The following is a 55477-nucleotide window of genomic DNA, read 5'->3' as shown; positions in this document are numbered from 1 at the left end:
TTTCGCGGCTTAGGCTGGCCGTGGCGATGGCGTTTGCCTTATCGAGCTGCACGACGACGCAGGCAGAATTTCGCAAAGATCCCGCTCGGGTGACGAAGTCCGCGCTCTGTCGGACCTTCATAACCAACACCGACCTGGCCTTCACACAGGAACTGACTGGCGAGCTGGCGCGTCGCCGCATCGACCCCATCGAATGCATGAATATGGTGCAGCAGGAGAATCAAGCTGCAGCCGCCGTTGTCGCTGTTGCATTGGTCGGAACCGCCATTGCCGTCTGCGCGAACAACAACTGCGGTAGCGGCTACTATCCTACCTACCCCGGGAATTGCCAATACGAGTGGCAAACGGATGCCCGAGGCAACCGTTGTGGTAGACGCAGCGCATCATCAAAGCCTGGGGGGTGGTAATGCGATTTGGGAAGTTTCCGATCCTCGCGCGGTATGCATTGGCCACAGCGCTGGCTCTCATTTCTACCACTTTCGCCTCCGCACACGGCGGGGGATGTCGAAAAAGCTCACCGCCTGGACAGTGCTGCCACATGGACAAAAAAGCTGGCTCTGTCCACTGCCACTGAGATCAAGACCCAAGAGAGGACTAAATGAACCGTATGATTTTGTTCGCCGTGACCGTCGTGCTTTCCGGTCCGGCTTACGGCTGGGACGGAACCGACACAGAAACGGGCGCGTCGATCGAGATCGGAAAGGGCAATTTAGTTCGGGAAGGACGGGATATTGAGATCTACGACTCCGAGACCGGCGACTATCGCGATGTGACGATCGAGAACATTGATCGGTACGGGTCAGACGTGGAGATCGAAGTTTACGACAGCGAAAGCGGGGAGTACCGCACTTTCGAGATGGAGGACAACTGATTGTCTGGCATCTGCAAAACAAAAGAATGCCTGATTGGGAGGCTCCTGTTGACTACGATGTTGCTGACTGTTTCGGTCCTTACGACCGGTTGCGACAATTGGCCGTGCAAAAAAGGTAAGCCGTGCGGCCACGCCTGCATTTCAAAGCAAGACACTTGCCACAAAGGTTGATCTGAACCTCTGGTCTCAGTGCCTCGTGGCCTCCGGCTTAACCTCTATGTATCGGCCGATCGATGATCTCGACGGATAGGCCGAAACCGAAGGAGCATTCTTCAATAATGTGCTATAATCGCAGCTAACCCCTCAGAGGGTAATTGACTGTTAATGGGTACGGCACTATCTCTCGACTCAAGTTGGATTTTCCGACAACGAGATAAACGGTGAGACAGCCCATCCGATAAGTGCTGCTATAGCGGTGCTTGGATGGGCTGGATCCGTTTAAGGGGGGCCATGTATCTCGCGCGGTATGCCATCTTGCTGGATGGCGGGTTCGTTACCCGGAAGCTCAAAGAGTCGCTGGGAAAACCAGCTACCGCTGATGACATTATGGCATTATGCGACGAAATTCGCGCGAATCCCAATCTCAAAAACTATGAGCTCTTGCGCATATACTACTATGACGCTCCACCGTCAGGCGAAACAATAAAACAGCCGGTCAGCGGTGAAGAGTTTCAGCTCGCGTCAACCGAGCGCTACCGCCACGCACAAAGCCTGTACGACCAGCTCGAACTGAAGGACGGGGTTGCGATTAGGATGGGGGAGACTCGTCTGACACCCCACCAGTGGAAAATGAAGCCGCGCTCGGCGCGACAATTGATCAAAGAACCGCGGCAAATCGAAGACCGAGATTTCGACCTTGATATCGGCCAGAAGGGCGTCGACATCCGGATTGGACTGGATATGGCTAGGCTCGCACTACGGGATACAGTCCGTGCTGTAGCAGTAGTCACAGGCGATAGTGATTTTGTGCCTGCGTTCAAATTTGTCCGCCGTGAGGGCGTTAAAGTCATGCTGTGCACGCTTGGGCATAAAGGCGCTCGCCGCGAACTCAAGGCGCACGCTGATTTCGTCCTCTCCTAGGAATGTTCGCATTGGAAGCGAGTGGTGCTTTCGCGCAAGGCATCATCTCTGAAGTTGTCCGCCTTCCCTCTGGCTCGCCTCAATCCGCTGTAGGATCTCACGAGTAACACGCATATCAGCTGCCAGGCTGTTTAGCGTGTTCTCCACCGCGCGCATCGAGGTCGCGGCCTCGGCGGCCTGCTTCTCGACAGAGACAAGCCTGAGTTCGTGGTTGTCGATCTGACGAATCGTCGTCTCGATCTTCGTCACGCGGTCCTCAAGCTTCCCGAGGCTTGTCGCGTGCGCATCCTGGTTCGCGGCCATTCGTTCCCATGTCATGCCCCAAGCAACCAGACCGCCGCAAAAGCCAGCGAGGATCGCGATGGTGTTTAGGTTCCACTCCCATTTCCAGACTGGTGCTCGGACGGTAGGCATCTCTTCATTCCCGCTGCTCACTCTTTGCCCCTCGTTTTTTCTGCAATGCCACACGTGATCAAAAAGACCGGCCCCCGAGGTTGAGAGCCGGCCGGATGATGCTTACTGCTGGTTCTTCGGCGCAAGGTAGGTCAGGACCGCTGGCAAGCCGATCGTGAGCGCGTAGAGCGCGAGATAACCGTACCAGGGCGTGCCTTCAGGCATGAACGGGATGCCGACAGTGCCGACACCGGCGCCGCCGACTGCGGCAGCAATTGCTTTCGAAACATTCTGCATGTTGGTTCCTTTCTACTGAGCCGCGCGGGCTTCTTTGAGGGCGAGGGAAACGGTGGCATAGGCCGTGGCCGCAACAACGAGCGCGTTGGCGGCCGTGACGCTGGACGGATCGGCGCAGATGACGCGGACGCCGTCGTAGGCGGCCTTCTCCTTGGCGATAGTCGAGGCTTTGATGTTGCCGGAGGCCGAGGCTGCGATGAACGCGGCGTGGGCCGTCTCGAGCAAGGCGCAGGTCTTCGGCAGGCCGTTCTTGATCGCGGTGTCGATCGAGCCGGTGGTAGTGGTGCAAGCGGACAGCACAAAGGCCGCCGCCGATACGATGATCAGCGAACGCATGTTCGATTCCTTCGATGTTGGGAGGTTGGTTAGAGGCGTGCTTTAACTTCGGCGCGCATCTTGTCGCCGCATGCTTTGGCGCCGATGACGTTCGGCGCGAACGGGAGCCGGGTGAAATCCCACTTCCCGGCTTGCTTGATGCCCAGGTTCGGCTTGACCTCGGCATGGGAAAGGATCGTCTTCGGGGTGACCGGGATTTTGTAGAACTCGGCGAGGTGCGCGATGACGTCCATGGCGCGATGCCACTGGGTTTCCGTCATCGGGAACTTGCCGGCATGGAACGGGCTCTCGATAGCTCCGGCCATGCAAGCGAGCGAAACGCCGATCGATCCGGTGTTGCAACCCCGCGTATGGGCGGCATAGTCGTCGTCGGCGGTGCTCACGTTGTCGGCAATGGTGTGATCGCCACGGACCACGTTACCCGAACCCTCGACGATGATGTGATAGTGCTCCTTGTCGAGTTCTGAGGCTCGATAGGCGCCGGCGCTCCAATGCGCGATGATACGCGACATCTTCACCGGCTGGAGCCATTCCAGCGGCAGGCGGTATGTCATCTTGAAAATACCTCTCAAAGGGACAGGTTGTAGAAAGACTGAAAAGCAACGGGGAGACGCGGCAACGGCTTTGAAGGGCTCCAAAGATCACGTCCGCGTGGAAAGGCTAAATTAACCCGCTCCCCGCAATCTATGGTCGATTGCCATTGTCCCTGCACGTTACAACTGGCACTCAGAGCCGCAGCCCCATAGACCCCGGGGCTGCGGTTTTGCCGTCGGGCCAACGCGGGGAAGTTCGGCAGGACAAGTGAGCTCGTCGTTTGGCGAGGTCGCTCGCAATTGAAATTTTGATTTAACTCTTCCTTGGCAGCGCCATCTTAGATTGCCCTGAAATAGGGGGAGAAAATGCAGAAACTCAGGGAACTAGGACGGCGCCGTCTATGGGTGAGAATGCCGAAATTTCGACGGGCGCTCGAAGCTGATGCCTGCCCGGCGGAGCTGAATGACCTTTTCGAGGCGTATGCACTCGCAGCCGAACGGTTAGAAGAACTGCGAGCAGCAGAACAGCCAGACCAATGTCTTGTATTCGAGTACGAGGTGGCAAGCAGAGGGATCGAAGAGGAGGTAACGCCCGTCTGAATGTTGCCAGCGTTGGCGATGCTGTTTTTGATGTTCCCGGCGTTCGCCAGGCCAGTTTGCACCGTGCCGGTGTTGCCCAGCTTATCCTGGATGGTGCCGCCGCTCGCGATCGAGGACATGACGTTCCCGGTTTTCGGCACGGTCGTTTGCAGAGTGGGGCCGGCACCATAACCAGTATACTGAGGCAGCCCGATTTTCGTCGGGTCGCCAGCAGCCGGTGCGCCGGACGTATCGACAGGACGCCCGAGCAGATCGTTCAGCTTCGCCGACTGACCAGCGGCCAAGGTCGCAAGGTTCAGTTCCGCCTTGTCGCTTTGGTTTTTGATGGCTTGCTGACCAGCAGACAGCGTTTGTGTCGCCGTATAGGTCGGAAGATCATAGACCTTGCCACTCGTGGGATCGGTCCACTGCTTCGTGCCGGTCTGGCTGTAAGTCAGGGCGCCATCGGGCGTCACCTGGTTGACGTTGCCGAGCGTCTGGTTCGCAATCGCCGTTCCGATGTTCGTGCCGGTCTGCGCGGCCGCGGTCTGTGCCGGATCCGGTGCCTTCGGTGCTTTGGGCTTGCCCATGTGTTACCTCCGATTGACGGGATGCGCCCGCCATTCGTCATCAGTTAAAGTGAACAGGATTTCCGCCTCATCCCGGCCGCGAAGCCGGGGAATCCGGTGAGCCGTGAAGCCGAAGCGCTCGGCGATTTCGATCATGACGGCGTTGCGCTCAGAGACGCGCAAAACGACCATCTGGCAGCTGAGCTGGTCGAAGGGATAGCCGAACATGCCCTTCAGCATCGGCCGGGTCAGCCAGCGCCGGCTGATTGAGGCCGCCGACAGTTCAATAACGCCAGCCTCTGGATTGTAGTTGTGGAAGACGACACCGGCAGCGAGCCGATCGGCGTCGATGAGCCCCAGCGACGTGAAATTCTCCCATCCGCGTTCGCAGCCCGGAATATTGGCGGCCACAAACGACCCAATCGCCCGGTTGATCTCCGGCGCGCTTTCGCCGCCCCAGAGAAGGAACGTCATGCGCTGGCCTCCCCTGCAGCCACCTGCAAAGTGGCGAGGTCTATTTCGAGGTCGAGTTTCACCGCACCGCCCGAGGTGATGACACACCCAACGGCAAGCATGTCGCCAGTGGCGCGAACGTTCTGGCGGGAATCGTATCTGATGAGTTCAGACACGCCATCCCATACCGCCACATCCCACAGACCGACGTCCCATTCCGATGAATTGATGTTTCCTTCGGTGACGTCAGAAAACGATGGGGTGGAGCGATCCAAATCAGCGCGGGCGAACAGCTTCACCTTCGGCTTGGACTTGCCGCGGAAATACATATGCGCCATCGAGGCCGCCGCACGCTGCCCGAACTGGCCGGCCGGCGAGAACTGCGAAAGATAGGTGGCGCTGAAGGTAAGCCCGTCATCGGTCCCGGTGATATCGCCTTGCCAGAAATAGCCGTCGAGAGCGCCGAAGAAGAGCCCGCCCTGAAGCGTGGCATAGCACAGCGCCTTCCAGTTGCTGATGGTCGACCAGCGCCCCGTCAGGACGTTGAGAACGAAGGTCGTATCACTTACGACAGTGTTTTCCGGGAAGCTGACGAAGACAAGGTTCTGCTCCGGCCATTGCGTCAGGGTCCAGCCGCCGCCCGTTGCGTTCGCTGCCTTCTTCCATTCGTCCTCGATCGGACGCGAGACCGAAACGAGGCTCAGGGCCTGCCGATCGCGCTGGAATACCTGGGAAATCGGCGTGAGGCCGTCACTCGTTGCAACGAGGACGTCACCGCCTGCCCGGATCCACGCATTCTTTCCGAGCGGCTTGCCGATCTGGTACACGCCTCTGAGGCCGAAGGTCGACGCGCTGGCTGGATCTTCGCCGGCATAAACCGCGACCTCGCCCTCGGTCGAGATGAAAGCGCACATATCCGACAAGCCGTCGCCGCTTTCGAGCGACCAAGAAAAGCCCATCAGCAGAGAGCCGCCCTTTTTCATGACGCCGCCGAGCGGGAACACGACTGCGGCGCCGCCGATCGCGTTGACCGGTAGATAGTAGGCATCGAGGGTCGCGTTCTTCAGGAAGAACTGACGGTTCTTGAAGAGCCAGCCGTAATTGAGCTGGGCCATCGTCGTCGAATCCGAAAACGTGATCGCCGGAGAGGTCGACCAGGTGCTTCCGTTGTAGACCTGCCGAGTGTTCACCCCATTGAAGCAAATGAGGTTCGACGTGCCGGCATTGGTGTGCTGAAAGGTGCACCAGTCGCCACCCGCGAAACCGCTGACGGCCGCTGCGGTGGTGGCCGGTGGAACCGCTGGCGATGACATGTCGTAGATGGCGCTATTCGTGGCAACGAACAGCTTTTCAGTGGTGCCATACTTGTACTTGAAAGCACTTTTGATATCGCCGCCGTCGACGGCCAGCCCCTTCTTTACCGAACCTTCCGGTCGCGCTCGGCGTCGGCAAACATGCGGGAGCGGTCAATGAGGCGAGAAATCTGCTCGTTCGCTTCCCGGTGAGCCTCGGGGTCTTGCTCGGCGCTGGGCCGGCTCGCCTCCATAGCCTTCACCTTGGATCTGATACGGTCGTATTCGACGCTCATACGCGTCCTGAAGTCCAGGCGGAGATCGTCGCGGACATCCGGCGTATCCAGCAACAGACCCAGGCGCAAGGAACGCTGGAAGGTATTGTAGAAGAGCGCGACATCGAGAAAATCGTCGGCGTCGTCGCCGCCAGCATCGCCGAACACACAATCGAAATACCTGAGATCGTCGTGCTGCCCAGCCGCGAGGTCAACTTCTGGTTCGAGGATTTCGACCTCAAGGACTACGGACACATTCGCTACCAGCCGATTTCTGACAAAATCCGAATCCGCAACCTCCGTGACGACACGCAACGGGATCTGGCGCGGTCGGTGGCAGGTCCGAAGGAAGGGCAAATCGAGAACTACATCGTCAAGCACCTGATCGACATGGACCAGGTGGACTATGACACCCAGTCTGACCTGCTCTACAAGCTCGCCGGCCAAATGATTGCGCATCTGCGTAGCTACCTTGAAACCGAGGAAGATGTGGAGAACGTCGCGCTGGCACATGGCCGCTCGCTGGCGCAATTCATCTTCGAGCAGATGAGGGTCCATTACCGGGAAACGCCGGCCGATTATCGCGCCAAGATGGTGCGCTCATTCCGAATGCTGCGGCCTCAGGCGTTCGGCATTTCCTCGATCTCAAAGCGCTTGCCGATTGCCCAGGCGGCAAAGCCGCTCTCGGACACGCCTGGCTACATATTCTACGGCACAAAAAAGAGCCCCTATCAGCAACACAAGTTTGATTCAGACGCCGAGCGCCGTTTCGCGGCGCTGATCGACAATGGCTCTGAGGCCGATGTGCTTCGCTGGCTCAAGCCCGCCAGTGGCCAGTTTCAAATCGAATACCGCGCTGGCAAGGCCTATGAGCCCGACTTCGTGATCGAGACCTCGAGCGAAAAAGTCATCGCCGAGGTCAAAGCCGACAGGGAGATGAAGGACGAGGTCGTCGAGGAGAAGGCGCGTGCTGCCGAGAAATGGGTGCAGTTCGCCACCGAGCTCGCAAAGGAGACCGGAGCCAAACCCTGGAGCTATGCCCTTGTTGCCGACAGCGACATTACGGAGAGTGCAAGTTTCAAGGGCTTGATGGCCAGGTCACGGCGGACCTAGAAATAGATCTGGAGTCAACTTTGAGCGACATTAAGCTGTTTCACTTCAACGGCCCCCAAGTGACTGAGCTTGCCGGCGCGGCCGTCCAGGTCGAAAAATCGCTTCAGAAATTGTTCGAGGCAAATCTGGAAGCCCTGCTCGGGATCCGGTTTCTCGCCAGTGAGCATTCAACCGGTGCAGTGCACGGCGGCAGGATTGATACGCTCGGTCTGGATGAGGATAATTCGCCGGTCATCATCGAATACAAGCGCTCGGTGAACGAGAACGTCATCAACCAGGGGCTTTTCTATCTCGACTGGCTGCTCGATCACCGGAAGGAATTCCAGTGGTTGGTTATGGAGCGCCTTGGACCGGAGGCTGCCAAGGCAGTGGACTGGACCGCGCCGCGACTGCTCTGCATCGCCGGCGACTTCACCCGATATGACGAACACGCGGTGAAACAGATTGCCCGGAACATCGAGCTCATTCGCTATCGCCGCTTCGGCGACGAGCTCTTAATGATTGAGCTCGTCCATGCGCCGAAGGCCGCTAGGGTGATCGCGCCGGCAGTCCAGAAAGGCGCAGCACCGGAGACGTCGCAAAAGGAGGAAGGAGACGAAGCCGACCCCTACTGGAGGAACCGGATGGGCTATCGCCTCTCTCAAGCGTCAGCGGAATTGAGAGACATCTACGACGCCGTGCAGCAATTTGTCGTTGGACTCGGCGACGATGTGCAGGTCAAGGAACTGCAGCAGTATACGGGGTTCAAACGTTTCAAGAATTTCGTTTGCCTGCAGATCTACCCGCAGGCGCGAAGCGTGGTCGCCTACCTCAGACTGGATCCGTCCACAGTGGACCTCGAAGACGGGTTCTCCCGCGATGTGACGAATATCGGCCACCACGGGACTGGCGATTTGGAGCTGTCGCTGAAGTCGATGGCGGATTTCGAAAGAGCACAGCCCCTGCTGCGACGGGCGTATGAAGGGGGATGAGTTTGCAGGCCAACGTTATCTCCGTCGTCGGCTTTGATTCGGCCTGGACCGACAACCCGAAAGCCCCCGGAGCAATATGTGTAATTCGCCTGGATGGCGACGGCGCGCATTTGTATCTCGCGCCCCGGCTCGCCTCGTTTGCGGAGGCACTGGATGTTATCCGACGCGAGTGCAATGATGCGCAAAAATGTGTGGTCGCTCTGGATCAGCCGACAATCGTTCCGAACCTGACCGGCTCGCGTCCGGTCGACAAGGTCGCCGGCTCGCTGATTTCCTGGATCGGCGGCGGGGTTCAGCCTGCCAGTCGGTCGAAGAAAGGTATGTTCGATGACGCTGCCCCCATTTGGCGCTTCAAGCAGGCGCTGGGAGCGATAGAAGATCCCGAGTTGGCACGAACAGCATCGAGCGGCACCTTTCTGCTTGAAGTTTTTCCGGCGCTAGCACTGGCCGCTATCGAGAACGCGTTCTGTTCGCGGCTTGCAGCCCCGAAATATAATCCTGCCAACCGGAAGCGTTTCAGGATCAATGACTGGCAGGCAGTCGCCGAAGCCGTCAGACGATTCGGCATGCTGAATTCGCTGCGGCACCTGGACGAATGGTGTTCGGTATCGGCGAGCTCTGAGACGCCGAGGAAGGCCGACCAGGACAAGCTTGACGCATTACTCTGCGGTCTGGTCGGCTTGCATTGGCTTGTCGCTTCGCGCGACCAGTCAGTAATGATCGGCGATCTGGAGAGTGGCTACATGATTGCGCCGGCTTTGGAAGGCGTGCACAGCCGGCTGATCGCTGCGGCCACACTCCGTAACGTGCCTATTGCGTAGTGCTTGTGATGCCTGGATTTGGGTGAAAGACAAAGTGCAGTAGGGGCGGAGCGTGAAGAAAAGAGCGAATCCGATCAAACCGTCGAGCATCCGCTATATTAAGCTGGGACGCGGCGGAATATTTGCGAGAGATGGCATCGACAAGGGGCGCCTCAACTTTGGATATCATTCGATCGATCACAAGTTATGCCTCGCAAACAATTGGGATGGAGTTGAGGCACAGCTGCGTTCGAGCCGGAAGTCGCAAGGCGCGCTAACCAATGGCGTTCGCGAGCTTCGTGATTTCTATACCCTTGATGACAATTGCCTTTGGGTCACATTCGCGGACAAGCATCTCTATTGGGCTTTTGCCGAGCCCAGGGTCCATTTCGTGTCAACAGTTCCAGACACGCCGAGCCGCTATCGCCAAACGATCGATGGTTGGAAGAAAACTGACATCGAGCTCAATCCACTCAGAATGAGCGCGCTGAGCTCCCGTCTAACGCAACTTGCCGCCTACCGGGCGACGATATGTTCCATCAGGGACGAGGACTATCTGTTGCGCCAGATCAACTGCCGACCTGACCCTGTCATCCTGGAGGCGCGCCAGGCGCAGGAGAGACTCTTCGACTCGGCTGAGAGACTTATCAAAGGGCTTCATTGGTCGGACTTTGAAATTCTCGCCGATCTAATATTTGCCCGCTCCGGTTGGATCAGGAGCACCCAGGTTGGCGAGGGGCTCGCCGACATAGATATGGTCCTTGAACAGCCGACAATCCGTGAGCGTGCATTCGTGCAAGTCAAGTCTCGTGCGAGCCAATCGGTTCTAGACGACTACAGATTGAGATTTGTCGAGAGTGGATGCGACAGGTTCTTTTTTGTCTGCCATTCTCCGAAAGGCAATCTATCACTCGCCAGACCGAACGAGCATCTTTTTACAGGAAGAACCTTAGCCGAGACTGCGGTGCAGAACGGGCTCTTCCAATGGCTGATTGAACGCTCGGGATAGGGCTTGATCACGGCACTCGGACTGCACGCCACCGTTGCGAGATCTGCCGCACCCACGCGATGCTGATTTCTCTTGATCTCAGACGCCGGTGCGGAAAGTGACCGGGGTCGCACTTCGGGCACGACCTTATCAAGCGCTTTCGCCTTAGATGTATCGGGCAGCGTTTTGTTTCAGGATGACGCAAAGCGTTATGGTGAACCAGTTCAGTGCTGGCTTTATTAGTGGCTCGCAGGCTGCGTCCGATCCGCCCAACTTATCAAGATCCAAGTTCTCGGCAGAAAGCATATTGTGGAACAGTCGATTCCTGAAGGTCACAAAAAACGAAGGAAATTCGCCATAGGGAACGTCAATCTTGCTCGCAGCAGGATCTATCGTAGCTTTTAGCTTCTCTGCAGATATTACATAGTCCTGTATCTGCCTGATATACCTCGCGTCCCAGGCTAAATTCCCTTTTGAATAAAAGACCTCCATCTTCAAGTTGTCATAGCCGCCCTCTTTGGCGAGAACTGATACAAATTTTCGGAATATGGCTAGGTCTCCATCCCGCGGATTTTGCGGGAGTGCCTTCAAAAACTCGAGGGATTTATAGTAGTCATGCTCAACGCTCGTATAAAACAGAGGCAGGGCTACAGATGTCATTTCGAGAAGTCTATAAATGTGGAGGAAGGCCTGCGTATACTGATTTTCGCTCCAGCACGCCAGGGCCAAACAAAGCTCACCTTTAACCTTTTCCCAAAAATCGCCATTAATTCTTGAGGTTTTGCTTAGATATTTTTCGACGTCGTCAACCGATATATCTCCATCGAAGGCTGACGTTACTATTTCTTTAAGCGATGTCTTTTTCAGCTTTCTAGGATTTTGGGTTAGAAAGCAATGTCTCAGCTTGATTACCGAGCCATCTGCTTTGTTCTGCAGGTTGACGGTGCCGCAAAGTATCCTGAGGCACTCGAAGGCGTGCACTCCGTCTTCATTAAGGCCGAAAGGTTTCCGAATGCCGAGCTGCAATAGCCCATCTCTGATCCTGAAAGTCGACGGCATTTCAGTCAGTCATGGTTTCATTGAAAAATAATTCTTCGAGCTGGGATTGGTCAAACAAGCCGAGCTCAGCAATATTCTCAATATAAATCTTGCTTAGTTCTCTCCGGTATTTTCCGACATTTACCTTCGATGTATTAATCGCATCGAAGGCTGACTCGAAAGTGCTTATTTTCTCCCTGAATTCTTCAGGAGAAATCGCTCTTAGGTCGTCAAGAGATCGTTTCGCACCTACAGTAAAACCTATGATGTTATTTACCTGACGCATCCAGTCCTTGTTTTGATCAATAGCTTGAAGACGTCCAACTTCACCCAAGATATCTGAGAACGTGTATTCCTCGTTTGTTATATCCGATTCCATCACACGGCCGACTAGTATTTCGTCTAGCTTACTTTCGATTATTTTGGTGTTCTGGTTGTGCAAGCTGTCCGACAGATATGCAGTATAGGCTTCAGCAACATCGGACATCCGGAAGGCATTCCGTATCTTCGTTCCTTCTGTCTGCTTCTCACTTACTACTTCGAGGTCCGTGCCGGAAAGATCGATCGCTCCTTTTGTCAGCATCTCGATCTGATGTCGAGCAGTCATAGGTTTCTGGCCGTTATTGAGAGTGATCATCCTGTAAAGAAGTAGGTCATATCTTTCCGCGACGATCACATTAACGTATAGGGTGCGGCTTCCTAAGTATCCGGAAATCTCAGAGGCATCTTTGAGAGTTATCATCCTTTGCATACCGTCGAGGATGTATCCGTCAGAAATATTGGTGTTAATAAAATTACTCAGAGTCTGAGCATTTGCTTCAGTCGAAAGAGCCTGGTTTACAAAGGCAAGCGTAATCGGCGGCATGACGCAGCCAGAAACTATGTCATTCCGCAAGCGGTCATAAAATTTTTTGCTCTGCGCTTTCCTTTGTTCTCCAAAGCGATCTAATAAAGGAAATATATGTGCAATCGCGTAATCAAAGTTTGTGGCGGCGGAAATGAACGCGCTCTTGATGACGGCATCGTGTGAAACGTGCAAAGCCTCAATCATACATTGAGTCCGATCGTTATTCTCTTCCTCGGCTCGTGAGGAGAAGCATGAATTCTGTTTAACCCGACAATGTTGCTGCAACGTCGGATGGTGATTCCGAATGTTCAGCACACTCGGCGGGTCGCGTCCAGGGGCTTTGCAATGCTGCTATTCTATGAACGTTTGTCGTAGCCGTTCGAACTCCCGCGCCTAGATCAAAAACCCCGACGTTCCGAGCTTATCCTTGGCGCCCCTGCCAGGGCGTCCTACGCATGATCTCCAACACAACAGGAGGTCGAAATGGCAACCATCAGGAAGCTCAGGGGGCGCTCGCAAGCGCAGGTTCGTCAACGCGGAGTTAAACCCCGTCGCAAGTCCTTCGATAACAAACCTGACACGAACATCCCCGAGAGCACGACGCTAGAGCAACTCCTGCGGCGCTACCAGAGTGACATTCTATCAAGTAGCGCCTGTTGTGGCTCTGGAATTTCGCCCGGGAGCCAAAGGCCTTCGAACTCTCCCCGCCTCTCAATGCCCCATGTCTCACTGACTGCTGCGACATTCCAGGCGAACTTTGGCTGATGGTCAAAAGAGCGCTGCTCGACGAGGCGGCTGACAGGTGAAGTAAGAGGGCCATGTCGAGCAGAGTTTTCCAACGAGTCGCAGTCGCTTGGACGTCGTAGACGGTTGCAGCTTCGCGCCACACCTTTACATAACGGAGGACTCAGCACTGCTTATGTCAAGGTCGATGGAGGAATACCTTTACAAATACCAATTCAAGGTTGCACTCGATCTTGTCATAAAATCCGAAATCATTGCGGATTTGCCCTCTACCTTGACACTACCTTTCCCAAAAATTGACAGAAATCCGGAAATTCAACGTTTTTGATACTCACGTAAAGGTGGTCGGACACGATCTGGTTGCATGGGAATAGTTCGATGCCATTGTCATAGGCGCTTGAGCACCAACTGACGGAATTTGCCGTGCGATCTGTTTCAATTATCCTTTCATCCGTGCCGGGACACCTTAATTGCCAGCGTCGAAAACATATTCGGACCCACTAGCGTCGCACGCGAAGAATGATCAGCAGAGCACCACCCGATCTCTCTGCGTGAACGAAAGCGGTTCCGACGAAGAGTGATATCCGGGGGCCATCGATCAGGCTCTGCTCCTGGCGGACGATGTCCCAGCACGCGCCCCGTTCTTGTCCGCAACCATCCGGCGCCCGCTAGCCTCCTGAGTCCGTTGACGCGCGACGTATGGGGCAAGCTCCTCACTCGTTACCCGAACATCGATGTCCTAGGAACGGGGTGCATGTATGATGGGGATGCCTTCCACGCCCGAGACGTATCGGAGACTGGAACCTCCCATGCCTGAAATGCAGCGCGCCCTGCGGATCAAGGCTTGACCTATAATTTAGCTCGGCAGGCTCACCAACAACCGAAGACGGCGCCGTAACTGAGGGGTCAACTCAGGAACGTTTCCGGAATAGAATTCCCGCAAAAAGTCGATCCACCTTTGCTCCGCTGATGAGGCAGAGCCATCTGCAAACACCTCTTCGAGCATCCTGACGAAATCCGTATCGAACCAGCTGTTGAGAACGAGCAGGAAAAGCCGCCGCCTATCGCAACCCAGCGCCTCAGCCAACACCTGCACCTTATCCAGCGGAACCTTCCGATCCCCGCGACAAAAACCTTCAACCATGTCAGTGCTCTGAAACCCAAGGAGGAGAGTCATCTCCTCCACGGTATAGGCACTCTTCTCGAGGTGCATCTGAATGAAACTCGCCACTTCGGAATTGCGTCCTGAACTCATTTTATGTCTCTCACATATTGCTTCTCTCAATTTGAATATAGCGATATTTAAACGGAGATATTCATTTTATAGACGACAATCTCGATCAAACTGTAAGTAAATAATTACTTACTGTTTGGCAATCTCTAGTTTATACTTGAAAAGATTGCTGAAATACGATAGGGAATGCGTCGACAACCAATTGAGCCAATGCGATGAACCCGTATAGAAATCCCCATGCCGCATTGCGCGTCGGTCAGATCATAAAGGCACATCTCACGAAATCGGAGCTGTCGTATCGAGATCTCGCCCATCGACTGGGAGTGTCAGACACCAAGATTTTATACTTTGTGACAGGCAGACATTACTTCCCTGTAGAATTTGCGAAACCGGCCGCAGAAGCTCTCGGCATCGCACGGGGCGAATTCATCTACTCCATTCTGCTGCAGTATTTCCTCAAGGTGGAGGTGGACGCCATTTGGGAAGCTATTGCCACGCACATCCTTGCACAGCAGGATTCAGGCGAGGAGGAATCGGATGATGAAAGACGCGAAAAACGGAAGAAGAAGCGGAAGAAGTCTCGCTAGCACCGCGGCGAGTTGATTGGGGCGAGGCTCGGCATTTCTCATGACACAAACGACAAATGAAGTTCGGAATCCTGCTTCCTCCCAGGCTGATATCGATACATGGCGCATACTCAAGAAGGCGCTGAAAACAGGACTGTCAGATCGAGGCTTCACAATCGACGCCGAAGAAGCATCCCTGATCGCGCGTTTCATGCTGGAGCAGATCGAGACTAGCGGCCTGCGTGTCGTGCCTGTGAAGCCGACAACAGAAATGCAGCAGGCCATCAAGCAGGCTCTTGATCAAGGCAAGCGAATGTCCGTTGCTTGGGTCAAGCCTCGCACGAAACAACGGTGGCGCTATCAGGCCGCGGTTGAAGCGGCTCCCAACTGGCGCCGCGGCTATCTACTGGACCTTGGGCTCGATGGCGGACAGCCGAAGCGTGAAGCTATGTCGCGTCCTCCAACGCATCTGCCGGCCTCAAGTGATCCAAGATCAATCCGGGATAGGAGATCGAGTTCACCAGCTTGACGCGCCCATCGAGCATCCCCTGTGGTAAGGTGCCGTAGCGTTGCGTCATCGTGCCGGACGTATGGCCCAGAATGAAGCCAAACTGGTCATCAAGAAAGCCGGCACGACGAAGTGCGTCGGCCGCGCCATGCCTAAAGCTGTATAGAGACAAACCGCGGCCGTCCTTCAGGCCGATCTTTGTCAGATACCGTGGGAAGTCGCGGCTGAAATCTGCGATCATCTGACCGCGCTCATTGCGCTCTGCGAGCGGGAACAGACGCTTCTCTGCGCGCTCCTTCAGGTCGGCATGATACTTCAGCAAGCCGAGCTTCACCAACTCCGGGTGCACCGGCACGACGCGCATAGAGCCTGCCGTCTTTACGGATTTATCACCATCGCCTTCAGTCGTGATGTGCATGATCCAATGGCCGCGATCTTCGCGCACGTCGTCAACGCCGAGCTGCGCTATCTCTGCCGGGCGTGCACCGGAATAGAGCATGATCAGTGGCACCCAGTAACGATGGTCGCGGATAAGGACGTTGCCCGGCTTGCTCCAAAACCGGGGAGCTTCATCGTTCTGGCATCCGGTGAAGAACGGCGACTTGAACAAGGCGTTCATTTCGTCAACCGTGAAGGGCTTCGTGGTCTTCTCCTTCGACTTCTTCAGGAACATATCCGCGGCGGGGTTTGCCGTAAGGTAGCCATGATTCGTCAGCCAAGTGCAAAACGCGCTGAAGCCGGAAAGATAACGGTTGACGGTTGTCGTGCTGATCGTTGGCTTCTTCACCGTCTGATTGTGCTTGACGATTTGGGTGAGTTTCATCCCTTCGAACGCTTTCGTCTCGGTCGCCTTGACCGGATATTGAAGCAAGAGCGCTTTCCACTCGCGAACGGCCTTCTTGTCGATTCGATGCACCGGGAACGTGCTGCCGACGTATTCAACGAAAAGACCAACGTCCCGGCGAGCCTGGGCAAGCGTGTCGGGCTTGATCTGGTTCGGGTTCTCGCGGGAATAGCTTTCGAACAGCTCCATGACGGCTTCGCCTGGCGCCGCTGCTTCGCGGGCTCCGCCGATCGAGGGCTTGACGATTGGATCTTTGGGCGTGCCGGTGAAGTCGCCCTTGTCGCGCTCCAGGGTGCGCTGCAAACCCTCGATTTCCGCCCGCGTCATGAGGGCGCAAAGCTCACGGTATTCGTCGGAACCTCCATCAACAAGAAGCCGATGCCGAACAACGAAATCCTTGACTGCCGGATCGATCAAACGCGCGTCGCCGGACGTGAGCGCGACCTTCAGAGCATCAAGACGGCGGGCGCGAAGGTTTGCGTCGTCCACGCGTGCCCGAAGCATAAGCTCATAATCGGTGTAGGCGTTGATCATGCCGATAAAGTTTTCGGAGGTGATCTCCCCCATCTCGATCCGACGATAAAGGCGCTGCAATTCTGCGTCCGTCTGTTCGGGTGTCGGCATGTCACGCTGCTTGCGGTCGTAGCTGTCGAGCGTGGCCTCATAGTGCTGCCAGACGGCAACCGACTTATCGTCTGAGGTGATTTCGCGGCGCGCGCGAACCTCTTCGAACTCAGCGCGCCAGCCCTCTATGACCGGCCAGAGCCGCTTCTTCGCCTCGTTCTCATCCTTGGTGCGCAGCGACTTCTTGCGCGTCGTCGTTCCGTAGTGGCCCACCAGGTCAAGCGGGACATCGAGTCTCGCGTAGTAGGTAGCGCCACGTCTTTCGAGGTATGTAACCCTTGCCATAATCGCTCATCCGTAGCACTATTCCGGAACACCCAACCGGAACAGTCATAGGAAATAAGCTATTTATTTGCAATAGGTTGTTGTGGATCAAAAGCTTGAGAAAAGTTGGATTACTTTCCAGGTTCCCCAGCCAAACTCTTCCTGCGATAGAACCGAATTTATGGCGAAACGAGCGCCCGCGGCCCAGCATCATCGCACCTTTTCATGCGCGGTGTGACCAACGGCAGTCCGCTAGCCCTAGAAAGCCAGGGCGCAGCCGTCCTTGCGCGGATCCGAGCCCGTCTGCAACACGCCGTTGACCGAATCGATCAGGATCGCCTGGCCGCCGCCGTGCGGCATCTCGGCCATCTTGATCTCGTGGCCGAATGCGGCGAGCCCTTTCAGCACGTCCTCGCGGATGCCGCGTTCAGCCTCGAAGCGGCCCATCTGGTGGAAACCGCGGGCGCAGTCGATCGCCTCCTGCACGTTCATGCCGAAATCGACGATGTTGGTCAGCACGTGGCTCTGCCCAACCGGTTGGAAGCCGCCGCCCATCACCCCGAAGGAGAGCCACGGCTTGCCATCCTTCATCGCCATCGCCGGGATGATCGTGTGCAGCGGGCGTTTGCGCGGTCCCACGCAATTGGGGTGCGCAGGATCAACGCGAAAGCCGACACCGCGGTTTTGCAGCAGAACGCCGGTCTTCGGGCTGCTGATGCCCGTGCCGTAAGGCCAGAACAGCGAATTGATGAAGGAACAGGCGTTGCCCTTTTCGTCGACGACGCTGATGTAGACCGTGTCGCGATAGGTGGTGGCACCGGCTGGACCAACCACCGGCATGGCCTTCTTCAGGTCGATGCGGTCGCGCAGCTCGTCGGCAAAGGCGGCCGAAAGCAGCTTTTGTACCGGCACATCGGCAAAGTCGGGGTCGGCGACATACCTGTCACGCGCCTGGAAGGCCAGCCTCGTCGCCTCGGCTTCGATATGGAAACGCTCGACGCCGACCGGATCGTATTTCTTCAGATCGAAGCCGCTCAGGATATTGAGTATCAGCAAGGTGGTAATGCCGACTCCGCTTGGCGGGATTTCCAGAAGTTCTATGCCGCGATAGGTCGTAGAAATCGGATCGACCCAGAAGGCCTCCTGCGTGGCGAAATCGTCGAGCGCGTGCATGCCGCCGAGGCTGCGCAGGTAGCCCACCATGTCCTCGGCGACCCAGCCTGAATAGAAACCATCGCGGCCCTTGGCGGCGATCTCGCGCAGGACTTTCGCGTGCTCGGGCTGGCGGAAGACCTCACCGGTCCGCAGGGCGCGACCGTCCTTCAACCACATGCGGGCGCTGTTGGGGTCCGCCTTCAGCTTGTCTTCGTTGCGGTTCCAATCGACGGCGACCCTTTCGGTGACCGCAAATCCCTCCTCCGCGTGGCGGATGGCGGGCTGCAGCAGTTCACCGAGCGGCATGGAACCGAAACGCCGGTTCAGCTTGCTCCAAGCATCGACCGCGCCGGGGATGGTGACGGCGTGCACCGAGGTGAGCGGGATCTCGTTCAGTCCCTGTTTCAGCAGGTGTTCGGCGGTGAGGCCCTCGGGCGCGCGACCCGAACCGTTGAGGCCATAGACCCGATCGCCTTCGGCGAGATTGGTGCCGGCGGGGGCGAAGAGAACGAAATTGTCGCCGCCGATGCCGGTCGAGCCCGGCTCGACCACGCATTGCACGGCGCAGGCGGCAATCGCGGCGTCGGCGGCATTGCCGCCGCGACGCAGAATCTCGATGGCGGCGAGCGTGGCAAGGGCGTGCGAGGTGGCGGCGGCGCCATGCCGGCCCATGACGACGGAGCGGCCAGGCAAGTGCAGGTCACGCATGGAACGGGAACTCCCGGGAACAAGGACAACTCAGGCTCGCGAGCCTATGCGCCTGCCGGGCGGATGAAAAGGCCGATGTTGACGCGCCGGGGGACTGGTGCGGCGCATGCTGCAGAGGCGATTGGCGGGAGAACACGTCCGGGCTGCCCAAAGCTCCGCAGCAGGCGCATAATGGCCACTTGCAAGCGATCACAGGCGGAGGACGGCCCATGTTCGATGCTGGCAGAAAGACGGACGCCGAATATGCGATCGAGTATATCCAGGAAAATCCGGAAGCCGGTCTTTGTTGCGAGAATCGGCGCTGGTGGATTACGCCGAACGCGAACGAAACCGATCGGCAGGTCCTGTTTCTCGACGCCGCAGAGGCGGAACGGCTGAAGGACGATGCGCGGCTTCAAGTCGTGCCCGACATCGCCCACCCCGGCCGGGCGCTCTGGGTCATGCGGAAAATGACGTAGCTGCCCGCGACCGGAATAGGTCGGGCAAAGGAAGCGGCCGATCGCGCTAAAGCAGGCCGCGTCCCGCGAGGTTGCGCATCAGCGCCGCCGCGCCGAAACTCCAGGGCGCGCATTCCGTCGAGAGCCTGACGGTGTTGGTCAGCCGGCCGAGTTCGGCATTGGCAATCGTCACCACGTCGCCAAGCTTGTGGGTAAAACCCTGGCCGGGTTCGTCGCGGTCTTCGACAGGGGCAAAGAGCGTGCCCATGAACAGCATGACGCCATCGGGATACTGGTGGTGCGGACCGATGGTCTGGGCGACGAGATCGAGCGGATCGCGGCTGATCTCCGCCATCGAGCTTCGGCCGGTGAGCCGGTAGCCGTCCTCCCCTTCGACAAGCAGGGTGAGCTCGGCCTTGCGGACATCGTCGATCGTGTAGGTTTCGTCGAAAAGGCGAATGAAGGGGCCGACGGCGCAGGAGGCATTGTTGTCCTTGGCCTTGCCGAGAAGCAGCGCGGAGCGGCCCTCGATATCGCGCAGGTTGACGTCGTTGCCGAGTGCTGCGCCCTTGACCTGGCCGCTGGAGCAGACCGCGAGCACTATCTCCGGCTCCGGATTGTTCCAGCGCGAGGCAGGGTGCAGACCGACATCGGCACCAGGGCCGACCACCGAGAGCACCTGGGCCTTGGTGAAAACTTCGGCATCCGGGCCGATGCCCACCTCAAGATATTGCGACCAGACGCCCTCCTCCTGGAGCGCTGCCTTGACGCGGGCTGCTTCCGCCGAGCCGGGTTTCAGGTTGCGCAGGCTGTCACCGATGACGGCGGTGACGCGGCTGCGGATTGCTTCGGCGCGGGACGCATCGCCCGCCGCCCGCTCCTCGATGACGCGCTCGATCATCGAGCGCGCAAAGGTGACGCCACAGGCCTTCACTGCTTGCAGGTCCGAGGGGGCGATGAGATGGAGGGCCGATGCATCCGCTTTCCGCGCGAGACACGCGTCAAGCGAGGCCAGCCGCTCGCCGGATACGGAGCGCACATGCGCAACCGGATCCGGGAGCTCAAGCAGGTCGCGCATCGTCGGCGTTGCCTTCGAGGTGATGTCGAACAGAGCGCCGTCGCGGATCGTGACAAGCGACGGCCCGCCGAGATCGGGACGCCAGACGCGGCCGACAAAAGTGCCCTTGCCAAACGCTGTATCGGTCATGCCGCCCATCCTCCGTGCGCACTCTATTTCTTGCAGCCGAGAAGGGAGATGTAAAGCCGACGGCAGCGCGCAAGCGTCCCTTGGGTTGTAGCGTCCGGAACATTGCATATTTTCACGCGTTTACGGTTATGCCACGCGCCCTCTGGGCGCCCTTGTCGCTTCGCGACGGCGCGAAATCCGCTGCCTACGGCTGCCTAGGAAGGTTCAGGAGCAGTCGCCTGAGGCCAGGAGGACGCCAAGAAAAGGATGAACGCAATGAACCAGCACGAAGAGTTCAAGGAAAAGCCGGTGATCGATCCGGTGACAGGGCAGCCTCTGCCGCAGACGCAAGCGCAGATGAGCGATGTGCCTCCGGCCCGGTCGGGGCGCAGCAACTGGCCGATCGTCATCATCCTGCTCGCCGGCCTGGTGTTGGCGCTGATCGCCTGGCTGCCGGCTGAACTGAGCCGGGATACCGCCGATACCGCGGCACCGCCGCCGACTACGGACCAGCCGGCAACGGGTCAGGCAACTCCGGACACGACGGCACCGGGTACCGCGACACCAGGCACGACGGATCGGGTTACTCCGCCGGCCGATAGCAGCACGGCGCCCTCTGGTGAAACGACGACCCAGCCGGCGCCCGAAGCGACGCCGCAGCAAGGCACCCCGACGCCCGAAACGCAGGGTTCGACCCCGAACTCGACGCCGGGCACAACTCCCGGCATGACCCAGCCGGCACAGTAACGGCTGACCGACGGCCTTGGCTGGAGGGCTCTCCCTCCGGCCATTGACGCTTTAAGACAAGCGCTCAGTTCGGCCGCTCAGTTCGGCTTGATCGATGCCGCGACCATGGCGTCCCAGCCGGCGGCGGCGCAGTCGGCGATCGCCAGCAAGGTTTCCCGTGTTGCCCCGTCGCGGGCTTCGATCGACATTCCATGCTGGAGCGAGGCGACATAGGCCGCGATTGCCGCGCACGGCGTGCCCTCAGGCAGATCGCCGTCCGCAACGCCGCGCTCAAGCCGCCGCTCCAGTGCGACCTGCTTCTCAAGCCGGCGCGCCTTCAACGCCTCACAGACCTCCGCATCCCCGCCCGCCATCTGCGGCGCCGAAAGCACGACCATGCAGCCGCGCGGCTCCGCGCCGCGGGTGAAATTGTCAGCGGTCCGTCTCAAGAGGTCATGGACCGCCGCCTTGGCCGTTGGGGCCGTTTCCAGCTCATCCCAGATGCCGGCGCCGTCCGTCCGGCCATAGAGATCGACGGCCTCGATGAAGAGCTGTGCCTTGCTGCCGAAGGCGGCGTAGAGGCTCGGCGGTTTCAGCCCCATCGCCTGGGTCAGATCGGTTAGCGACGTGTTGTCGTAGCCCTTGTCCCAGAAGAGCCGCATGGCGCTCGCGAGCGCCTCCTCTCGGGAAAAATTGCGTGGACGGCCACGGCTCGACATCGGAACGGCTCCTTTCTGTATCGATCAATACATAAATCGCTTGACAGCGACTGGCAAGTCGTCTCTCCATATATGTATCGATCACTACAGATATGGAGAGACCAGTGACGAGCTTAAAAAACAAGGTGGCTCTGGTGACGGGCGGCAGTCGCGGCATCGGCGCGGCGATCGCAAAACGTCTGGCGGATGAAGGCGCAACCGTCGCGGTGACCTACAGCCAGTCCAAGGCAAAGGCTGAGGCACTGGTGGCGGAGATCACCAAGGGCGGCGGCAGGGCGCTGGCGATTCTGGCGGACAACCGCGATCCGGGCGCGGTCGAGGCTGCTGTCGGCGCGGTTGCCGAGAAGCACGGCCGCATCGACATCCTCGTCAACAATGCCGGCGTGTTCGATGCCGGAACAGTGACGGAGGTGACTGCCGAGGATTTCGACCGGACGATCGACGTCAATGTGAAGGCGGTGTTCCTTGCAACGCGTGCTGCAGCGGCGCACATGCCCGAGGGCGGACGCGTCATCTCGATCGGCAGCAACCTTGCCGCCCGCGTTCCGTGGCCGGGGATGAGCCTCTATGTGCTGAGCAAATCCGCGCTCGTCGGCTTTACCAAGGCGGTGGCGCGGGACCTCGGGCCGAGGGGCATTACCGTCAACATCGTCCATCCCGGTTCGACCGATACCGACATGAACCCCGCCGATGGTGAGCACGCCGGTCCGCAGCGCGGGCTGATGGCCATTCCCCGCTTCAACGACGCCACAGACGTGGCGGGTCTCGTCACCTGGCTTGCGGGCCCCGATAGCCGCGGCGTCACCGGCGCCGAATTCACCATCGACGGCGGCACCAACGCCTAGACCGGCTTGTCAAAAGCAAACAAGGCCGGAAGCATTACTCCGGCCTTGTTCAAACATTGCCAGGCAGCCTCCCGCACGTGGCTTATTCTCCTTGAAATGGTGCAATTCCGGGAGAAAACCGCTTCGCACTTTTCCTGGACTTGCTTTAGACGAGGAAACGCTCCGGGCGGTATGGCGCGATATCGATGACCGTCTTTTCTCCGGTCATCGCTTCCGCCAGTGCCCGTCCGGTGACTGGCCCGAGCGTCATGCCGTGATGCGCATGGCCGAAGGCAAACCACAGGCCCTCGTGGCGCGGCGCCTTGCCGATGACAGGCATCATATCCGGCGTGCAGGGGCGCGCGCCCATCCACGGCTCTTCGTCGCGGCGTTCGGCAAGCGGGAAGAATTCGCGCGCCACCCGTTCGGCGCGGGTCAATTGTACCGGCGTCTTCGGCGCATCGCGCCAGGCGAATTCGGCGCCGGTCGTCAGACGGATGCCGCGCAGCATCGGCGCCAGGAAATAGCCTTTCTCGGCATCAAGCACCCAGTTGTTGAGCTGCGCGCCCTCCTGCATGCCATAGTGCATGTGGTAGCCGCGCTTGACCGCGAGCGGGATATGGTAGCCGAGCTTGCGAGTGACCGTGTCGGCCCAAGGACCGAGCGCCACGACGACTTCGCGGGTCTCGAGCGGGCCCTCCGGTGTCGCGACGCGCCAACCGGGACCTTCGAGGATATGTTCAGTCGTGGCTGCGTCGCCGGAAACGAGGCGCCCGCCCAGCGATTGGAAATAGGCGAGATAAGCCTTGTTGAGACTGTGCGGGTCGCGGATCGACCAGGGATCGCTCCAGCGCAGACCGCCGACGAGATCAGCCTTGATGGACGGTTCGATCGTCTTCAGTTCGCTTGAAGACAGTTTCTGGTGATTGACGCCGAAGCCAGCCGAAAGCTTCTCCGCCTCCTTGTAGGCCGAATCGCGCTGCTTCTCGGTGCGGAAAACCTTCATCCAGCCGTCTTTACGGATGAGTTCGCCCGCGCCTGACGCCGCGATCAGGTCCTGGTGTTCGCTGATCGAATGCTCGATCAGCGGCGCATAGAGATGGGCGATGCGTTGGTGCTGGGTAAAGCCCGAATGCCACCAGTACCGCGCCAGGAACGGCACCAGCCCCGGCAAGGCCCGGAAATGATAGGACGCGTCGATCGTGTTGTTCAGCGCGTAACGGAAGAGCGCGCCGAAATCATGCGGGAAGCCATAGGGAAACACACCCTCGCGCTGGATCAGCCCCGCATTGCCGTAGGAGGTTTCCTCGCCGGCGCCGCGACGGTCGAGAAGCACCACCGACTTGCCGCGCCGCGCCAGATGGATGGCGGTGGAGATACCGACGATGCCGGCGCCGAGAACCACTACGTCAGTCTTCATTTGCAGCTGCCCCGTTTTCCGATCAAGACAAGCCGCGGCTTTGCTCGAGCCACGGCGCCAACGTCATTTCTTCTTCAGCGAGCGGCTGGAGAGGATGATCTGCTCGACGAGCAGTTCCAGCGATTTCATGATCTTCGGTATCCTCAAGGCAAAAGCGGCGGTATCGGCATCAATAGCCAAGCGGGCCTGCAAGGGCAAGCAAGGCGAGCCGACGGAGCGGACCTGCGGATGCAAGAAGGGCGACGTTGCCGCCGCCCATGTCCAACTACCTTGCGTTTGCGACCGCTCCGTCAGCCTCGACGCACCAGGCCCGCGACCAGCGAAATCACCAGGAAGACGAGGAAGAGGAAGAAAAGGACCTGCGCGATACCCGCCGAGGTACCCGCAACGCCACCGAAACCAAGTACACCCGCTATGATTGCCACAACGAGGAAGACAAGCGCATAGTATAACATAGCAATTCTCCTTGCCAGGATTACTGCAAAGCAAACGCCACAACTATCACTTTGTTCCAAATATCTTATGAAATGCGCTCTGAGAAAATCTTCATTCCCACGGACATTAACCATTCATTTACCATGATAGACAAAAGAGTCCCAAATCGAGACGGTTTGTACCGGAAATGCCCGGAACATTCGAGATACTCTGACGTTCCTCCTCCATGGAATATGCAGGGTCGAAATGAAGATGCCGATAGCACATATCTGGAAAACGGCGGTTGCAGCGGGTCGGGAGAGAAAAGATCTCCAGGCTGGCAATCTTCACATCGGTAAGACGATGCGCGATCTTTACGTCAATAGCAGCGAAGATCAGAGTGCGAAACTCGAACATCTTCTCGAAGAACTTCGCCGGCGCGAACGGATGGCACAGAAGAAATAACCAAGCTTCCGCAAGACAATTGAAAAGCCGCCGCGGCCAGGGCCGGGCGGTTTTTCTTATGTCATCGCCTGTCTTCTTCTGTTTGCAACTTTACGCGCCTCTGGTTGCCGAGCTTGTGTCGACCCTTTTCCTAGCGCCGTGACATCCACTCGTCGATCTGACGCTCCGCCTCGTCGCGTGCGACCCCGTAGCGGGCCTGAATACGCCCCGCAAGCTCCTGCCGACGACCATCGATGACGTCGAGATCGTCGTTGGTGAGCTTGCCCCATTGCGCCTGCACCTTGCCTTTCAGTTCATGCCATTTGCCTTCGACGATATCCCAATTCATTGCTTTGCCTTTCGGTTTGATGGGCCGCCACACGCGCGGCCCGTGAACTCAGTTGCGGGTCTTCGCATGGCTGTCGTGGCGCGCGGCAACCGTGTAACTGCCATCATCGACCTGCACCTTGACCTGCAAGCGGCCCGCAGGAGTGACGTGCCATTCGATGGTCGCGTCCTCGACAAGCAGAGCCGGGTCAACCTCGGCGCAGGCACCATAGGCGTGCTTGAAGGCCCCGGCGGTCGCCTTGATCGCCGGCGAAAGCAGTTCGCGGCATTCGTCTACGGTTTCGAACGCCTCGGTCGGCGCCGGCACCTCGCGGCAGGCGTCCGTGGCCTGCATGCAGCCGACCAGGACCATGATGGCAGCTATGTGTTCCATGGGCATGCTCCCCAACGTCAAACTTGAGAACGGCAAACGGGGACGACTGCCCTCCTGTTCCACCGGACGAGATCTAATTTTTGTTGGAACCTTTGCCCACGTAGCGCGTTCGCCGCGCCCATGCCTCGCGCTTCAGATGCGCATGGACGCCGTTCCGGCAGCCGTCGCTGCCGGCGAGAGATGCTATGCCGGACCGGCGGCTATGGAACAAAACGCAGCAGTCGTCGTTTTCGCAACGATAACAAGTGCTGCGACTGCGGCCGAGCGATGGAGGAGATGCTGGGAGGCAAGGACACACCACACGTAGCTCGCCCATTGCGAGCAAGTCAAAGCTGGCCAATGACGCGGCACCGGGTGCGACAGATGCCTCATTGTCGTCATTCTGTTCGTCATCAGTCCCGACAAATCAATTTCAAGTAACCGATTCTATGTTCAACAGAGCAACCGGATAGGAACGCGTCATGAAGAAGATACTGATCGTAGCAAGCCTCATTCTCCCGCTGGCCGCCTGCACGCAAACAGAAAAGGGTGCGGCAATCGGCGCAACCGGTGGCGCCATTGTCGGCGGCGCAGCAACGGGCAATGTCAGAGGTGCTGCCGTGGGCGCAGCGATCGGCGGCGTTGCCGGTGCACTCATCGGGAATGCCAACGAACCGGGCCGCTGCATCTATCGCGACCGCTACGGCCGCCGCTATGAGGCCGCCTGCTGATCGGCACGAACAATGGAGAAACGGGCCTTGGCCCGTTTCTTCCGTTAAGGCGGGTTAGGCTCAAGGCCCGCGCTCAGCCGCCGCCGCTTCCGCTTTCTCCAGCTTTTCAAGCAGATCGACGAAGAGCTCAGGAACCGGCTCCTGTTCCAGCGCTTGATAGAGCGCCTTCAATCTGGCGCCGATCAGCCCGTGGGCATCCGAATTTTCCGCGGCCACACCCGGTCCTCCGCCCTGCCCTTCCCGTCTTTCGGTCCCGTCGTCCATGTTCTGAATCTACCGCCGCTTGCGGCCTTCCCGTTGTTTTCCACCCATCCGCACAGAAGACCGCCTGGCGAGTGTGCCGGATTTGCTCTAGGCCGAAAAACGTGTTCAAAACCATTCACGTATTCCGCCAGATGTCCCCTATCCTCAGAAAACAAACGAATCGTATTGCACCTAAGGAAGTCGTTGATGTCCCTTTCGACCCGGATCGCGCCACACCTGCCCTTCCTGCGCCGCTACGCCCGCGCCGTCACCGGTTCGCAGGCCGCGGGTGACGGATATGTGGCCGCCGTTCTCGAAGCCCTCATCGAGGACATCGGCCTCTTCCCGGATACGTCGAACGATCGAATCAGCCTCTACAAACTATTCTGCTCGCAGTTCGAGAAGATTTCGATCGATCTGACGGAAAACGCCTCGCCCTTTGCCTGGGAACAACAGGCGGCCGCGAACCTGTCGCTGATCGCGCCTGCGCCGCGCCAAGCCTTCCTGCTCGTCTCGGTCGAAGGCTTCTCGATCGCCGATGCGGCGGAGATCATGGGTCTGAGCCAGGGCGAATTTTCGAAGCTCTTGACGGTTGCCTCGGAAGACATCTCACGCCAGGTCGCAACCGATGTGTTGATCATCGAGGACGAGCCGCTGATCGCGCTCGACATCGAAGACATGGTGACAAGCCTCGGCCACAGGGTGACGGGCATCGCCCGCACCCATACTGAGGCGTTGGATCTCTATCGCAAGACATCCCCGAGGATGGTGCTCGCCGACATCCAGCTCGCCGATGGCAGCTCGGGCATCGATGCCGTCAACGAAATCCTCACTCAGGCGACGGTGCCGGTGATCTTCATCACCGCCTTCCCCGAGCGACTGCTCACTGGCAAGCGGCCGGAACCGGCCTTCCTCGTGACCAAGCCGTTCAATCCGGACATGGTGAAGGCTCTGATCAGTCAGGCGTTGTTCTTCGACGAGCACGCCCGCTCGGCTCGGCGCTGATCTTTCCCCTTCAGCCAGGCAGTTGCCGTTCCGGCGGCTGCTCACGGATTTCTTCGACGATTGCAAGGACGATGAGAGAAAGCGGCAGCGCCAGCATGGCGCCGACCGCGCCCCACATCCAGGTCCAGAAGACGATCGCAATGAACACCAGAAACGGATTCACCTCGAGTTCACTGCCGAGGATGGCCGGAATGGCGAGATTTTCCATGGCCAGGTGAACGACGAAGAAAGCCACGGCCGGCGCCAGCGCCAGCCACAGCACCTCGTGCGTCATCAGCCCGCCGACGACAAGGCTCAGCGTCATCACCGTCACGCCGAGATAGGGAATGAAGCTTGAGACAAAAGCAAACAGGCCCCAGAGCGGCGGCATGGCGAGGCCACCGACGAGTGCGATGACCATCGTCACAGTTCCGAGTGCCAGATAGATCAGGCTGGCGATGGAGAAGTACCGCGCCAGTGCATCTTCAATGGCATTCATGATGCGGATGGCGCTGAGGCGCTGCTCGCGGCCGGCAAAGGCGAGAATGATGGCTTTGCGCAGTTCCAGCCGGCCAAGCAGAAACAAACCGAGCGCTGCGAGAAAGATCAAAGTCTGTACGAGGGCCGGTGTCAGTCCCCCGACGGTGGCAGCGAGCATCGGGCCGGCGTTCTTCATAACGGTATCGGCAATCGCATCGTTCCCTACGCTCCGCGCGACCGCCAGCCGCAACCACTCAAACCGGTCGACAAAGGGCATGATGCGCGCCACGACGCCCTCGGCAAGCTTCGGCGCTTCGGAGGCGAGTGCCGTCAGCGGGCCGAGCAATGCGTTGACGAGGAAGGACAGACCGATCACGAAAATCATCGCCAGCAGCAGGCCGCCGAAGATCGGCGGCAAACCATAGCGCGCCAGTGCGTCAGCCGTGCGCCCGAGAACGATACCGACAACGATCGCGAGCGTGATGGGCAGCAGGATCGTCTCCATGGTGTAGATGGCAGCGGACCCGGCAATGACGAAGAGGCCGACGATGCTCCAGGCAACCATCAGATCGATACCGTCACGCCGCGGCGCTGTCGACGGCGCCGCCGTCGCAACGGCCGCCTCCTCTTCGACAATGCGTCTTGCGCGCTTGTACTCGTGTGAAGCACCGGCTCGCCGCAAGGTTTCCAAGATCACGCCTCGCTGTCCCTCAGGCATGCCTCGCTGTCCTTCATGCACGGACGCGCGACTGCCGTCCGGTCTTGCGGGCAGGACATCGAACTGCCCAGCCGCAGGCTTCGCCTCAGATTGCGGCACGCCGCCTGGATCGCGCTCGATCAATGACGTTCCGGTGGAAAGATATGCAGGGTCAGCGAGAGCAGACCGAGGCCGAGAATGATGACGAGCAAGGTGTTAGCGACACCCGCAGCGGTGTCCGGAATGAGACCGAAAGCGATCAGGACGCCCGCGAAAAGAAGGACACAGACCCGTGGTAGCCAATAGAGCATAGACAGTCCTCCCAAAGGTTGGCCCGGTTTTTTGGCCAGATTCTTGGTTCGGACGATAACGTGCGGGCTCGCCAATTGGTTCCCTGCGCGACCCAAGCGGCGCCACGAAAAACGCCGCCGGACAGGAGGTCCGACGGCGCTGAAAGCGTGATGCGGAAAAGCCCGTACCGCAGGGCTTAGGCGGCAGCGACGACGATGACCTCGACGAGGTATTCCGGGGTCGCAAGCTTGGCTTCGCCGGTAGCGCGCGCGGGGGTATGGCCCTGCGGAGCCCAGGCATCCCAGACGGAGTTCATCTTCGGGAAATCGGCCATGTCGGCAAGCCAGATGGTGGCCGAGAGGATGCGGGTCTTGTCGGTGCCGGCGAGCGCCAGAAGACGGTCGACTTCGGCAAGCGCCTGCTTCGTCTGCGTCACGACATCGTCACCGGCGTTACCGACCTGGCCGGCGAGGTAAACGGTGTTGTTGTAGACCACGGCCTGGCTCATACGGGGGCCGGTTTCGAAACGCTTGATTTCCATGATCGTGTTCCTGAGGTTGGGCCGAACGGTCGTCCGGCCGAAAAGCGGCTGCCCGCCGCCCAGAGGCGAGAAGTGAAGGCGGCGCGACACCTCTACACCATCGTGTCTTGATGTCAAAGAAGCCGGGCAGTGGCTGCCCGGCTTCTCTTGTTTCCTCGGCGAAAATCAGCGGTGATGGATCAGGCCGCCTGCTTCTTCTTCGCCAATCGTGCCTTGATGCTCTCCACGTCCGCACGCGGCGTCGCGGCAAACAGCGTCCTGGTATAGCTGTGTTTCGGATCGGCGAAGACCTCGTCACGGCTGCCATATTCGACGGCTTCGCCGAAATACATCACCATGACGTCGTCGGCGATGTAACGCACGACCGAGAGGTCATGGCTGATGAAGACGTAGGTCAGCTTGAGCTCGTCCTGCAGATCGGCGAGCAGGTTCAAGACCTGTGCCTGAACCGAAAGGTCGAGCGCCGATACCGGCTCGTCGAGCACCAGCAGCTTCGGGTTCAGCATCAGCGCGCGCGCAATGGCGATACGCTGGCGCTGGCCACCGGAGAACATGTGCGGGTAGCGGTTGAAGTGCAGGTCGGTGAGACCGACCTTCTTCAACATCGTCATCGCCCGATCGCGACGCTCGTCGGCGGGCGTATCGGTATTGATGACCAGCGGCTCCATCAGGATGTCGCCGATCTTCTGACGCGGGTTGAGCGAGCCGTAAGGGTTCTGGAAGACGATCTGCACCTTGCGGCGCATCTCCGGCGTCATGTCGCCCTTGGCGATGTCGATCTTCTTGCCTTCGATCAACAGCTCGCCCGAGGTCGCCGGGTCGATCAGAGTGAGGATGCGGCCAAGCGTGGACTTGCCGCAGCCGCTCTCGCCGACGATCGCCAGCGTCTTGCCCTGTTCGACGCTGAAGCTCACGCCCTTCAAGGCATGAACGGTCTTTGCCTTCTTTATAAGGCCGCCGGGGATATGGTAGTCGCGCACCAGGTTGCGCGCTTCAAGGATCACGCTCATTGGGCCGCTCCTTCATCGACGAAGAGTTCGGAGATCGTCGGCAGACGATCGCCGGTCGCGTTGTCCGGCAAAGCCGCCAGAAGTGCGCGGGTATAGTTGCTCTTCGGATTTTCGAAGAGCGTCAGCACGTCGGCCTCTTCCATCTTGCGGCCCTTGTACTGCACGACCACCCGGTCGGCGGTCTCCGCGACCACGCCCATGTTGTGCGTGATCATGATCAGGCCCATCTTGTGCTCGGCCTGCAGCTTCATCAGCAGGTCGAGGATCTGCTTCTGGATCGTCACGTCGAGCGCGGTGGTCGGCTCGTCGGCGATCAGAAGCTTCGGGTTGCAGGCGATCGCGATCGCGATCATCACACGCTGGCACTGGCCGCCCGACATCTGATGCGGGAAGTGACCGAGCCGCTCGGCCGGATCGGGAATGCCGACCGCCTCGAACAGTTCGATGGCGCGCTTGCGGCGGCCGGCCTTGTCGAGACCCATGTGGATGCGCAGCACTTCCTCGATCTGGAAGCCGACGGTGAAGCACGGGTTGAGGCTGGCGATCGGCTCCTGGAAGATCATGGCAATATCCTTGCCGATGATCTTGCGTCGCTCGTTCGCCGACATGCCCAAGAGGTCGCGGCCGTTGAAGGTGAGCTTGTCGGCCGTCACCTTCGCCGTCCAGGGCAGAAGTCCCATGGCGGCCAGCATCGACACGGACTTGCCCGAGCCGCTCTCGCCGACGATCGCCAGAACCTCGCGTTCGTGGACCTTCATGGAGACGCCGTTGACGGCGCGGAAGGGACCGGCGGCCGTCTGGAATTCGACGACCAGGTTTTCGATTTCGAGAAGCGCCATGATCAGGACCTCTTCAGCTTGGGATCGAGAGCATCGCGCAGGCCGTCCCCCATCAGGTTGATTGCCAGCACCGTGATCAGGATCGCGATACCCGGAAGCGTGACCACCCACCAGTGGCTGCTGATGAACTCGCGGGCCTCGGCGAGCATCGTGCCCCATTCCGGTGTCGGCGGCTGGGCGCCCATGCCGAGGAAGCCGAGGGCTGCAGCGTCGAGAATGGCGCTCGAGAAGGAGAGCGTCGCCTGGACGATCAGCGGCGCCATGCAGTTGGGCAGGATCGTCTTGAACATCAGGCGGCCATGTCCGGCGCCGGCGACCTTGGCGGCAACCACGTAGTCACGGGTCTTTTCGCTCATGACGGCCGCACGCGTCAGGCGCACGAAGTGCGGCTGGAAGACGAGCGCGATCGCGATCATGGCGTTGACGAGGCCCGGCCCAAGAACCGCGACAAGCACCAGGGCGAGCAGCAGCGACGGGAAGGCGAGGATGATGTCCATCACGCGCATGATGACGGTATCGACCCAGCCACGGAAGTAGCCGGCGATGACGCCAAGCGCGATGCCGCCGACGAGCGACAACGTCGTCACGATGACGCCGACGAACAGCGAGAAGCGCGTGCCGTAGATCAGACGGGACAGCATGTCGCGGCCGACGGCGTCGGTACCGAGCAGGTAGCCGGCGCGGCCGCCCTCCTGCCAGACCGGCGGAACCAGAACCGCATCACGGTACTGCGCCACCGGATCATGGGGCGCGATCCACGGCGCAAAGACCGCCAGCAGGACGAGGAGCAGGAAGAACACGAGGCCGATGACAGCGCCGCGGTTCTCGGAGAAATAATACCAGAACTCGGCCAGTCGCGCCCGGCGGGACGGATCGGTCGAAACGGCGCTTGTTGCAGCAGCTTGAGACATGACGCCCTCCTTAGTGCCGGATACGCGGATTGATCAGACCGTAGAGCAGGTCGACGATGAGATTGACCACCATGATCACCGCAGCGATGACCAGCAGGCCCCCCTGGATGACGGCGTAGTCACGACGCGACACCGAATCCACCATCCACTTGCCGATACCCGGCCACGAGAAGATCGTCTCCGTCAGGATCGCGCCGGCGAGCATGACGCCCACCTGCAGACCGATGGTGGTGACCACCGGGATCAACGCGTTGCGCAGCGCATGGACGCCAACGACGCGGAAGGTCGAAAGGCCCTTGGCGCGCGCCGTGCGGACGTAATCTTCAGAGAGGACTTCAAGCATCGCCGAGCGCGTCTGGCGCGCGATGACCGCAAGCGGAATGGTGCCAAGCACGATCGTCGGCAGGATCAGGTGGCTGACCGCCGACTTGAAGGCGCCGGCCTGGCCGGACAACAGCGAGTCGATCAGCATGAAACCGGTAACCGGCGGGAAGAAGTACATCAGCGAGATACGGCCCGAGACCGGCGTCCACTGCAGCATGCCGGAGACCAGCATGATGAGCAGCAGGCCCCACCAGAAGATCGGCATGGAGAAGCCGACGAGTGCGGTGCCCATCATCGCCTGGTCGATGGCCGAGCCGCGCTTGATCGCCGCAATCACGCCGGCCGGAATGCCGAGGATGATCGCAAACAGGATCGCGCAGAGCGAAAGCTCGACGGTGGCCGGGAACAGCTCGAAGAACTGGTCGATGACCGGCTTCTTGGTCACGATCGAAGTACCGAAATCCCCGTGGAGCACGCCCCAGAGATAGTCGAGGTACTGAACCACGATCGGCCGGTCGAAACCGAGCGCATGTGAAATTTCCGCATGCCGCTCCGGCGACATGACGCGCTCGCCCGAAAGCAGCGCAACCGGATCGCCCGGAAGCAGGCGAATGAAGGAGAAGGCGATGATGGAGACCCCGACGAAGGTCGGTATCAGGACAGCCAATCGCCCCAAGAGAAATCGGAACATGTTAAACCCCGCGCCATGTTGCCGCGGCATTGTATCCCGCCGCTGGCACCACTGCATGCTTTCCCACTTAACGGCGAAGCATACAGCAAGTCGAAATGCCACAGCGACCTTTTGCGCTCCAGGAGGAACTCGGGTCGCTATAGTGGATGCAAAGAGGGGCGCTTGCCCTTGGCAAACGCCCCCTTAAGGATCAGTTAACTAAATTACTCGGTGATGTCCACGCCGTCGAAGGCAAAATCGCCGAGCGGGCTCTGAACGAAGCCCTCGACATTCTTGCGCATCGGCACGACGGAGAGCGAGTGGTCGATCGTCGCCCACGGCGCCTCGCGCTTGAAGACGGCCTGGGCCTCTTCGTAGAGCTTGGTGCGCTCGGCGATATCCGAGGTTTCCTTCGCCTTCTTCACGAGGGTGTCGAATTCCTGGTTGCACCACTGCGCACGGTTGTTGCCGCCGACAGCATTGCAGCCGAGAAGCGTGTCGAGGAAGTTGTCCGGGTCGCCGTTGTCGCCGGTCCAGCCGAGGATGACGGCACCGTCACGATCCTTCGCCTTGGACTTGTCGAGGTATTCGGCCCATTCGTAAGAGACGATCTCGACCTTGACGCCGACCTTGGCGAAGTCCGACTGCATCAGTTCAGCTGCGCGGCGAGCGTTCAGCATGTACGGACGCGAAACCGGCATTGCCCAGAGCTTCATCGACAGGTCCTTGACGCCTGCGTCCTCGAGCATCTTCTTGGCTGCTTCCGGCTCGTAGGTGTCGTCTTCAAGCTTGTCGTTGTAGGACCACATCGTCGGCGGGATCGGGTTGACGGCCGGCTGGGCAGCGCCCTGGAAGACGGCGTCGACGATTGCCTGCTTGTTGATCGCCTTGTTCAGCGCCTTGCGCACTTCCGGCTTGTCGAACGGAGCCTGGGTCGTGTTGTAGGCGAGGTAGGCGACGTTGAGGCCGGCCTGTTCCATGACCTTCAGGTTCGGGTCAGCCTTCATCTTTTCGACGTCGGCAGCGTTCGGGTACGGCATCAGGTGGCATTCGCCGGCCTGGAGCTTCTGGAAGCGAACGGAAGCGTCGGTGGTGATTGCGAAGACGAGGTCGTCGATCTTCTGCTTGCCGCCCCAGTAGTCCGGGTTCGCCTTGTAGCGGATGACAGCGTCCTGCTGATAAGCGACGAAAGCGAACGGACCGGTGCCGAGCGGCATCTGGTTCATCTGCTCCATCTTGCCGTCAGCCTGCAGCTTGTCGGCATATTCCTTCGACAGGATCGAAGCAAACGGCATCGCGATATTGGCGAGGAACGGAGCTTCCTTGCGCGTCAGGGTGAACTTGACGGTCAGGTCGTCAACCTTTTCGACCGACTTGATGACTTCCGGGAAGCCCATGCCGGCTGCGTATTCCCACGAAGCGCCGGTGATGTACTTGTTCCACGGATTGTCGGCCTTCAGCTGGCGCTCGTAGGAGAACACCACGTCGTCAGCGGTCAGCTCGCGGGTCGGCGTGAAGAACTCGGTCGTCTGGAACTTGACGCCCGGACGCAGCTTGAACGTGTATACGAGACCGTCGTCGGAAATCGTCCAGCTCTCGGCAAGGCCCGGCTCGACTTCGGTCGTGCCCTTCTTGAACTCGAGCAGGCGGTTGTAGACCGTGTGTGCCGCCGCGTCGAACGTCGTGCCGGCGGTATACAGGCCCGGGTCAAAACCCTCAGGCGAACCTTCCGAGCAATAGACGAACGTCTTCGACCAGGCAGAGCCGGCCATCAGCGTGGCAAGCGCCGTCGCTGCAAACAGAGTAGTGAGCTTTTTCATGAGCTTTGCTTCCCAGATTTGTTTTTGTTCTCGTGTTTTCCTGACGCGGAATGCCGTTGCCCCCCGGTCAAGGCCGGATGGAACGACATTTGGCGTCGCATTGCAATAAGTCGCCGCATAAATTTGTCTATGCGAAAAATTCGCCCGCAGGTAGAGCCTGGATCTCTGTCCACTGTTTTAGAATCGACTGACGAATCAATGCAGCGCGACACCTTCGAACCAAGGCTTCCCGGCTGTTTCCGCAGGGTTTACAACGTGCCTTGTTCGTCCCTCCACCGGGGCTAGTCTCGCCCCGGATGCCCGCCTTTATTCTAGCGCGAACGGCGGGCCTGCGGAATACACGATCATCCGCCTCACGAGAGTGAGATTCGGTACCGACAGGTTTCCGTCAATCCCAAGATACTATGGTAGAAATCACCAACAGGATTGTGCAATAGAATGTATACAAAACTCGGGGGAGACAATCGACGTGCCCAGACGTCCTTGGGAGGGACCGGCAGCCGCCTTTTACAGTTTGCCGTCTTTCGGCAGGTTTGCCGAGGGACGGGCATGATGCTTGCTGCCAGCAATGCCGGCGCCGATCTTTGCCGGTTGATCGCTCCGGCGCGCCGGATAGACTGCCGCGCGACGACAAGGGGATAGCCATTCCGTGGCGGCTTTGCTGGAAAATCACAGGCGATACGATCTTCGCGACGAACTTGAGAAAGCGCTGAACCGCGTAGACTTCTTCCGCATCTTCCACACGATGGCGCTCAGGTTCGGCTTCAGCCATTTCGGCATTCTTCAGCTCGGCAACGAGAACGACGCGTGCATGCTGTCCACCCGCCTGGTGCTGCATGATCTTCCCTCCGGGCTTGCCGAGGAATACGACAAGCGCCACCGCTTCGGTGACTCCCTCTTCTACAAGACGCTGCACCGGTCGGCGATTTCCTCCGTCTGGCGGACGGACGACCCGGGCTGCGACACCAGCCAGAATTTGCTCGTGCAGCTCGGTTTCGAGCTGCTGCTCAGCGTGCCCGTGCATGCGGCTGCCACCGGCGCGCGCTACGCCGTTCTCTTTCTCGGTGATGGCGATGACATCGGCCGCACCGAGCATGTCGAAGTCGCCTATGACGCGGTCTCAGCCTTCGACTACTTCTATCGCATCGCGCTGGCCAACAAGACCGGCATGGGCCTAACGCCGCGGGAGACCGAAATTCTCAAGTGGATCTCGCACGGGAAGACGGCAAGCGAGATCGCTCTCATCGTTTCCGTGTCGGAGCACACCGTGAATTCCCACACCGCAACGATCCTGAAGAAGCTTGATGTCGTCAACCGCACCCAGATGGTGGCGAAGGCGATCCGAGAACAGATCATCCAGTGACAGCCGATGCGTGGTATCCCACTACACCACGCCCAACGAACAGGACGCCTGAAATCAGCAAGGGTATCGGTCATGACGCGAAAAGCTCACATCCTGCTCGTTGACGACGATCCGACTGAAAACCTGATCCTGCGCGCCTTGATCCGCAAGGTGAGCAATATCGAGATCGAGCTGCATTACTGCCAGACGATGGAGGGCGCGCTGGAGTTCCTGCGCTCGGGCAAGCCGGTGTCGATGATCCTCCTGGACAACCGACTTCAGCCGCAGCGCGATTTCCGCGAGACCGTGCCGGCGCTTCGGCACCAGGGTTACATCGGGCCGATCGGGGTGATTTCGGCGTCGCTCGCCGATCCCTACTTTCAGAATCTGGAGGAGTATGGTGCCGACTTCCGCATCGACAAGGCGGAAATCGACCCGACCGCGATCGATTTCATATTGCGGGAATATCTGCCGCAGGGGTGAACCCAGCGAAGCTCCGCTACAGCGCCGCGCGTTCTATCAGACGCGCAAAGGTCGCTGTAGCACTTTGATTTGCTGCATATCTTTGTCCTTAAAACGAGGTCGATTTAAGGTGACATGCAGTAGGCCCTGGATCGTCAGGCAGCCGTGGTCTGCGGACGCTTCGTTTCTTCGAGACCGAGCAGGAAGTTGATCTGGGGACGCGCCTTGACGAGGTCGTCGATCGTGTAGCCCTGAAGCACCTCAAAGAAGGCGTTGAGCGCCTTGCGGAGCGCCGAATTGAGGCCACAGCTATCGACGAGCGGACAGTCGATCTCGCCGGCCTCGAAGCATTCCGCCATGGCGAAGCTGTCTTCCGTTACCTTGACGACATCGAACAGGGTGATGGCGGATGCGGGCTTCGGCAGGCGCACGCCGCCATTGCGGCCGCGGACGGTCTCGACAAGGCCGGCCTTGGTCAGCGGCTGCAGGATCTTGAAGAGAAACAACTCGGAAACGCCATAGGCCCTGGCGATTTCGGGAATGCGGCTGAGCTTTTCTCCGTTGGCGGCGCAGTACATCAACATGCGAACCGCGTAGTTCGTTTGTTTCGTCAGACGCATCATTCACTCCGGCATTCGAGAGGTTCACGAGTTCATCATATAGGACGGATCGTAGTTTGGAACAATTCCAAAAAGCTCGAAAATTCACTTCTTGTTGAGTGTTAACCGTTTCCCGATTGACTGTTCTGGGCGCTGAGGTCAAGAAAGATGAGCATTTTTGTTAACTTAGCTCAAACAAGAAAATGGAGGAAGCGATGTCCGTTTCAAGAGCAGCGATGGGCGTTTTGTCCCTGACGGCAACCCTGCTTACGACGAGCGCCGCCTGGGCCGACGGTGAGGTCAATATCTATTCCTACCGGCAGCCCGATCTGATCAAGCCGCTGCTCGACGCCTTCACCAAGGAAACCGGCATCACCACCAACGTGCTCTTCCTCGACAAGGGCCTCGTCGAGCGCATCCAGGCCGAAGGCGCCAACTCGCCGGCCGACGTGATCCTGACGGTCGACATCAGCCGCCTGACCGAAGCCAAGGACGCAGGCGTCACCCAGCCGGTCGTCAACGAGACGATCAGCAAGGACATCCCGGCACATTTCCGCGATCCTGACGGCAACTGGTTCGGCCTCACCACGCGCGGCCGCGTCGTCTACGCTTCCAAGGACCGCGTCGCCCAGGACGACATCACCTATGAAGAACTTGCCGATCCGAAGTGGAAGGGCAAGATCTGCACCCGCGACGGCCAGCACTCCTACAACATCGGCCTGTTCGCCTCGATGATCGCCCACCATGGCGAAGCCGAAACCGAGAAGTGGCTGACGGGCCTCAAGAACAATCTCGCCAAAAAGCCCGACGGCGGCGACCGCGACCAGGCCAAAGCGATTCTCGCCGGCGAATGCGACCTCGCACTCGGCAACACCTACTATGTCGGTCTGATGCTGACCAACGAGAAGGAGCCGGAACAGAAGGATTGGGCTGCCGCCATCAAGGTGCTCTTCCCGAACGCCAAGGACCGCGGCACGCACGTCAACATCTCGGGCATGGCACTCGCCAAGAACGCCCCGAACAAGGACAACGCGCTGAAGCTGATGGAATTCCTGTCGGAAGGCGAAGCCCAGAAGATCTACGCCGAGCAGGTCTACGAATATCCGGTTCTTCCGGGCGCCGAGCCGTCAGACGTCGTGAAGTCCTTCGGCACGATCAAGCCGGACGAATTGCCTCTCGCCGACATCGCCGCCAACCGCAAGAAGGCATCGGAACTGGTCGACAAGGTCGGCTACAACGACGGCCCGCAGGACTGATCGCGAACCGAACTCGCGTTACGGACAGCGGGCCTCGGCCCGCTGTTTTCGTTTCAGGTCGCTGGACGGCAAGAACCGCAGGCTCATTGGGCCCCGGCACGCAACTGGGCAGCATAGTCGAGGATTGCCTTGCGACGCTCGGGCGTGCCGGGATGGGTCGACAGGATGCTGGTGTCGCCGTGGTCATCGAGCTTGTCTTCGAGCAGATCAAAGAAGCGGGCGATCGCCGTCGAATCCCTGCCGGCCTTCTGCATCAACTCGACCGAGTGCCTGTCCGCAGCACTTTCCGCGCCGCGTGAGTAGGACAACGTCAAAAGACCGGCGCCCTGTACCAGAATGTCTTCAGCACCGGACCCGATGTCGCCGCCGATCATCATGATCAGCCCGGCGACGCCGGCGGCACGGTAGATCTGCCGCAGGCTATGCTCGAGCTCGACGTGACCGATCTCGTGCGCCAGCACACCGATGATCATTTCGGTATCGTCGCCGGCAAGCTCGATCAGCTCATCGGTGACAATCAGCGTGCCGTCGGGTAGCGCAAAGGCATTCGGGCCGATGGTGCCACCCTTGCGGAATTTGAGGCTATATCCGCCCTCGCCGCGATCGGACTGGCGCGCGATCGCGTTGAACCCGTCACGGATCCTGTTCTGCCGCTCAGCTGAAAGCGCCGACGTGTCGAGCAGCGTTCGATCCATTGTTTCCAAGGTGCTTGCCGACATGATCTTCGGCACGATCGGCGGCGTCACCAGCACGGCGACTTCGACGAGCGCCGGCACGGCATAACGATAGATGGCCACGCCGCAGAGCACGGTCGCCAAAACGACCGCGATCAGGCGCGGGTGGAAACGCTCCCACTCGTGGACGAGACTGGTTTTTCCCTTCCGTTTGAGGAAGCGATCCATGGCGTCGTTGTCGGTCGTCTCGAACAGCGAACCGTCGGGAAACTCGACACGACGCGGAATGGCGCCGACACGCGCGGAAATGTCGACGGCGGCAAGCACGCCGCCTGCAAGTTCGACACCGTCCTCACCCAAGGCTTTGACGCCGCCGCCATCTTCGATCAGCCGCGAGGGCACCGACCGGCTGGAACCGGCGGGATGCCACTCGCCAACCGCAATCTCTGTGACGCTAGAAGCCAAAGTCGAAGCCTTCGAAATCCATGAACTCCGAACCAACGGCCGAACCTTCCTGGGCGATCTTGTCGAACATCTCGCCGACATTACCTTCGAAATGTACACCCGTATGTTCATTGACATAGCGCGTCATGCGCACCGCAGCCCAGGGACGCATCAGGCCCAGTGTGAGGAGGGTGACGATCACGTTGGTGATCGTGATCCAGGCGTAACGGCCCCGCGACAGATCGCTCGTCAGCTGATGCTTGCCGTCGAAGGTCGTTGCCGACCAGGCGACGTTGCGAACGCCAGCACGATAGAACAGCGTCGCGACCCCGAAGATCGAGAAGAACGCGATGTAGCCGATGACGAACAACGCAATCATCGAAACCTGCAATTCCGGGGTGGCCACATAGGAACCGTCGAACAGCGTCATGATCACGGCCAGGTTGAGGAAACCGATAAAGGCGATGATCAGCAGGCCAGCAACGATGATGGCCGCCGACAGGAACCAGGACTTGTAGATCGCACCGACCGAAGGATCGGTCGTAAATGCCCTTTGTCCGTAACGCAGGTTGCTGCCGATGTAGCGGTAGGACCAGCGGCTGGCGAGCGGCACCAGGATTCCGAGCGTCAGAACCGAGATGACCGGACCGACAATAAAGGCGAGGAACGCACCGCCGACGCCGCCGACGAAATCGAACCGCACATTGCGATAGCTGGTGACGCGGGCGCTGAAACGCAGGCCCCTGACGACCAGCCACGGCACGAAGACCACCAGCAGCAGCGCAAGGATGATGCCGGCGATCGGCACGAAGGTCAGCATGACGTTGTAGAAAATCAGGTAGGCGAACACGATCACCCGGCCGATCAGGATCTGCTTGCCCTTCGCATGATATTCGAAGGCGCGCCCGAGCAGCACAGTATTGCCATAGAAATAGCGGTTGCGGCGGACTTTTGCCCAGGCGGAATAGATGCCGAGCGTGATGATCGTCAGCAGCACGTTAACGATCCAGATGCCAAAATACTCTTTTCCGCTACCGCTGAACGACAGGCGGTGGAAATTGTCCGGTACCCTCTGCGTCGACGTCCCTTGCATCGACGCCGTTTCGGCCACGACCATGATAAAACCTCTCTCAATGAAATCAGCTTGCGGCCGCCCGCTAACAGACAGGCGCCGCGTTGCGACAGGATGACGTCATTTGTGAACCCAGCGAACTGTGGCTATCCCCCCGGATGAGCCTTCCATGCAAAAGAACGATCGAAATGCCTGCAATATTCGACCGAGGCGCGAATCAATTTTCAGCGCCTCGGGGATATCAAATTAGTTGCAGCGCAGTATGGCATGCAACAGGAAAGGAGCTCCCGAGGGAGGTCCCCGGCGCGCAACAAAAAAGGGCCTCCCGAAGGAGGCCCTGGAGGCGGGAGGATCTTTGTCCCGTCGTTACTTCATCGTCGGCATGACGAACTCGGCACCATCCTTGATGCCCGAGGGCCAGCGCTCGGTGATGGTCTTCGTGCGGGTCCAGAACTTGATCGAGTCCGGGCCATGCTGGTTCAGGTCGCCGAAGGACGAGGACTTCCAGCCGCCAAAGGAGTGGTAGGCGAGCGGAACCGGGATCGGCACGTTGACGCCAACCATGCCGATGTTGATGCGCGAGGCGAAGTCGCGGGCCGCATCGCCGTCACGGGTGTAGATCGCGACGCCGTTGCCATATTCGTGCTTCATCGGCAGGTCGAGGGCTTCCTCGTAGTTCTTGGCGCGAACGACCGAGAGAACCGGTCCGAAGATTTCCGTCTTGTAGATGTCCATGTCCGGGGTGACATGGTCGAACAGGCAGCCGCCGATGAAGTGGCCGTTTTCATAGCCCTGCAGCTTGAAGTCGCGGCCGTCGACCACGAGCTCAGCACCCTGCTCGACACCGCTGTCGATCAGGCTTCTGATGCGCTGCTCGGCTTCCTTGGTGACGACCGGACCCATGTCGGCCTTTTCGTCGGTGTAGGGACCGATGCGCAGGCTTTCGACCATCGGGGTCAGCTTCTGGATCAGGCGGTTGGCGGTTTCTTCACCGACCGGGACGGCAACCGAGATCGCCATGCAGCGCTCGCCGGCCGAGCCGTAGCCGGCGCCCATCAGCGCATTGGCGGCCTGGTCGAGATCGGCGTCGGGCATGATGATCATATGGTTCTTGGCGCCGCCGAAGCACTGGGCGCGCTTGCCGTTCATCGCTGCCGTGCCATAGACGTAGCGGGCAATCGGGGTCGAGCCGACGAAGGTAACGGCGGCAATATCCGGATGGGTGAGGATCGCGTCGACGGCGCCCTTGTCGCCGTTGACGACGTTGAGGATACCTGCCGGCAGGCCGGCTTCAATCATCAGTTCTGCGAGGCGCATCGGAACGGACGGGTCACGCTCGGACGGCTTCAGGATGAAGGCGTTGCCGCAGGCGATCGCCGGGGCGAACATCCACATCGGGATCATCGCCGGGAAGTTGAACGGCGTGATGCCGGCGCCGATGCCGACGGCCTGGCGGATCGAATACATGTCGATGCCGGGGCCTGCACCTTCGGTAAATTCGCTCTTCTGCAGATGCGGAATGCCGATGACGAATTCGCAGACTTCGAGGCCGCGGACGAGGTCACCCTTGGCGTCTTCGACGGTCTTGCCGTGTTCGCGCGAGAGGATCTCGGCGAGTTCGTTCATATGCGTGTTCAGGAGCTCGACGAACTTCATGAAGACGCGGGCACGGCGCTGCGGGTTGGTGGCCGCCCATTTCGGCTGCGCCGCCTTGGCGCTTTCGACCGCTGCCGCAAGCTCCGCGTCGCTTGCGAGCGCCACCGTGCCCTGCACTTCGCCGGTTGCCGGGTTGAAGATGTTGGCAACGCGACCGCTCTTGCCGGCGACGCGCTTGCCATCGATGAAATGACCGAGTTCGTACATGGTTGGTTCCTCCAGACCTTGATTGTGGCGGCATGATCGCACTACGATTTCAACAAAGCAATTTCCGATATTCAGCAACCGTTGTGCAAAAACTAAAGTCCATGGTGTTGAGACGAGGTAACTGCCTATGAATTGGGACGATGTGAGAATGTTTCTAGCCGTGGCGCGCACCGGGCAGATCCTGGCGGCATCGAAGCGGCTGGGCGTCAACCATGCCACGCTCAGCCGCCGGGTGACGGCGCTTGAGGAAACCTTGAAGACCCGGCTGCTGGTGCGCCGGCCGAATGGCTGCGAGCTGACCGCCGAAGGGGAAATCTTCCTGACGGCAGCCGAGCGGATGGAGACGGAGATGCTGGCGGCGCAATCGCAGATCGGCCGGATCGACACGGCAATCGCCGGCACGGTGCGCATCGGCGCGCCCGACGGCTTCGGCGTCTCGTTCCTGGCGCCGCGCCTCGGGCGCCTGACGGCCCGCTATCCGGAGCTGAAGCTGCAACTGGTGCCGGTGCCGCGTTCCTTTTCGCTGTCGCAGCGCGAGGCCGATATCGCAATCACCATCGAGCGACCGGAACAGGGCCGCCTCGTCTCCTCGAAGCTTACGGATTACACGCTCGGTCTTTACGCCTCATGGGACTACCTGGAAAAACACGGGACGCCGCAGACGATCGACGATCTGAGGGAACATCGCCGCATCGGCTATGTCGAGGACCTGATCTTCACGCCATCTCTGAATTTCTCCGCCGAGATCATGCGAAGCTGGGACGCCTCGTTCGAGATCTCCAGCGCCACCGGCCAGACGGAAGCCGTGCGCTCCAGCGCCGGCATCGGCATCCTGCACAACTATATCGCCCGCCACACGCCGGAGCTCAAACGCATCCTGCCGGAAACGACGATCCGCCGCGCCTATTGGACCACCTATCACGAAAGCGCCCGGGACCTCGTGCGCGTGCGCACGGTGGTGGCCTTCCTGCAGGAACTGGTGACAGCGGAACATCAGATCTTCGTCTGAGACCGGACCGGGCCAGGATGCACGAGAGACGGCGCGTCCGCGGGGCGCACGAGCACGATCAACGGGAGCGGCGCACCGAGGCGCTTCAAACGAGAAAGAGAAGAAATAAGGAGAATGGTACGGTTGCCAGAAGCCGTTTTTTTGTCCCACATTTTTCGAAGTGCCTGAGTTTGCTTGCTTTTCAGAATTCCTGCGGGCCCACCATGCGTCACATCGCATCGTAAACTCTGAAGTCTGAAACTGCGGGCTCTGGGACGCAAATCCCCAAAGCCCGCAAATTAAGGTTTACGGCTGCAGATTGACGGTAAGCTTTGCGATTTCACCGTTAAAGGCGAACGGGACCTGATAATCAGTTTCATCTACACCTGTGCGAGTATCGACGCCCACATCGAAAGTCTCATCCCAAGGCATGAGCGCCGGGATCGTGTGTGGTATTTTCGCGTTCGCGACCTCCTTGCCGTCCACCTTCAGGACGCCAGTGCCGCCCTTGCCCATGCCGGGTCCGTCAGATTTGAAATCGAACACCAGCGTGTGCTTGCCGGATGAAAGGGTGTCCTGCCCCTCCCAACGGAAGCGCTCCATATTGACGAAGTTGTACAGAAATACGGGTTTGCCCTTGAGGAGATAGAACCCGTATCCACCGAAGCGCCCCCCTGTGGTGACGAGCATACCCTCGCCGCCGTTTTCAGGAACGGTTACCTCTGCGGTGATCGTGTAGGATTTGTTGATGACGCTGGGTGCATTGCTTGTCGGAAGACCTGACACTACGCCGGCGTAGCTAAACTCCTTCCGTCCGGCGGTGGTGCTCGGCCGTGGAGTCTCAAGGCGTTCCAGGATCGAGTTGTCCAATGGGAAGACGTCGTACTTCGCCGCTTCCATCAGAAACAGTTCCTGCATCTGGTGCAATTTTTCCGGCATTTTTGCAGCAAGGTCGTTGTTCTGGGAATAGTCCTCAGTGAGGTTGTACAGTTCCCATTTATAGCCATCGACGACGTCCGGCATCGCCGTCGTGCCCATCAACCACGGCGCTGCTGGTGGTGTCGTGCAGGCATACCAGCCATCGCTGTAGATGCCGCGATTGCCGAACATTTCAAAGTATTGCGTTTTGCGGGCAGATGAGGCTTGGGCATTGTCCCATGTATAGGCCATGCTCACGCCTTCGATCGGTTTCTGCGCAACGCCATCGACCATAACCGGGGCGGTTATGCCTGTTGCTTCGAGGATCGTAGGAACGATATCGATCATGTGGTGGAACTGAGTGCGAACTCCACCGGCTTCCTTGATCCGTGCGGGCCAGGACATCGCCATGCCCTGACGCGTGCCGCCGAAGTGCGAAGCAACCTGCTTCGTCCATTTGAACGGCGTGTCAAACGCCCATGACCAGGCAACCGACATATGCGGATAGGTTTGGTTGGAGCCCCATTTATCATAGAACGCCATCTGCTCTGCGACCGGCATCTGCATGCCTTCGATCGTGATCAGTTCGTTCGGGGTTCCGAGCACGCTTCCTTCGGCGCTGGTGCCGTTGTCACCTTCAATGTAGATGACGAGGGTGTTGTCGAGCTTACCCAGATCATCGACGGCCTGGATAACCCGCCCGATCTCATGGTCCGAGTAGGCCACGTAGGCAGCAAACACCTCAGCCTGGTGCGCGAACAGCTTCTTGCTCTCTTCGTCGAGAGAATCCCATTTCGGGAGGCTCTCTGGCCATTCGGTTAGCTGCGTGTTGGCGGGAATGACGCCGAGCTTTTTCTGATTGGCGAAAATCTGCTCGCGCAACTCGTTCCACCCCATGTCAAACTTGCCCTTGAACTTGTCGATCCATTCCTTGGTTGGATGGTGGGGGGCATGAGTGGCACCGGGCACGTAGTAAACGAGGAACGGCTTGTCGGGTGCTGCCGCATTTAGCTGCTTTATATGATCAATGGCGTTGTCGGCCGTGTCCGTTATGAGGTTGTAGTCGGGCTTACCGGTCCAGGGGAAAATCTGGGTGGTGTTCTGGAACAGGTACGGCTCCCATTGATTGGTGTCGCCACCCATGAACCCATAGAAGTAGTCGAAGCCCATACCCGTCGGCCATTGATCGAACGGACCAGCGGCGCTGTACTGAAAAGCGGGCGTGTTGTGGTTCTTTCCGAACCAGGACGTGGCGTAGCCGTTCTGCTTCAGGATCTCGCCGATCGTAGCGTTCTCTATGCCGATGATCGAGTCATAGCCGGGATAGCCGGTTGCCTGCTCGGAGATGACGCCGAAACCCGCTGAATGGTGATTGCGGCCGGTGATAAGCGCGGCGCGCGACGGCGAGCAGAGCGCGGTGGAATGGAACTGCGTAAAGCGCAACCCCGCGTTTGCGACACGGTCGAGTGCCGGCGTGGGGATCACGCCTCCGAAAGTGCCCGCAACGCCGTATCCAGCGTCATCGGTCATGATCAGAAGGATGTTCGGGGCGCCCTTTCGGGGGACGATCTGCGGTGGCCAATAGGGTTTTGAGGCTTTCGCGTCGAGGCCGATTTCTCCACCGAACGCCGCCGGCGGGTTCGGTAGATATCGACCGTCGATCGTCGTTGTTGCGCTGGGCGAACCCAATTCACCCGTGGTTTCCTGCGCATTGGCATTGAAATTCGAAGCTGCCGTCAAACTCAAGGTGGCAAGAAAGAGCGTACCTAGTCTTAGCATGTCGCTTCTCCTCCGGTGAAAAAAAGAGAATTACAGAATGCTAAAATTAGGCAAGGTTGTAACAGTTACGAAGCCGGTTCGCATGTCCTGCGGACTGGGTGTCAGCGTGGGACAATCTGAGGGAAACGCATAACGTTGCGTGGGGACGACACTGCGATAGGTTCTTTAGATTTCAAACGCTTATCAGCTGCATCGGCATCATCTGCGGTGCAAACTACTATGCAAAATCTCACCCCCTCCGCCCGCCGATGAGAACACTCCAAGGCGATGCTGACGCGATCATTCGCACGCTGCTCGCCGACCGCACGCACCTGCGCTGACAGCTAGCGCTCGCCGAGACCTCGGCGCGCACCAGCTTAGCTCGAGGATGGCGTCCTCGCGGCGACAGGCAAACCGTACGTAGCACATGAGCGACGAGACGACCAGAAGTGCCAGTCAGGGCTCCATACGGAACCAAGGCCCATGTGCCATCCACACGACTAAAAGATGCTTCCAAACAGCGCGGAATAGACAATCACGGCTATCGCGAGCGTAAACCCAAGCGCGACGAACAGTCGGGTGAAATCGTACGTATAGAATCGAGCGAGAGTAAAGTTCCTCACGGCGACCTCCTAATTTTCATTTTGGTTGCGATGCCAGTGCACGGCGTCCACAGCAACTCAGGACAATGAGCGACTGCAATTCGTACCGACCTTGCCTACGAGACCTGCCGGAACTTGGATATCGGTCATGATTGCGGCTACGAATTCATCGCGTTTCGCACGATTGTCGAAGCCTTTGATTGCAGCGAGGTCCGTGCTTCTGGCAGTAGCCATTCGTCCTGCTGCGCTTGAACAGATGCCCGCAAATGCATCCACCTGAGCGGTTTCCGCCGCCCGCGTGCTGGCAGTCGTGGTCGTAAGCCATCCAGCATTGAAACCGACAATCGGCGCCGCGAAAAGCCCAATGCCTAAACCAATGGCGTAGGGTCTTGTCCATTCAAAAATTCGATCGAGTGTCATGACTTTGCTCCCTCTAATCAGGTGATTATCGGGATCGTTACAGGCCCGCGCTCGGACCATGAGCCAATGGCAATCCAGATTTTCCAGTTTGCGCTTTAAAAACGTCAATGTAAACAATCAATAATCGATGTTAATGTGAAATATTCGATATTTAATTATTGATACTAATATTTATAGAAATACATAATTCTTGATCTTTCTCTGGATTTATATATATCAACTGACGTCGAATTCTCCAGAATTTTTTCATGAGTCCGTCTAATACTCCCAAAATATCTTGGTAAAGCCTCAATCATCGGATACAGATTAAACGTCGTTCTTAGGCCAGCTTGGCTTTTTGCTTCGTCAGAGGCTCCAGACCGCCAAACTCACCAATCATCGATCCTTGACGGCAGTTGTTCGCGCTGCATTGGCGCCAGACCAGCCCGATTTGGCTGAACCTTGCGAACGGCGTTCGCCATAAGAAAGGGGGCAGTATGTTTACCCGTACGAAATACCGAACCGTCCATTTCGATGAACCGTTCTGGATGCCAGGCCTCTGCGAGATGGTGGCCCCGGGCGACTACGAAGTTGATGAGGACGAGGAGTTGATTGAAGGCATCTCCTGGCTGGCTTATCGCCGCGTGGCGACCCTCATCAAGCTGCCGGCGACGGTCGAGAACAAATACCAAATGCGACTTGTTGCCATCGATCCTGAGGAGCTTGAAGGCCTCATCGCAGTGGACCGCGACAGGCACGCAATCTCCCTCTCGCCCAAATCGGAGAGACAGCAATTCGATGGGTAACGGCGTTTGCCGCTTGGCTCGTCAGTTAGCCCCAAAAGTCGAACGAAGATGTCGGCCTATGCGACCGAAACCTATCGCCCTCATCACAGAAGTAAGGATGCATCGGTGCTGTTCAGACGATTTTCTTCAGGAAGCCATCCAGAGAGACAGACGGCTTTGAACATTGGAACACACACCGAAACCGAGGTTAGGGACGCGATATGAAAAATAGCGACGAAGAACACGCACTCGCCATTAGTGTATGGGAATCGGAAGGCGGGGCGCCCAACAGATCCATGAGGCTCTATCAATACGGACGCCGCGTCGAATGCGACAGGTCGTACACCATCTACCATGTGTTCACGGGCGTGCCGGCAAGGATCGGTTCATGGACGATGACGGGGCTCAGCCAAAAGAATGCGGCGCGGGCTCTGCGTACTCTCAACACGCCCTAAAGCATGTCGCGCAAAAAGTGCGCAGCGGTTTGGCGATAGCGACACGCGTGAAATCAAACTGTCGAAGCGCGTTGCACGAGGCCGTTTAAACGCGACGCGCCCCGGGGCACCCGCAGATGTTCAACAATTGAAAGAGAGGCTCTATGCACGGGTACTCCGATGATATCGTCCCGGCATTGAGTGAGACCGAAATTGGCGTGCTCCGGCGCGTATTTGACGCGGCTTGTGCTGAGTGCGGAATATCGCGGCAGGGCCAACAAATTCAGCGGCTGGCGCAATTTCTCATGACCGAGTTCCGCCTCTACCCACTGGACGAAGAGGCGCTGCTGACAGCCGCACGGGCATTCTATTGCAAACAGAAACGTAAGCCCGGCAGCTCGGAATAATGTCGCCTATTTCGCGGGAAGGCGCTTGTTTCCATTTAATCAAATAACACCTTGGGCCCACCCTCGGAGGAGAAGTACAAACTGCCGAACATGGCCAGAGCACGGCTATAGTCGATCACAAACAAAATAAGAAAGGAAGAAAACCATGAGATCGTACATTGGAAGCTTCGGATATCAATTCAGATTCGTTGACTTCATGATCCGGTCATCGCTTGCGATTTCCCTTGGGGTCATAATCTACATCACATTCTATGGAATTTTCTGGTGAAAGCTCGTCACAAAAGGTCCACCGCTCATCGCGCCGCTTGGCTGACGCCCATCCGCCGCGCCTACTGACCTCCTATCACGAAAGCGCCCGCGAGCTCGTGCGCGTGCGCACAGTCGTGGCTTTCCTGCAGGAACTGGTGACGGCGGAACATCAGATCTTCGTCTGACACGCCTGAATCGGAGAAATCCGCCACAATCGCGCGTCGGCAACCCGGCGGCCTCGTCGAGCGAATTTTCGCTATCAATGTGCGACTTGTGAAGCGGCCGCCATCAGTTCCTTGGGATTGAGCGCCTGGCACATATTTTGACCTTGGTCCTCAACTTCTGTAAAGCTCCAGCGCACCACACCTTCTCGATCGAGCAGAAAATGGCCGACAAGCTGCATATGACCGGGTGTCCTCACCTGCTGATCGGCGTCTGTGATTTCGTACCCATCCTTTTCGCTCAGAAGGTCACCGGCGGCCGCCGGGTCCATCGGTTCAGGCAATTCCCCCGGCCGATCGACCCGCATCGTCTTGACCAGGTCCATTCCGACCTTGTGTGGCCAGTCGGTTTCTTCCTCCGTGAACTCGAGGAGGGGTAAGCCGAAGGCGCGGTGTGACGCCCGCTCCGGGTCGGATGCAGCAAGAAGGCCGGGTATCGGATGATAGCGGAAATAGAGCCGCGCGCGTTCGACCGGGGTGTTCACCACCGCCAGAGAGTCCACGCCTTTTTCGCGCAGGGCCGGGTTTAACTGTGCCATTGCCGCAACATGGCGACGGCAGAAGGGACATAGCAGGCCCCGATACAACCCGACCAACAATGGGCGACGGCCGCGAAAATCATCAAGGGCGATCTTGCCCTCGCGTGAGATCGCATCCAGCACAAAGTTCGGAGCCTGGTCGCCCAGTCGTAACGGATGGTCCTGATATTGTGGAGACATGGTCAACCTCCTCGTCCGAAGGACCAATAAAGAAGAGGCCGCACAGCATCGCACGGCCTGACCTCTCGTCTTAGCGTATAGCCAGGATCAACCTGAGAATGGTCCCACATTGGCTCGCGAGCAAGCAGTAAACGGTGAATCGTGCCACGGGACGCTACCCCGGCAAGGCCGCATGGACTTCCTGACACGCGCCCCTCCCCTCGTTAATGAGCGATGGTCCAGAAGCGATGGATCAGAGCGTCTCAGAACGCATGCTGTCCGGTGTCGCATCTAAAGGGAAATGCCGGCTTCCCGTAGTCCATCCACCAGGCGGCCGAGCACGGCAGGGTCCCGATAGGGCAAGGCCCGTTTGAGGTGGTCGATGGAGAAATTCGGGTTGACCTCGAACACCTCGTGCCAATAGCGCCGAGCCTCCTCGTGACGCCCGGTGCGACCGTAGAGGCAGGCGAGATAGAAGCGCGTCATGTCGGATCGCGGCGCCAGCGCCAGCCGGCGCATGAAGGCGATCTCGGCCTCGTCGAAACGGCCGAGGTTCAGCAAGGTCCGCCCAAGGAAATGCAGCGACAGGTCGAACTGCGGATCGAGCCGATGCGCCCGCGTATAGAACGGCAGCGCGTCTTCGAACTGGCTCTGAAAATCCCGGATCGTGCCGAGGGCGGTATGGCCACCGGCGGAATTGGGATCGAGCTTGATCATCCGTTGGGCGGCGCTTTCGGCCTCATCGAAACGCCGCATCCAGCAGAGCGCGATTGAAAGCGCGTGATAGCCATGCGGCTCGTTGTCGTCGGTATCAACAGCCTTCTGCGCCAGTTCCAAGGCACGCTCCAGATTGTCCACCGTCCCGCCGTTCCATCGGTTGATGAAATCGGTCAAGGCGATGATCGAGAGGGACGCGTAGGCGGCTGCCAAACCCGGATCGATGGCGATAGCGCGCTCGAGCATGCTGCGCGCCTCCGCTGACGACACGGCATCGAACCGCAGAATGGCCTGACGGGACCGGACGAGCAGATCATAGGATTCCGGATCGACCTTACCGCGGCTTTCGCGTCGCTCTTCCTCGCCGGCCGTCAGCTTCACCTTGAGCGCCGTGACGATGGTGCGGGTCACTTCGTCCTGAACCTCGAAAATGTCTTCGATGCCGCGGTCGTAGCGCTCGGCCCAGAGATGACCGCCCGTCGTGCCGTCGATCATCTGGGCGTTGATGCGGATGCGGTTGGCGGCGCGGCGCACGCTGCCTTCAAGAACATAGCGCACACCAAGTTCCTGGCTCACCTTGCGGATATCCGGCGACTTGCCCTTGTAGGCAAAGGAGGAATTGCGGGCGATGACGAAGAGGCCGGAAACCTTCGAGAGATCGGTGATGATGTCCTCGGTGATGCCGTCGGCGAAATAACCCTGCTCCGGATCGCCGGACATGTTGTCGAACGGCAGCACGGCGATCGAGGGCCGAGCCGGTAGCTGCGGCGGAGTTTCGGCGACGACCTCGACAGAAGCGCCCGCGTACTCGTCCGGCGACCAGCTCCAGATGTGCACCGGGCGTTCGATGTTCTTGACCTCGTGGTGACCGCTGTCGGTGAAGTGGAGGTCGATGCGGCCGTGCATATATTCATGAACACCATCCGAGATGGCGACGCCGCCGGGTCTGGCGAGCGCCTCGATCCGGGCCGCGACATTCACGCCATCACCATAGAGATCGCTGTCGGCGACCATGATATCGCCCATATTGACGCCGACGCGAAGCACGATCGCCTGATCCGCCGGGACATCCCTGTTTGCGGCCATCATTTCCCGCTGAAGTGCTGCGGCGCATTCGACGGCATTGACGGCGCTGGAGAATTCGACGAGCACGCCGTCCCCTGTCGTCTTGAAGACCCGGCCCTGGTGGGTGGCGACGAGCGGCTCCAGCACCTCTTTCCACCGCGCCATGAGCCGCGTGTAGGTGCTCGTCTCGTCACGCTCCATCAGCCGGCTGTAGCCGACGACGTCAGCAGCCAGGATGGCGGCGAGTCTGCGCTTGATGGATTCGTTGGCCATGGATTGCGGCGCCTTCCGAGAATCCTTTCTCAAAATTTTACCGGCGGATGGCCCCAATGTCTATTCAGTCTGCGGTCGGTCTGCGGCTTGCCTGTTCACGCCTGAGACCCGCCATAGGCAGTTGGCCCAACTGGACCGTCTCTCATCCACCTCGGGCGGCAGCCATGCAGCCGATTAGCCCGATTTGGGTAGCGCAGCGGCAGGAACAGAGAGTTGTCTTCCTGCGTTTCTGCTCCATCGGAAAAACCCTGTGCGATGGCTCAGGGCGACCGCGATGAACAGGCGGCCCGCCCCAGAAGCGGTTCGCATACGGATTTGAGGAAGGAGGATGGAACGATGCTTGTCGCTGTTACGGGCCGGCCAATCCTGCCGGGTGAATTCATCAAGATCGAAGACGTCTTCAGGGATGCGATACGAGAGAGAAATCTTCCGCGCCGCTCATCGGAGGCCAAGGAGCTGGCAGTCCGGCTGTTCGAGCTTTACCAGAATGGCGTCGATGACGTGGTGGCGCTGAGAGCGATGGCCAAGCTGTTCTGAGCGCGCGATGTTTGCGGCGATGGCTGCTACGCAAGCGCTTCAATATCAATGAGATAAGAAGGAAATGGTACGGTTGGTGGGAATCGAACCTACGACCTCAGGTGCCACAAACCTGCGCTCTAACCAACTGAGCTACAACCGCACTGCTCGCGACATGTGTGTCGCTTGGCGGCTCACATACGGAGACTTCCGTCGCTTTGCAAGCCTTAACTTGAGATTATCCTGCAAAAAGACCGGATGGCAACCCATCCGGTCTTTTTGGATTTTGGCGCGCCCGGCAGATCCGGTGGCGACAAGGGTCTGTCGCTCCCCGCCAGGCAGCACAGTCGGTCGGCTTAGACCTTCTTGAAGGAGGACATTGCCTTTTCGGCAGCTTCCTTGCCCGGCTTTGCGACGTTCTCGGCAACCTTCTTGGTCGCTTCCTGCATCGACTTGGCCTGCTCGACGGCAAGCTCGGCCTGCTTGCGGACAAAGCTCGTCTGCAGTTCGACAAACTCGGAGAGCGACTTCACGCCGAGCAGCGCTTCCATGTGCGAGAGCGAGTTTTCCGCATTGGTGCGCAGCGCGTCGATCGCCTTGAGGCCGATTTCGACGGTGCCGGTCTGAGCGCTTTCAAGCGTGGCTTCGACGGTCTTCGTCGCCTCTTCGGCGGCGGTCTTCATCTTGGCATAGGCTTCCTTCGACTGGGCGGCACCCTTTTCCGCGAAATCGCGGAAGCTGTCGGTGATCTTCGCCGGGTCGAACGAGGAAAGGGAAAATACGTCGTCGGTCTTCTTGGTAGCCATGAAAGCGCTCCTTGGTGTCAGGCCCTCTTCTGAGGCGCCGTTGCTTGATGCGCACTATATAGTCGATCTCCTTGTGCATTGCAATAAAATTGTGCAGCGCACAAAAACCCGGGCATTAACCTTTCGCGGTGAAAGCCGGGACGAAGCTTCGGGCCTCGCTGGACCCCCGCGGATCCGCCGGGTATTAATAGAGTGTTAACCCGTAAGCGATCCGTCAATAGGCCCGTTCATGCCCGCGAGACAGTATCCTTTCATCGACATCGCCGTGCATGCGCGGGTGCGAGAGCATTTCGCCCGTGGCGATGCGGCGATCCTGTTTTCGCGGGACTTCGCACGCATCCTCTGGGCAAACGATCAGGGCGCCGCGTTCTTCGGTGCCGGATCGATCTATGACTTCATCGATGCAGGACCGGAACAGAACGATCTTTCGCTGCGCCAGTTGCGCGCCGCAGCCGCGCAACTCGTGCGCGTCGGCGATCGCCGCCAGCTTTCGATCCGCAAGTACTCAGGCTTTCGCGGCACGCCGCTCAATGTCGCCGTCGAAATGATCCGCGTTCGGCCGGACGAGGATGCCGTGCTCTTCACCGCGCCGCATGCAGGCGCACCGCTTTCGATCGAAGATCGGGCCGCACGCATGATCGCCGGCCTGGACGGCCCCGACACCCACATGGCCGTGCTCGACAGCGAGGGCGCCGTTGTCGCGCATTCCTCGGGTTTTCCCGACCTCGGCATGTCGGACGAGACGCGCAAGCAACTCGTCGTCGCGGTCTCGCGCGACCACGACTGGCTGATCAAACGGCCGGTCGCCACCCGCAAGGGCCATCTGCCGGCAGCCGTCGGCAAGATCGCCGACGATCCGTCGCTGCACCTGCTCTTTGCCGTCGAGACCATTCTCGGCACTCTCGACCCCGAGGAACACTCTCCTGCAGCCGAGCAAGCGCCGGTGTTGCCGCCCGTCCAGGATCAGGGTCCGGACGAAAGCGAGATTGCGACCGACGCCGAATTGGCAACCGACGAAATGGGCGACGAACCGGCCGCAAGCCTGGCGCCGCTCGAGCCGTTGGAAACGGCTGACGAACCCGACGCATCGGACGTCGAACAGCAGATCGACAACGGTGTCGAGGTCACGGATGAAGTGGGCGTCCTGGCGGACGCTGTCATCGAGCCGGAGCCGTCCAGTACCGCCGACGAGACGACAATTGCACCGTCCGCGGACGAACCCGACGCAGAGGACCTGAGCGTCGAGACCACTGAAATCGCTGCCGAAGCGGCTGTCGTCGAGGCAGCCGAAGACGAAACGGCCGAAATCACCGAAGTGGACAAGGCTGCCGGGGAGCCGGCGGAGTTCGTCTTCACGCCCGGCGGTCGTGCGGTGCGTTTCGTCTGGAAAATCGATGCCGAGGGCCGCTTCAGCGAAATCTCCGAGGAATTCGCAA

58 protein-coding genes, 1 tRNA gene and 2 pseudogenes (1 of these 61 running past the window's edge) are annotated in these 55477 nt (G+C 59.2%); 23 read left to right on the top strand and 38 right to left on the bottom strand.

Annotated features, from left to right (window positions below; translation table 11 throughout):
* Window positions 1-598 precede the first annotated feature (598 nt).
* Window positions 599-871: a DUF5334 family protein gene (locus AC3WWH_RS03560; RefSeq protein ID WP_291149035.1), complete on the top strand. Its 273-nt coding sequence runs from the start codon at window positions 599-601 to the stop codon at window positions 869-871.
* Between the two features lie 450 nt (window positions 872-1321).
* Window positions 1322-1951 (top strand): NYN domain-containing protein, encoded by a 630-nt coding sequence (locus AC3WWH_RS03555; RefSeq protein ID WP_291149032.1) that lies wholly within the window; start codon window positions 1322-1324, stop codon window positions 1949-1951.
* A gap of 42 nt (window positions 1952-1993) precedes the next feature.
* Here AC3WWH_RS03555 and AC3WWH_RS03550 read toward each other — a convergent pair whose 3' ends face one another.
* The 8 genes and pseudogenes from AC3WWH_RS03550 to AC3WWH_RS03515 all read right to left on the bottom strand — a co-directional run bounded on the left by AC3WWH_RS03550 (window position 1994) and on the right by AC3WWH_RS03515 (window position 6846).
* Window positions 1994-2365, bottom strand: coding sequence for a hypothetical protein (locus AC3WWH_RS03550; protein ID WP_492376886.1), 372 nt, complete (start codon window positions 2363-2365; stop codon window positions 1994-1996).
* Window positions 2366-2467: 102 nt separating this feature from the next.
* Entirely contained in the window at window positions 2468-2641 is a 174-nt protein-coding gene (locus AC3WWH_RS03545; RefSeq protein WP_192495225.1) for a hypothetical protein, read from the bottom strand.
* A 12-nt stretch (window positions 2642-2653) separates the two neighbouring features.
* Window positions 2654-2977, bottom strand: coding sequence for a cell wall anchor protein (locus AC3WWH_RS03540; RefSeq protein ID WP_492376885.1), 324 nt, complete (start codon window positions 2975-2977; stop codon window positions 2654-2656).
* Window positions 2978-3006: 29 nt separating this feature from the next.
* On the bottom strand, window positions 3007-3531 hold the full coding sequence (locus AC3WWH_RS03535; RefSeq protein ID WP_492376884.1) for a peptidoglycan recognition protein family protein: 525 nt from the start codon (window positions 3529-3531) through the stop codon (window positions 3007-3009).
* 317 nt (window positions 3532-3848) lie between these two features.
* Window positions 3849-4679 carry a hypothetical protein gene (locus AC3WWH_RS03530; RefSeq protein WP_492376883.1) on the bottom strand — a complete coding sequence of 277 codons (831 nt, stop codon included), beginning with the start codon at window positions 4677-4679 and terminating at the stop codon, window positions 3849-3851.
* A gap of 3 nt (window positions 4680-4682) precedes the next feature.
* Entirely contained in the window at window positions 4683-5132 is a 450-nt protein-coding gene (locus AC3WWH_RS03525; RefSeq protein ID WP_058325645.1) for a GNAT family N-acetyltransferase, read from the bottom strand.
* Window positions 5129-6538: pseudogene (locus tag AC3WWH_RS03520) on the bottom strand (hypothetical protein); the annotation flags it as partial. The pseudogene AC3WWH_RS03520 and the gene AC3WWH_RS03525, both read right to left, overlap by 4 nt.
* On the bottom strand, window positions 6529-6846 hold the full coding sequence (locus AC3WWH_RS03515) for a hypothetical protein (protein WP_492376882.1): 318 nt from the start codon (window positions 6844-6846) through the stop codon (window positions 6529-6531). The pseudogene AC3WWH_RS03520 and the gene AC3WWH_RS03515, both read right to left, overlap by 10 nt.
* Window positions 6847-6870: 24 nt before the next feature.
* On the opposite strand from AC3WWH_RS03515, the gene AC3WWH_RS03510 reads away from it, so the two are divergent.
* Genes AC3WWH_RS03510 through AC3WWH_RS03495 form a run of 4 tightly spaced genes read left to right on the top strand, consistent with a single transcriptional unit; the run spans window position 6871 to window position 10571 of the window.
* Window positions 6871-7791: a restriction endonuclease gene (locus AC3WWH_RS03510; RefSeq protein WP_492376881.1), complete on the top strand. Its 921-nt coding sequence runs from the start codon at window positions 6871-6873 to the stop codon at window positions 7789-7791.
* 20 nt (window positions 7792-7811) lie between these two features.
* On the top strand, window positions 7812-8762 hold the full coding sequence (locus AC3WWH_RS03505) for a DUF5655 domain-containing protein (protein ID WP_492376880.1): 951 nt from the start codon (window positions 7812-7814) through the stop codon (window positions 8760-8762).
* Window positions 8763-8764: 2 nt separating this feature from the next.
* Window positions 8765-9583: a DUF429 domain-containing protein gene (locus AC3WWH_RS03500; RefSeq protein ID WP_492376879.1), complete on the top strand. Its 819-nt coding sequence runs from the start codon at window positions 8765-8767 to the stop codon at window positions 9581-9583.
* Between the two features lie 52 nt (window positions 9584-9635).
* Complete coding sequence (locus AC3WWH_RS03495) at window positions 9636-10571, top strand: restriction endonuclease (RefSeq protein ID WP_492376878.1); 936 nt, start codon at window positions 9636-9638, stop codon at window positions 10569-10571.
* 144 nt (window positions 10572-10715) lie between these two features.
* Here AC3WWH_RS03495 and AC3WWH_RS03490 read toward each other — a convergent pair whose 3' ends face one another.
* From AC3WWH_RS03490 to AC3WWH_RS03480, 3 genes are all read right to left on the bottom strand, one after another.
* Complete coding sequence (locus tag AC3WWH_RS03490; protein ID WP_492376877.1) at window positions 10716-11576, bottom strand: hypothetical protein; 861 nt, start codon at window positions 11574-11576, stop codon at window positions 10716-10718.
* 34 nt (window positions 11577-11610) lie between these two features.
* Window positions 11611-12639 (bottom strand): hypothetical protein, encoded by a 1029-nt coding sequence (locus AC3WWH_RS03485; protein ID WP_492376876.1) that lies wholly within the window; start codon window positions 12637-12639, stop codon window positions 11611-11613.
* A 1396-nt stretch (window positions 12640-14035) separates the two neighbouring features.
* On the bottom strand, window positions 14036-14434 hold the full coding sequence (locus AC3WWH_RS03480; RefSeq protein ID WP_492376875.1) for a hypothetical protein: 399 nt from the start codon (window positions 14432-14434) through the stop codon (window positions 14036-14038).
* Window positions 14435-14628: 194 nt separating this feature from the next.
* Here AC3WWH_RS03480 and AC3WWH_RS03475 point away from each other — a divergent pair, with 194 nt between their 5' ends.
* On the top strand, window positions 14629-15000 hold the full coding sequence (locus tag AC3WWH_RS03475) for a helix-turn-helix domain-containing protein (RefSeq protein ID WP_492376874.1): 372 nt from the start codon (window positions 14629-14631) through the stop codon (window positions 14998-15000).
* Between the two features lie 40 nt (window positions 15001-15040).
* On the top strand, window positions 15041-15508 hold the full coding sequence (locus AC3WWH_RS03470) for a hypothetical protein (RefSeq protein WP_492376873.1): 468 nt from the start codon (window positions 15041-15043) through the stop codon (window positions 15506-15508).
* Here the strand turns inward: AC3WWH_RS03470 and AC3WWH_RS03465 are convergent.
* Together AC3WWH_RS03465 and ggt are read right to left on the bottom strand one after the other, a co-directional pair.
* A complete protein-coding gene (locus AC3WWH_RS03465; RefSeq protein ID WP_492376872.1) occupies window positions 15426-17240 on the bottom strand; it encodes a DUF6538 domain-containing protein in 1815 nt (604 codons plus the stop codon). The genes AC3WWH_RS03470 and AC3WWH_RS03465 overlap by 83 nt on opposite strands.
* Window positions 17241-17477: 237 nt before the next feature.
* A complete protein-coding gene (gene ggt / locus AC3WWH_RS03460; protein ID WP_058320460.1) occupies window positions 17478-19082 on the bottom strand; it encodes a gamma-glutamyltransferase in 1605 nt (534 codons plus the stop codon).
* A gap of 209 nt (window positions 19083-19291) precedes the next feature.
* Between ggt and AC3WWH_RS03455 the strand changes: the two genes are divergently transcribed.
* Window positions 19292-19540, top strand: a complete 249-nt coding sequence (locus tag AC3WWH_RS03455) for a hypothetical protein (protein WP_058320461.1) — start codon at window positions 19292-19294, stop codon at window positions 19538-19540.
* A gap of 46 nt (window positions 19541-19586) precedes the next feature.
* Here AC3WWH_RS03455 and AC3WWH_RS03450 read toward each other — a convergent pair whose 3' ends face one another.
* The gene (locus tag AC3WWH_RS03450; RefSeq protein WP_058320462.1) at window positions 19587-20726 is read right to left on the bottom strand and encodes a fumarylacetoacetate hydrolase family protein; all 1140 of its coding nucleotides are present in this window, start codon (window positions 20724-20726) and stop codon (window positions 19587-19589) included.
* 255 nt (window positions 20727-20981) lie between these two features.
* Here AC3WWH_RS03450 and AC3WWH_RS03445 point away from each other — a divergent pair, with 255 nt between their 5' ends.
* Window positions 20982-21452, top strand: a complete 471-nt coding sequence (locus AC3WWH_RS03445) for a hypothetical protein (RefSeq protein WP_197417227.1) — start codon at window positions 20982-20984, stop codon at window positions 21450-21452.
* Between the two features lie 77 nt (window positions 21453-21529).
* Here AC3WWH_RS03445 and AC3WWH_RS03440 read toward each other — a convergent pair whose 3' ends face one another.
* Window positions 21530-22150: a TetR/AcrR family transcriptional regulator gene (locus AC3WWH_RS03440; protein ID WP_058320464.1), complete on the bottom strand. Its 621-nt coding sequence runs from the start codon at window positions 22148-22150 to the stop codon at window positions 21530-21532.
* Between the two features lie 92 nt (window positions 22151-22242).
* Here AC3WWH_RS03440 and AC3WWH_RS03435 point away from each other — a divergent pair, with 92 nt between their 5' ends.
* Window positions 22243-22995, top strand: a complete 753-nt coding sequence (locus tag AC3WWH_RS03435) for an SDR family NAD(P)-dependent oxidoreductase (protein ID WP_058320465.1) — start codon at window positions 22243-22245, stop codon at window positions 22993-22995.
* 145 nt (window positions 22996-23140) lie between these two features.
* Here the strand turns inward: AC3WWH_RS03435 and AC3WWH_RS03430 are convergent, their stop codons facing one another.
* Together AC3WWH_RS03430 and AC3WWH_RS03425 are read right to left on the bottom strand one after the other, a co-directional pair.
* Window positions 23141-24394 (bottom strand): NAD(P)/FAD-dependent oxidoreductase, encoded by a 1254-nt coding sequence (locus AC3WWH_RS03430; RefSeq protein ID WP_058320466.1) that lies wholly within the window; start codon window positions 24392-24394, stop codon window positions 23141-23143.
* Between the two features lie 290 nt (window positions 24395-24684).
* On the bottom strand, window positions 24685-24849 hold the full coding sequence (locus tag AC3WWH_RS03425) for a DUF1328 domain-containing protein (protein WP_065372751.1): 165 nt from the start codon (window positions 24847-24849) through the stop codon (window positions 24685-24687).
* A gap of 226 nt (window positions 24850-25075) precedes the next feature.
* On the opposite strand from AC3WWH_RS03425, the gene AC3WWH_RS03420 reads away from it, so the two are divergent.
* Window positions 25076-25273, top strand: coding sequence for a hypothetical protein (locus tag AC3WWH_RS03420; protein ID WP_057250939.1), 198 nt, complete (start codon window positions 25076-25078; stop codon window positions 25271-25273).
* A 130-nt stretch (window positions 25274-25403) separates the two neighbouring features.
* Here AC3WWH_RS03420 and AC3WWH_RS03415 read toward each other — a convergent pair whose 3' ends face one another.
* Both AC3WWH_RS03415 and AC3WWH_RS03410 read right to left on the bottom strand, forming a co-directional pair.
* Window positions 25404-25601 carry a CsbD family protein gene (locus AC3WWH_RS03415; RefSeq protein ID WP_057250941.1) on the bottom strand — a complete coding sequence of 66 codons (198 nt, stop codon included), beginning with the start codon at window positions 25599-25601 and terminating at the stop codon, window positions 25404-25406.
* A gap of 48 nt (window positions 25602-25649) precedes the next feature.
* Window positions 25650-25973, bottom strand: a complete 324-nt coding sequence (locus tag AC3WWH_RS03410) for a hypothetical protein (protein WP_057250943.1) — start codon at window positions 25971-25973, stop codon at window positions 25650-25652.
* Between the two features lie 461 nt (window positions 25974-26434).
* On the opposite strand from AC3WWH_RS03410, the gene AC3WWH_RS03405 reads away from it, so the two are divergent.
* Entirely contained in the window at window positions 26435-26683 is a 249-nt protein-coding gene (locus AC3WWH_RS03405; protein ID WP_034800856.1) for a YMGG-like glycine zipper-containing protein, read from the top strand.
* Window positions 26684-26743: 60 nt separating this feature from the next.
* Here the strand turns inward: AC3WWH_RS03405 and AC3WWH_RS03400 are convergent, their stop codons facing one another.
* Entirely contained in the window at window positions 26744-26899 is a 156-nt protein-coding gene (locus tag AC3WWH_RS03400; RefSeq protein WP_244495600.1) for a NepR family anti-sigma factor, read from the bottom strand.
* A 234-nt stretch (window positions 26900-27133) separates the two neighbouring features.
* Here AC3WWH_RS03400 and AC3WWH_RS03395 point away from each other — a divergent pair, with 234 nt between their 5' ends.
* Window positions 27134-27931 (top strand): response regulator, encoded by a 798-nt coding sequence (locus AC3WWH_RS03395; RefSeq protein WP_058320468.1) that lies wholly within the window; start codon window positions 27134-27136, stop codon window positions 27929-27931.
* A 10-nt stretch (window positions 27932-27941) separates the two neighbouring features.
* Here AC3WWH_RS03395 and AC3WWH_RS03390 read toward each other — a convergent pair whose 3' ends face one another.
* From AC3WWH_RS03390 to AC3WWH_RS03355, 8 genes are all read right to left on the bottom strand, one after another.
* Window positions 27942-29072 (bottom strand): AI-2E family transporter, encoded by a 1131-nt coding sequence (locus tag AC3WWH_RS03390; RefSeq protein ID WP_373419808.1) that lies wholly within the window; start codon window positions 29070-29072, stop codon window positions 27942-27944.
* A 155-nt stretch (window positions 29073-29227) separates the two neighbouring features.
* A complete protein-coding gene (locus AC3WWH_RS03385; protein WP_093231984.1) occupies window positions 29228-29398 on the bottom strand; it encodes a hypothetical protein in 171 nt (56 codons plus the stop codon).
* Window positions 29399-29574: 176 nt separating this feature from the next.
* A complete protein-coding gene (locus AC3WWH_RS03380) occupies window positions 29575-29919 on the bottom strand; it encodes a RidA family protein (protein ID WP_057250950.1) in 345 nt (114 codons plus the stop codon).
* 179 nt (window positions 29920-30098) lie between these two features.
* Window positions 30099-30929 (bottom strand): ABC transporter ATP-binding protein, encoded by an 831-nt coding sequence (locus tag AC3WWH_RS03375; protein ID WP_057250951.1) that lies wholly within the window; start codon window positions 30927-30929, stop codon window positions 30099-30101.
* Window positions 30926-31768 (bottom strand): ABC transporter ATP-binding protein, encoded by an 843-nt coding sequence (locus tag AC3WWH_RS03370; RefSeq protein WP_082615831.1) that lies wholly within the window; start codon window positions 31766-31768, stop codon window positions 30926-30928. The genes AC3WWH_RS03375 and AC3WWH_RS03370 overlap by 4 nt, the downstream gene beginning before the upstream one ends.
* A gap of 2 nt (window positions 31769-31770) precedes the next feature.
* Window positions 31771-32679: an ABC transporter permease subunit gene (locus tag AC3WWH_RS03365; protein ID WP_057250954.1), complete on the bottom strand. Its 909-nt coding sequence runs from the start codon at window positions 32677-32679 to the stop codon at window positions 31771-31773.
* Window positions 32680-32689: 10 nt separating this feature from the next.
* Window positions 32690-33694: an ABC transporter permease subunit gene (locus AC3WWH_RS03360; RefSeq protein WP_057250955.1), complete on the bottom strand. Its 1005-nt coding sequence runs from the start codon at window positions 33692-33694 to the stop codon at window positions 32690-32692.
* A 203-nt stretch (window positions 33695-33897) separates the two neighbouring features.
* Window positions 33898-35493 (bottom strand): ABC transporter substrate-binding protein, encoded by a 1596-nt coding sequence (locus tag AC3WWH_RS03355; protein WP_057250957.1) that lies wholly within the window; start codon window positions 35491-35493, stop codon window positions 33898-33900.
* Between the two features lie 649 nt (window positions 35494-36142).
* Between AC3WWH_RS03355 and AC3WWH_RS03350 the strand changes: the two genes are divergently transcribed.
* On the top strand, window positions 36143-36856 hold the full coding sequence (locus AC3WWH_RS03350; RefSeq protein WP_057250959.1) for a helix-turn-helix transcriptional regulator: 714 nt from the start codon (window positions 36143-36145) through the stop codon (window positions 36854-36856).
* Between the two features lie 72 nt (window positions 36857-36928).
* Complete coding sequence (locus tag AC3WWH_RS03345; RefSeq protein ID WP_057250960.1) at window positions 36929-37318, top strand: response regulator; 390 nt, start codon at window positions 36929-36931, stop codon at window positions 37316-37318.
* 134 nt (window positions 37319-37452) lie between these two features.
* On the opposite strand, the gene rirA is transcribed toward AC3WWH_RS03345, so the two are convergent.
* The gene (rirA, locus tag AC3WWH_RS03340; protein ID WP_057251106.1) at window positions 37453-37917 is read right to left on the bottom strand and encodes an iron-responsive transcriptional regulator RirA; all 465 of its coding nucleotides are present in this window, start codon (window positions 37915-37917) and stop codon (window positions 37453-37455) included.
* Window positions 37918-38132: 215 nt separating this feature from the next.
* Between rirA and AC3WWH_RS03335 the strand changes: the two genes are divergently transcribed.
* The gene (locus tag AC3WWH_RS03335; RefSeq protein ID WP_057250963.1) at window positions 38133-39152 is read left to right on the top strand and encodes a Fe(3+) ABC transporter substrate-binding protein; all 1020 of its coding nucleotides are present in this window, start codon (window positions 38133-38135) and stop codon (window positions 39150-39152) included.
* 83 nt (window positions 39153-39235) lie between these two features.
* Here the strand turns inward: AC3WWH_RS03335 and AC3WWH_RS03330 are convergent, their stop codons facing one another.
* From AC3WWH_RS03330 to AC3WWH_RS03320, 3 genes are all read right to left on the bottom strand, one after another.
* Entirely contained in the window at window positions 39236-40291 is a 1056-nt protein-coding gene (locus tag AC3WWH_RS03330; protein WP_058320469.1) for a M48 family metallopeptidase, read from the bottom strand.
* Window positions 40281-41387, bottom strand: coding sequence for a YjgN family protein (locus AC3WWH_RS03325; RefSeq protein ID WP_082640662.1), 1107 nt, complete (start codon window positions 41385-41387; stop codon window positions 40281-40283). The genes AC3WWH_RS03330 and AC3WWH_RS03325 overlap by 11 nt, the downstream gene beginning before the upstream one ends.
* Window positions 41388-41708: 321 nt before the next feature.
* Window positions 41709-43205 (bottom strand): CoA-acylating methylmalonate-semialdehyde dehydrogenase, encoded by a 1497-nt coding sequence (locus AC3WWH_RS03320; RefSeq protein ID WP_057250967.1) that lies wholly within the window; start codon window positions 43203-43205, stop codon window positions 41709-41711.
* A 127-nt stretch (window positions 43206-43332) separates the two neighbouring features.
* Here AC3WWH_RS03320 and AC3WWH_RS03315 point away from each other — a divergent pair, with 127 nt between their 5' ends.
* Window positions 43333-44214 carry a LysR family transcriptional regulator gene (locus AC3WWH_RS03315; protein WP_058320470.1) on the top strand — a complete coding sequence of 294 codons (882 nt, stop codon included), beginning with the start codon at window positions 43333-43335 and terminating at the stop codon, window positions 44212-44214.
* Between the two features lie 285 nt (window positions 44215-44499).
* On the opposite strand, the gene AC3WWH_RS03310 is transcribed toward AC3WWH_RS03315, so the two are convergent.
* The gene (locus AC3WWH_RS03310) at window positions 44500-46890 is read right to left on the bottom strand and encodes an arylsulfatase (RefSeq protein WP_057250971.1); all 2391 of its coding nucleotides are present in this window, start codon (window positions 46888-46890) and stop codon (window positions 44500-44502) included.
* A 659-nt stretch (window positions 46891-47549) separates the two neighbouring features.
* Window positions 47550-47891 carry a hypothetical protein gene (locus tag AC3WWH_RS03305; protein ID WP_057251108.1) on the bottom strand — a complete coding sequence of 114 codons (342 nt, stop codon included), beginning with the start codon at window positions 47889-47891 and terminating at the stop codon, window positions 47550-47552.
* A gap of 476 nt (window positions 47892-48367) precedes the next feature.
* Here AC3WWH_RS03305 and AC3WWH_RS03300 point away from each other — a divergent pair, with 476 nt between their 5' ends.
* The 3 genes and pseudogenes from AC3WWH_RS03300 to AC3WWH_RS03290 all read left to right on the top strand — a co-directional run.
* Window positions 48368-48676 (top strand): hypothetical protein, encoded by a 309-nt coding sequence (locus AC3WWH_RS03300; RefSeq protein WP_058320540.1) that lies wholly within the window; start codon window positions 48368-48370, stop codon window positions 48674-48676.
* Between the two features lie 577 nt (window positions 48677-49253).
* Window positions 49254-49496, top strand: a complete 243-nt coding sequence (locus tag AC3WWH_RS03295; RefSeq protein ID WP_057250975.1) for a hypothetical protein — start codon at window positions 49254-49256, stop codon at window positions 49494-49496.
* 318 nt (window positions 49497-49814) lie between these two features.
* Window positions 49815-49930 (top strand): annotated as a pseudogene (locus AC3WWH_RS03290) (LysR family transcriptional regulator); the annotation flags it as partial.
* Window positions 49931-50004: 74 nt separating this feature from the next.
* Here AC3WWH_RS03290 and AC3WWH_RS03285 read toward each other — a convergent pair.
* Together AC3WWH_RS03285 and AC3WWH_RS03280 are read right to left on the bottom strand one after the other, a co-directional pair.
* A complete protein-coding gene (locus AC3WWH_RS03285) occupies window positions 50005-50685 on the bottom strand; it encodes a peroxiredoxin-like family protein (RefSeq protein ID WP_057250977.1) in 681 nt (226 codons plus the stop codon).
* A 270-nt stretch (window positions 50686-50955) separates the two neighbouring features.
* Window positions 50956-52719, bottom strand: coding sequence for an adenylate/guanylate cyclase domain-containing protein (locus AC3WWH_RS03280; protein WP_057250979.1), 1764 nt, complete (start codon window positions 52717-52719; stop codon window positions 50956-50958).
* 336 nt (window positions 52720-53055) lie between these two features.
* On the opposite strand from AC3WWH_RS03280, the gene AC3WWH_RS03275 reads away from it, so the two are divergent.
* Window positions 53056-53256, top strand: coding sequence for a hypothetical protein (locus AC3WWH_RS03275; RefSeq protein ID WP_143032880.1), 201 nt, complete (start codon window positions 53056-53058; stop codon window positions 53254-53256).
* Window positions 53257-53321: 65 nt separating this feature from the next.
* On the opposite strand, the gene AC3WWH_RS03270 is transcribed toward AC3WWH_RS03275, so the two are convergent.
* A tRNA-His gene (locus AC3WWH_RS03270) sits at window positions 53322-53398 on the bottom strand.
* Between the two features lie 193 nt (window positions 53399-53591).
* Window positions 53592-54041, bottom strand: coding sequence for a phasin (locus AC3WWH_RS03265; RefSeq protein ID WP_057250983.1), 450 nt, complete (start codon window positions 54039-54041; stop codon window positions 53592-53594).
* Between the two features lie 229 nt (window positions 54042-54270).
* Between AC3WWH_RS03265 and AC3WWH_RS03260 the strand changes: the two genes are divergently transcribed.
* Window positions 54271-55477: the 5' portion of a PAS domain S-box protein gene (locus AC3WWH_RS03260; RefSeq protein WP_058320472.1), read on the top strand. Its footprint extends 2450 nt past the window's final position; the window shows 1207 of its 3657 coding nt (coding positions 1-1207); its start codon is at window positions 54271-54273; the stop codon falls past the right edge of the window.

The sequence above is a fragment of the Ensifer sp. EB106-03-01-XG145 genome (genome assembly GCF_058792075.1).
This window is presented reverse-complemented; position numbering and strand designations above follow the sequence as displayed.

Excerpts from the sequence above, each read along its gene's own strand:
- AC3WWH_RS03560 (WP_291149035.1), top strand. The coding sequence starts at position 599 with ATGAACCGTATGATTTTGTTCGCCGTGACCGTCGTGCTTTCCGGTCCG.
- AC3WWH_RS03555 (WP_291149032.1), top strand. The coding sequence starts at position 1,322 with ATGTATCTCGCGCGGTATGCCATCTTGCTGGATGGCGGGTTCGTTACC.
- AC3WWH_RS03550 (WP_492376886.1), bottom strand. The coding sequence starts at position 2,365 with ATGCCTACCGTCCGAGCACCAGTCTGGAAATGGGAGTGGAACCTAAAC.
- AC3WWH_RS03545 (WP_192495225.1), bottom strand. The coding sequence starts at position 2,641 with ATGCAGAATGTTTCGAAAGCAATTGCTGCCGCAGTCGGCGGCGCCGGT.
- AC3WWH_RS03540 (WP_492376885.1), bottom strand. The coding sequence starts at position 2,977 with ATGCGTTCGCTGATCATCGTATCGGCGGCGGCCTTTGTGCTGTCCGCT.
- AC3WWH_RS03535 (WP_492376884.1), bottom strand. The coding sequence starts at position 3,531 with ATGACATACCGCCTGCCGCTGGAATGGCTCCAGCCGGTGAAGATGTCG.
- AC3WWH_RS03530 (WP_492376883.1), bottom strand. The coding sequence starts at position 4,679 with ATGGGCAAGCCCAAAGCACCGAAGGCACCGGATCCGGCACAGACCGCG.
- AC3WWH_RS03525 (WP_058325645.1), bottom strand. The coding sequence starts at position 5,132 with ATGACGTTCCTTCTCTGGGGCGGCGAAAGCGCGCCGGAGATCAACCGG.
- AC3WWH_RS03485 (WP_492376876.1), bottom strand. The coding sequence starts at position 12,639 with ATGATTGAGGCTTTGCACGTTTCACACGATGCCGTCATCAAGAGCGCG.
- AC3WWH_RS03480 (WP_492376875.1), bottom strand. The coding sequence starts at position 14,434 with ATGAGTTCAGGACGCAATTCCGAAGTGGCGAGTTTCATTCAGATGCAC.
- AC3WWH_RS03475 (WP_492376874.1), top strand. The coding sequence starts at position 14,629 with ATGAACCCGTATAGAAATCCCCATGCCGCATTGCGCGTCGGTCAGATC.
- AC3WWH_RS03470 (WP_492376873.1), top strand. The coding sequence starts at position 15,041 with ATGACACAAACGACAAATGAAGTTCGGAATCCTGCTTCCTCCCAGGCT.
- AC3WWH_RS03465 (WP_492376872.1), bottom strand. The coding sequence starts at position 17,240 with ATGGCAAGGGTTACATACCTCGAAAGACGTGGCGCTACCTACTACGCG.
- ggt (WP_058320460.1), bottom strand. The coding sequence starts at position 19,082 with ATGCGTGACCTGCACTTGCCTGGCCGCTCCGTCGTCATGGGCCGGCAT.
- AC3WWH_RS03455 (WP_058320461.1), top strand. The coding sequence starts at position 19,292 with ATGTTCGATGCTGGCAGAAAGACGGACGCCGAATATGCGATCGAGTAT.
- AC3WWH_RS03450 (WP_058320462.1), bottom strand. The coding sequence starts at position 20,726 with ATGACCGATACAGCGTTTGGCAAGGGCACTTTTGTCGGCCGCGTCTGG.
- AC3WWH_RS03445 (WP_197417227.1), top strand. The coding sequence starts at position 20,982 with ATGAACCAGCACGAAGAGTTCAAGGAAAAGCCGGTGATCGATCCGGTG.
- AC3WWH_RS03440 (WP_058320464.1), bottom strand. The coding sequence starts at position 22,150 with ATGTCGAGCCGTGGCCGTCCACGCAATTTTTCCCGAGAGGAGGCGCTC.
- AC3WWH_RS03435 (WP_058320465.1), top strand. The coding sequence starts at position 22,243 with ATGGAGAGACCAGTGACGAGCTTAAAAAACAAGGTGGCTCTGGTGACG.
- AC3WWH_RS03430 (WP_058320466.1), bottom strand. The coding sequence starts at position 24,394 with ATGAAGACTGACGTAGTGGTTCTCGGCGCCGGCATCGTCGGTATCTCC.
- AC3WWH_RS03425 (WP_065372751.1), bottom strand. The coding sequence starts at position 24,849 with ATGTTATACTATGCGCTTGTCTTCCTCGTTGTGGCAATCATAGCGGGT.
- AC3WWH_RS03420 (WP_057250939.1), top strand. The coding sequence starts at position 25,076 with ATGAAGATGCCGATAGCACATATCTGGAAAACGGCGGTTGCAGCGGGT.
- AC3WWH_RS03415 (WP_057250941.1), bottom strand. The coding sequence starts at position 25,601 with ATGAATTGGGATATCGTCGAAGGCAAATGGCATGAACTGAAAGGCAAG.
- AC3WWH_RS03410 (WP_057250943.1), bottom strand. The coding sequence starts at position 25,973 with ATGGAACACATAGCTGCCATCATGGTCCTGGTCGGCTGCATGCAGGCC.
- AC3WWH_RS03405 (WP_034800856.1), top strand. The coding sequence starts at position 26,435 with ATGAAGAAGATACTGATCGTAGCAAGCCTCATTCTCCCGCTGGCCGCC.
- AC3WWH_RS03395 (WP_058320468.1), top strand. The coding sequence starts at position 27,134 with ATGTCCCTTTCGACCCGGATCGCGCCACACCTGCCCTTCCTGCGCCGC.
- AC3WWH_RS03385 (WP_093231984.1), bottom strand. The coding sequence starts at position 29,398 with ATGCTCTATTGGCTACCACGGGTCTGTGTCCTTCTTTTCGCGGGCGTC.
- AC3WWH_RS03380 (WP_057250950.1), bottom strand. The coding sequence starts at position 29,919 with ATGGAAATCAAGCGTTTCGAAACCGGCCCCCGTATGAGCCAGGCCGTG.
- AC3WWH_RS03375 (WP_057250951.1), bottom strand. The coding sequence starts at position 30,929 with ATGAGCGTGATCCTTGAAGCGCGCAACCTGGTGCGCGACTACCATATC.
- AC3WWH_RS03370 (WP_082615831.1), bottom strand. The coding sequence starts at position 31,768 with ATGGCGCTTCTCGAAATCGAAAACCTGGTCGTCGAATTCCAGACGGCC.
- AC3WWH_RS03365 (WP_057250954.1), bottom strand. The coding sequence starts at position 32,679 with ATGTCTCAAGCTGCTGCAACAAGCGCCGTTTCGACCGATCCGTCCCGC.
- AC3WWH_RS03360 (WP_057250955.1), bottom strand. The coding sequence starts at position 33,694 with ATGTTCCGATTTCTCTTGGGGCGATTGGCTGTCCTGATACCGACCTTC.
- AC3WWH_RS03355 (WP_057250957.1), bottom strand. The coding sequence starts at position 35,493 with ATGAAAAAGCTCACTACTCTGTTTGCAGCGACGGCGCTTGCCACGCTG.
- AC3WWH_RS03345 (WP_057250960.1), top strand. The coding sequence starts at position 36,929 with ATGACGCGAAAAGCTCACATCCTGCTCGTTGACGACGATCCGACTGAA.
- rirA (WP_057251106.1), bottom strand. The coding sequence starts at position 37,917 with ATGCGTCTGACGAAACAAACGAACTACGCGGTTCGCATGTTGATGTAC.
- AC3WWH_RS03335 (WP_057250963.1), top strand. The coding sequence starts at position 38,133 with ATGGGCGTTTTGTCCCTGACGGCAACCCTGCTTACGACGAGCGCCGCC.
- AC3WWH_RS03325 (WP_082640662.1), bottom strand. The coding sequence starts at position 41,387 with ATGGTCGTGGCCGAAACGGCGTCGATGCAAGGGACGTCGACGCAGAGG.
- AC3WWH_RS03320 (WP_057250967.1), bottom strand. The coding sequence starts at position 43,205 with ATGTACGAACTCGGTCATTTCATCGATGGCAAGCGCGTCGCCGGCAAG.
- AC3WWH_RS03315 (WP_058320470.1), top strand. The coding sequence starts at position 43,333 with ATGAATTGGGACGATGTGAGAATGTTTCTAGCCGTGGCGCGCACCGGG.
- AC3WWH_RS03310 (WP_057250971.1), bottom strand. The coding sequence starts at position 46,890 with ATGCTAAGACTAGGTACGCTCTTTCTTGCCACCTTGAGTTTGACGGCA.
- AC3WWH_RS03305 (WP_057251108.1), bottom strand. The coding sequence starts at position 47,891 with ATGACACTCGATCGAATTTTTGAATGGACAAGACCCTACGCCATTGGT.
- AC3WWH_RS03300 (WP_058320540.1), top strand. The coding sequence starts at position 48,368 with ATGTTTACCCGTACGAAATACCGAACCGTCCATTTCGATGAACCGTTC.
- AC3WWH_RS03295 (WP_057250975.1), top strand. The coding sequence starts at position 49,254 with ATGCACGGGTACTCCGATGATATCGTCCCGGCATTGAGTGAGACCGAA.
- AC3WWH_RS03285 (WP_057250977.1), bottom strand. The coding sequence starts at position 50,685 with ATGTCTCCACAATATCAGGACCATCCGTTACGACTGGGCGACCAGGCT.
- AC3WWH_RS03280 (WP_057250979.1), bottom strand. The coding sequence starts at position 52,719 with ATGGCCAACGAATCCATCAAGCGCAGACTCGCCGCCATCCTGGCTGCT.
- AC3WWH_RS03275 (WP_143032880.1), top strand. The coding sequence starts at position 53,056 with ATGCTTGTCGCTGTTACGGGCCGGCCAATCCTGCCGGGTGAATTCATC.
- AC3WWH_RS03265 (WP_057250983.1), bottom strand. The coding sequence starts at position 54,041 with ATGGCTACCAAGAAGACCGACGACGTATTTTCCCTTTCCTCGTTCGAC.